Source organism: Kitasatospora sp. NPDC127116, from assembly GCF_042677365.1.
Classification (GTDB): Bacteria; Actinomycetota; Actinomycetes; order Streptomycetales; family Streptomycetaceae; genus Kitasatospora; species Kitasatospora lactacystinica.
The window spans coordinates 1-57,237 of the sequence record NZ_JBHXTL010000010.1; the positions used below are offsets into that span (position 1 = coordinate 1).

At 74.0% G+C, this 57,237-nt stretch carries 46 protein-coding genes (1 of these 46 only partly in view); 25 read left to right on the forward strand and 21 right to left on the reverse strand.

Going from position 1 to position 57,237, the window contains the following annotated elements:
* A partial coding sequence (locus tag ACFVHV_RS06300; RefSeq protein ID WP_380349144.1) for a nitrate- and nitrite sensing domain-containing protein occupies positions 1-2,303 on the reverse strand: 2,303 nt, incomplete at its 3' end.
* Positions 2,304-2,702: 399 nt separating this feature from the next.
* Between ACFVHV_RS06300 and ACFVHV_RS06305 the strand changes: the two genes are divergently transcribed.
* From ACFVHV_RS06305 to ACFVHV_RS06315, 3 genes are all read left to right on the forward strand, one after another.
* On the forward strand, positions 2,703-4,529 hold the full coding sequence (locus tag ACFVHV_RS06305) for an AMP-dependent synthetase/ligase (RefSeq protein WP_380349145.1): 1,827 nt from the start codon (positions 2,703-2,705) through the stop codon (positions 4,527-4,529).
* A 305-nt stretch (positions 4,530-4,834) separates the two neighbouring features.
* A complete protein-coding gene (locus ACFVHV_RS06310) occupies positions 4,835-6,022 on the forward strand; it encodes a polysaccharide deacetylase family protein (protein WP_380349352.1) in 1,188 nt (395 codons plus the stop codon).
* Positions 6,023-6,642: 620 nt separating this feature from the next.
* Positions 6,643-7,626, forward strand: coding sequence for a nitroreductase/quinone reductase family protein (locus ACFVHV_RS06315; protein ID WP_380349147.1), 984 nt, complete (start codon positions 6,643-6,645; stop codon positions 7,624-7,626).
* Positions 7,627-7,713: 87 nt separating this feature from the next.
* On the opposite strand, the gene ACFVHV_RS06320 is transcribed toward ACFVHV_RS06315, so the two are convergent.
* The 3 genes from ACFVHV_RS06320 to ACFVHV_RS06330 all read right to left on the reverse strand — a co-directional run bounded on the left by ACFVHV_RS06320 (position 7,714) and on the right by ACFVHV_RS06330 (position 11,204).
* Positions 7,714-8,511, reverse strand: coding sequence for an SGNH/GDSL hydrolase family protein (locus ACFVHV_RS06320; protein WP_359898568.1), 798 nt, complete (start codon positions 8,509-8,511; stop codon positions 7,714-7,716).
* Positions 8,512-9,046: 535 nt separating this feature from the next.
* Positions 9,047-9,718 (reverse strand): NUDIX domain-containing protein, encoded by a 672-nt coding sequence (locus tag ACFVHV_RS06325; RefSeq protein ID WP_380349150.1) that lies wholly within the window; start codon positions 9,716-9,718, stop codon positions 9,047-9,049.
* Between the two features lie 307 nt (positions 9,719-10,025).
* Positions 10,026-11,204 (reverse strand): hypothetical protein, encoded by a 1,179-nt coding sequence (locus ACFVHV_RS06330; protein WP_380349152.1) that lies wholly within the window; start codon positions 11,202-11,204, stop codon positions 10,026-10,028.
* Positions 11,205-11,461: 257 nt separating this feature from the next.
* Here ACFVHV_RS06330 and ACFVHV_RS06335 point away from each other — a divergent pair, with 257 nt between their 5' ends.
* Both ACFVHV_RS06335 and ACFVHV_RS06340 read left to right on the forward strand, forming a co-directional pair.
* The gene (locus ACFVHV_RS06335) at positions 11,462-12,631 is read left to right on the forward strand and encodes an exonuclease SbcCD subunit D (protein WP_380349154.1); all 1,170 of its coding nucleotides are present in this window, start codon (positions 11,462-11,464) and stop codon (positions 12,629-12,631) included.
* The gene (locus ACFVHV_RS06340) at positions 12,628-15,663 is read left to right on the forward strand and encodes an AAA family ATPase (protein WP_380349156.1); all 3,036 of its coding nucleotides are present in this window, start codon (positions 12,628-12,630) and stop codon (positions 15,661-15,663) included. Before ACFVHV_RS06335 ends, ACFVHV_RS06340 begins: the two co-directional genes overlap by 4 nt.
* A 31-nt stretch (positions 15,664-15,694) precedes the next feature.
* Here the strand turns inward: ACFVHV_RS06340 and ACFVHV_RS06345 are convergent, their stop codons facing one another.
* The gene (locus ACFVHV_RS06345; protein ID WP_359898573.1) at positions 15,695-15,913 is read right to left on the reverse strand and encodes a hypothetical protein; all 219 of its coding nucleotides are present in this window, start codon (positions 15,911-15,913) and stop codon (positions 15,695-15,697) included.
* Positions 15,914-16,125: 212 nt separating this feature from the next.
* Between ACFVHV_RS06345 and ACFVHV_RS06350 the strand changes: the two genes are divergently transcribed.
* Complete coding sequence (locus ACFVHV_RS06350) at positions 16,126-16,680, forward strand: DUF1990 family protein (RefSeq protein WP_380349158.1); 555 nt, start codon at positions 16,126-16,128, stop codon at positions 16,678-16,680.
* Between the two features lie 82 nt (positions 16,681-16,762).
* Here ACFVHV_RS06350 and ACFVHV_RS06355 read toward each other — a convergent pair whose 3' ends face one another.
* Positions 16,763-17,224 carry a YjbQ family protein gene (locus ACFVHV_RS06355; RefSeq protein ID WP_359898575.1) on the reverse strand — a complete coding sequence of 154 codons (462 nt, stop codon included), beginning with the start codon at positions 17,222-17,224 and terminating at the stop codon, positions 16,763-16,765.
* 273 nt (positions 17,225-17,497) lie between these two features.
* Positions 17,498-17,764: a hypothetical protein gene (locus ACFVHV_RS06360; protein ID WP_049650625.1), complete on the reverse strand. Its 267-nt coding sequence runs from the start codon at positions 17,762-17,764 to the stop codon at positions 17,498-17,500.
* 924 nt (positions 17,765-18,688) lie between these two features.
* On the opposite strand from ACFVHV_RS06360, the gene ACFVHV_RS06365 reads away from it, so the two are divergent.
* A complete protein-coding gene (locus ACFVHV_RS06365) occupies positions 18,689-20,890 on the forward strand; it encodes a bifunctional glycosyltransferase family 2 protein/CDP-glycerol:glycerophosphate glycerophosphotransferase (protein ID WP_359898576.1) in 2,202 nt (733 codons plus the stop codon).
* Positions 20,891-21,002: 112 nt separating this feature from the next.
* On the opposite strand, the gene ACFVHV_RS06370 is transcribed toward ACFVHV_RS06365, so the two are convergent.
* Positions 21,003-21,215, reverse strand: a complete 213-nt coding sequence (locus ACFVHV_RS06370) for an EF-hand domain-containing protein (RefSeq protein WP_359898577.1) — start codon at positions 21,213-21,215, stop codon at positions 21,003-21,005.
* 175 nt (positions 21,216-21,390) lie between these two features.
* Here ACFVHV_RS06370 and ACFVHV_RS06375 point away from each other — a divergent pair, with 175 nt between their 5' ends.
* The gene (locus tag ACFVHV_RS06375) at positions 21,391-22,059 is read left to right on the forward strand and encodes a lysophospholipid acyltransferase family protein (RefSeq protein ID WP_359898578.1); all 669 of its coding nucleotides are present in this window, start codon (positions 21,391-21,393) and stop codon (positions 22,057-22,059) included.
* 104 nt (positions 22,060-22,163) lie between these two features.
* On the opposite strand, the gene ACFVHV_RS06380 is transcribed toward ACFVHV_RS06375, so the two are convergent.
* Both ACFVHV_RS06380 and ACFVHV_RS06385 read right to left on the reverse strand, forming a co-directional pair.
* Positions 22,164-24,002 carry an ABC transporter ATP-binding protein gene (locus ACFVHV_RS06380; RefSeq protein WP_359898579.1) on the reverse strand — a complete coding sequence of 613 codons (1,839 nt, stop codon included), beginning with the start codon at positions 24,000-24,002 and terminating at the stop codon, positions 22,164-22,166.
* A 149-nt stretch (positions 24,003-24,151) separates the two neighbouring features.
* Positions 24,152-24,925: an SDR family oxidoreductase gene (locus tag ACFVHV_RS06385; protein ID WP_359898580.1), complete on the reverse strand. Its 774-nt coding sequence runs from the start codon at positions 24,923-24,925 to the stop codon at positions 24,152-24,154.
* 232 nt (positions 24,926-25,157) lie between these two features.
* On the opposite strand from ACFVHV_RS06385, the gene ACFVHV_RS06390 reads away from it, so the two are divergent.
* The 4 genes from ACFVHV_RS06390 (at position 25,158) to ACFVHV_RS06405 (ending at position 28,063) form a co-directional block, all read left to right on the forward strand.
* Positions 25,158-25,283 carry a hypothetical protein gene (locus tag ACFVHV_RS06390; RefSeq protein ID WP_380349161.1) on the forward strand — a complete coding sequence of 42 codons (126 nt, stop codon included), beginning with the start codon at positions 25,158-25,160 and terminating at the stop codon, positions 25,281-25,283.
* 82 nt (positions 25,284-25,365) lie between these two features.
* Positions 25,366-26,079 (forward strand): hypothetical protein, encoded by a 714-nt coding sequence (locus ACFVHV_RS06395; protein ID WP_359898582.1) that lies wholly within the window; start codon positions 25,366-25,368, stop codon positions 26,077-26,079.
* Positions 26,076-27,029 carry a DUF6895 family protein gene (locus tag ACFVHV_RS06400; protein ID WP_359898583.1) on the forward strand — a complete coding sequence of 318 codons (954 nt, stop codon included), beginning with the start codon at positions 26,076-26,078 and terminating at the stop codon, positions 27,027-27,029. The genes ACFVHV_RS06395 and ACFVHV_RS06400 overlap by 4 nt, the downstream gene beginning before the upstream one ends.
* Positions 27,026-28,063, forward strand: coding sequence for a serine hydrolase domain-containing protein (locus ACFVHV_RS06405; protein ID WP_380349163.1), 1,038 nt, complete (start codon positions 27,026-27,028; stop codon positions 28,061-28,063). The genes ACFVHV_RS06400 and ACFVHV_RS06405 overlap by 4 nt, the downstream gene beginning before the upstream one ends.
* 62 nt (positions 28,064-28,125) lie before the next feature.
* On the opposite strand, the gene ACFVHV_RS06410 is transcribed toward ACFVHV_RS06405, so the two are convergent.
* Positions 28,126-28,788 carry a LysE family translocator gene (locus tag ACFVHV_RS06410; RefSeq protein ID WP_359898585.1) on the reverse strand — a complete coding sequence of 221 codons (663 nt, stop codon included), beginning with the start codon at positions 28,786-28,788 and terminating at the stop codon, positions 28,126-28,128.
* A 156-nt stretch (positions 28,789-28,944) separates the two neighbouring features.
* Between ACFVHV_RS06410 and ACFVHV_RS06415 the strand changes: the two genes are divergently transcribed.
* A complete protein-coding gene (locus tag ACFVHV_RS06415) occupies positions 28,945-30,291 on the forward strand; it encodes a PLP-dependent aminotransferase family protein (protein WP_359898586.1) in 1,347 nt (448 codons plus the stop codon).
* Between the two features lie 107 nt (positions 30,292-30,398).
* Here the strand turns inward: ACFVHV_RS06415 and ACFVHV_RS06420 are convergent, their stop codons facing one another.
* Genes ACFVHV_RS06420 through ACFVHV_RS06430 form a run of 3 tightly spaced genes read right to left on the reverse strand, consistent with a single transcriptional unit; the run spans position 30,399 to position 33,879 of the window.
* Positions 30,399-31,304: an SDR family oxidoreductase gene (locus ACFVHV_RS06420; protein ID WP_380349165.1), complete on the reverse strand. Its 906-nt coding sequence runs from the start codon at positions 31,302-31,304 to the stop codon at positions 30,399-30,401.
* Entirely contained in the window at positions 31,301-32,308 is a 1,008-nt protein-coding gene (locus ACFVHV_RS06425) for an alpha/beta fold hydrolase (protein ID WP_380349167.1), read from the reverse strand. Before ACFVHV_RS06425 ends, ACFVHV_RS06420 begins: the two co-directional genes overlap by 4 nt.
* Complete coding sequence (locus tag ACFVHV_RS06430) at positions 32,305-33,879, reverse strand: NAD(P)/FAD-dependent oxidoreductase (RefSeq protein WP_359898589.1); 1,575 nt, start codon at positions 33,877-33,879, stop codon at positions 32,305-32,307. The genes ACFVHV_RS06425 and ACFVHV_RS06430 overlap by 4 nt, the downstream gene beginning before the upstream one ends.
* 213 nt (positions 33,880-34,092) lie before the next feature.
* On the opposite strand from ACFVHV_RS06430, the gene ACFVHV_RS06435 reads away from it, so the two are divergent.
* Both ACFVHV_RS06435 and ACFVHV_RS06440 read left to right on the forward strand, forming a co-directional pair.
* Entirely contained in the window at positions 34,093-34,869 is a 777-nt protein-coding gene (locus tag ACFVHV_RS06435; RefSeq protein WP_359898590.1) for a MerR family transcriptional regulator, read from the forward strand.
* 59 nt (positions 34,870-34,928) lie between these two features.
* Entirely contained in the window at positions 34,929-35,948 is a 1,020-nt protein-coding gene (locus ACFVHV_RS06440; protein ID WP_359898591.1) for an iron-siderophore ABC transporter substrate-binding protein, read from the forward strand.
* A gap of 137 nt (positions 35,949-36,085) precedes the next feature.
* Here the strand turns inward: ACFVHV_RS06440 and ACFVHV_RS06445 are convergent, their stop codons facing one another.
* From ACFVHV_RS06445 to ACFVHV_RS06465, 5 genes are all read right to left on the reverse strand, one after another.
* A complete protein-coding gene (locus tag ACFVHV_RS06445) occupies positions 36,086-37,054 on the reverse strand; it encodes a CPBP family intramembrane glutamic endopeptidase (RefSeq protein WP_359898592.1) in 969 nt (322 codons plus the stop codon).
* A 431-nt stretch (positions 37,055-37,485) separates the two neighbouring features.
* On the reverse strand, positions 37,486-39,123 hold the full coding sequence (locus ACFVHV_RS06450; RefSeq protein ID WP_359898593.1) for a M4 family metallopeptidase: 1,638 nt from the start codon (positions 39,121-39,123) through the stop codon (positions 37,486-37,488).
* Between the two features lie 493 nt (positions 39,124-39,616).
* Positions 39,617-41,650 carry a serine/threonine-protein kinase gene (locus tag ACFVHV_RS06455; RefSeq protein WP_380349170.1) on the reverse strand — a complete coding sequence of 678 codons (2,034 nt, stop codon included), beginning with the start codon at positions 41,648-41,650 and terminating at the stop codon, positions 39,617-39,619.
* A 115-nt stretch (positions 41,651-41,765) separates the two neighbouring features.
* The gene (locus tag ACFVHV_RS06460) at positions 41,766-42,743 is read right to left on the reverse strand and encodes an alpha/beta fold hydrolase (RefSeq protein WP_380349172.1); all 978 of its coding nucleotides are present in this window, start codon (positions 42,741-42,743) and stop codon (positions 41,766-41,768) included.
* A gap of 166 nt (positions 42,744-42,909) precedes the next feature.
* Positions 42,910-43,668 (reverse strand): dienelactone hydrolase family protein, encoded by a 759-nt coding sequence (locus tag ACFVHV_RS06465; protein WP_380349174.1) that lies wholly within the window; start codon positions 43,666-43,668, stop codon positions 42,910-42,912.
* Positions 43,669-43,894: 226 nt separating this feature from the next.
* On the opposite strand from ACFVHV_RS06465, the gene ACFVHV_RS06470 reads away from it, so the two are divergent.
* A complete protein-coding gene (locus ACFVHV_RS06470; protein WP_380349176.1) occupies positions 43,895-44,308 on the forward strand; it encodes a DUF6191 domain-containing protein in 414 nt (137 codons plus the stop codon).
* Here the strand turns inward: ACFVHV_RS06470 and ACFVHV_RS06475 are convergent.
* Complete coding sequence (locus ACFVHV_RS06475; protein ID WP_359898598.1) at positions 44,269-44,670, reverse strand: VOC family protein; 402 nt, start codon at positions 44,668-44,670, stop codon at positions 44,269-44,271. The genes ACFVHV_RS06470 and ACFVHV_RS06475 overlap by 40 nt on opposite strands.
* Before the next feature lie 66 nt (positions 44,671-44,736).
* Positions 44,737-45,570, reverse strand: coding sequence for a (2Fe-2S)-binding protein (locus tag ACFVHV_RS06480; protein WP_380349178.1), 834 nt, complete (start codon positions 45,568-45,570; stop codon positions 44,737-44,739).
* 257 nt (positions 45,571-45,827) lie between these two features.
* Between ACFVHV_RS06480 and ACFVHV_RS06485 the strand changes: the two genes are divergently transcribed.
* From ACFVHV_RS06485 to ACFVHV_RS06525, 9 genes are all read left to right on the forward strand, one after another.
* Positions 45,828-46,793, forward strand: a complete 966-nt coding sequence (locus tag ACFVHV_RS06485) for a FecCD family ABC transporter permease (RefSeq protein WP_380349355.1) — start codon at positions 45,828-45,830, stop codon at positions 46,791-46,793.
* The gene (locus ACFVHV_RS06490; RefSeq protein ID WP_380349179.1) at positions 46,790-47,824 is read left to right on the forward strand and encodes a FecCD family ABC transporter permease; all 1,035 of its coding nucleotides are present in this window, start codon (positions 46,790-46,792) and stop codon (positions 47,822-47,824) included. Before ACFVHV_RS06485 ends, ACFVHV_RS06490 begins: the two co-directional genes overlap by 4 nt.
* A 149-nt stretch (positions 47,825-47,973) precedes the next feature.
* Entirely contained in the window at positions 47,974-48,801 is an 828-nt protein-coding gene (locus ACFVHV_RS06495) for an ABC transporter ATP-binding protein (protein ID WP_380349181.1), read from the forward strand.
* A gap of 108 nt (positions 48,802-48,909) precedes the next feature.
* Positions 48,910-49,914, forward strand: a complete 1,005-nt coding sequence (locus ACFVHV_RS06500; RefSeq protein ID WP_359898601.1) for an iron-siderophore ABC transporter substrate-binding protein — start codon at positions 48,910-48,912, stop codon at positions 49,912-49,914.
* A gap of 144 nt (positions 49,915-50,058) precedes the next feature.
* Entirely contained in the window at positions 50,059-51,285 is a 1,227-nt protein-coding gene (locus tag ACFVHV_RS06505) for an acetyl-CoA carboxylase biotin carboxylase subunit family protein (RefSeq protein ID WP_380349183.1), read from the forward strand.
* A complete protein-coding gene (locus ACFVHV_RS06510) occupies positions 51,282-53,261 on the forward strand; it encodes an IucA/IucC family protein (protein ID WP_380349185.1) in 1,980 nt (659 codons plus the stop codon). The genes ACFVHV_RS06505 and ACFVHV_RS06510 overlap by 4 nt, the downstream gene beginning before the upstream one ends.
* Positions 53,258-54,481: an MFS transporter gene (locus ACFVHV_RS06515; protein WP_380349187.1), complete on the forward strand. Its 1,224-nt coding sequence runs from the start codon at positions 53,258-53,260 to the stop codon at positions 54,479-54,481. Before ACFVHV_RS06510 ends, ACFVHV_RS06515 begins: the two co-directional genes overlap by 4 nt.
* Positions 54,478-56,322, forward strand: coding sequence for an IucA/IucC family protein (locus ACFVHV_RS06520; RefSeq protein ID WP_380349188.1), 1,845 nt, complete (start codon positions 54,478-54,480; stop codon positions 56,320-56,322). Before ACFVHV_RS06515 ends, ACFVHV_RS06520 begins: the two co-directional genes overlap by 4 nt.
* A protein-coding gene (locus tag ACFVHV_RS06525) for a type III PLP-dependent enzyme (RefSeq protein ID WP_380349190.1) crosses the window boundary here: on the forward strand, positions 56,319-57,237 show its 5' portion. Its footprint extends 347 nt past the window's final position; only the first 919 of its 1,266 coding nucleotides appear in the window; it begins with the start codon at positions 56,319-56,321; its stop codon lies off the right edge, out of view. Before ACFVHV_RS06520 ends, ACFVHV_RS06525 begins: the two co-directional genes overlap by 4 nt.

Sequence of the window (57,237 nt, forward strand, 5' to 3'; positions counted from 1 at the left end):
GTGTCCGCCACGGGCGCGGGGACCAGCACCGGCCCGCCCTTGCCCCGCGAGGCCCGGCGTGGCAGCCCGCCCGCCGTACGGCCCGCCTCCGGCACGGACGGCCTCGGGCCGCCCGTCGTCCCGCGGTGCTTGTCCGCCTCGTCACCGCCGGCGACGGCGCCCGTACGGCCTCCGGCCACCGCTCCGGCCGAGGCACCCGCACCCGAACCAATACCAACACCCGCGGAGCCGACCGGCCCGGACGCCGCCCAGGAGGCACCCCCCGACCCGGGCACGGCGACCAGGTCCCGCTGCCCGCGCCGGCCGCCCGCCGCGCCCCGCTGCCCGGCCGGGCCCGGCTCCGGCTTCCCGTCCGGCGCCTCCGCGAGCAGTTCGCGCGGGATCAGCACGACCGCCGTCGTCCCGCCGTAGGGGGACGGCCGCAGGTGCACCCGGATGCCGTGCCGCCGGGCCAGCCGACTGACCACGAACAGGCCCAGCCGGTCGGTGTCGGCGAGGTCGAACTCCTGCTCCACGGCGAGGCGTTCGTTGATCTCGGCGAGCATCTGCTCGCTCAGCCCGAGGCCGCGGTCGTCGATCTCCAGCGCGAAGCCGTGCGCTACCACCTCGCCCTGGACGGTGACCTGGGTGCTCGGCGGGGAGAACACCGCGGCGTTCTCGACGAGTTCGGCGACCAGGTGGGTGACGTCCGCGACGGCGCTGCCGAGCAGGCCGGTGCCGGGGAACGGCCGGACGATCACCCGGGCGTAGTCCTCGACCTCGCCGACGGCCGCCCGGACCACGTCCACCATCCGGACCGGCTTGCGCCAGGCCCGCCCGGGCGAACCACCGGCCAGGATGATCAGGCCCTCGGCATGGCGGCGCATGCGGGTGGTGAGGTGGTCGACCTTGAAGAGGTCCTCCAGCTCGGCCGGGTCCTCGGTGCGGCGCTCCATGGTGTCGAGCAGGGTGAGCTGCCGGTGCAGCAGCACCTGGCTGCGCCGGGCCAGGTTGACGAACACCGCCGAGACCCCGCGACGCAGTTCGGCCTGTTCGACGGCGGCCTCGACGGCGGCCCGCTGCACCGCGTTGAAGGCCTGGCCGACCTGGCCGATCTCGGCGTTCCCGAAGTGCAGCTCGGGGGCCTCGGTGGCCACGTCCACCGGCTCGCCGCGGCGCAGCCGCAGCATGACGGACGGCAGCCGGGTGCCGGCCAGCTCGTCGGCCGCGTTGCGCAGGCCGATCAGCTCGCGGGCCAGGCCCCGGCCGATCCGGAACGAGATCATGATGGACAGCACCACGGCGACCAGACCGACCGCACCGGCGATGCCGCCGCGCCAGAGCATCCCGATCGCCGCGGACCGCGCGCGCTCGTCCAGCCCGGCCGAGATCCGGCTGTTGATCGAGGCGAGGTCGCCGAGCGCCCGGTCGGCGGTCTCCCGCCAGGAGTCGGTGTTGAGCGCCTGGACCACCCGGTCGGGGCCGCCGGCGCCGACGAAGTCCGCTTCGGCTCGGGCCAGTGCGCCCCAGGCCTCCCCGCCGCGCAGCGCGGCGTAGTCGGACTGGTCGGCGGGGTCGAGCTCGGCGACGTAGACGGTGAACAGTGCCTGCTGGTTGTGCAGGGCGTCCAGCGCGACCTGGTACTGCTCGGCGGTGGGCCTGGCGGCGCCGGTGCGCAGGCCCTCCATCGCCGCGTCCTCCTGCGACAGGTACTCCCGGGCGCGCACCAGCTCGATCAGGATGGTGCCCTGACGGGGGAGTTGGCCGCTCTGCCGGGCGACGTAGGCGGACCGGAAGCCGAACACCGGCTTGACCAGGTCGCTGTACTGGCCCAGCGCGAACTCCCAGTTCAGCGCGGAACGGCCGACCTGGGCGCGCAGCGGTCCGAGCTGGTCGGCGGCGGCGATGATCTGGACGAAGCGACCGCGCTGGGGGGCGGAGAGCTTGCCGCCGGAGCCGTCCTTCTTCTGCCGCAGCACGTCCAGACTGCGGTCGGTGGCGGCCTTGGACCGTTCGTAGGCCTCCCTGGCGGTCGGCGACCGCGGGTCGGCCAGCCGCTGGACGGCGGCGCGGCGCTCGTTCTGCAGGTCGCCGGTGTACTGGTCGACCGGGCCCGCGAACTCCTTGTACGTACGGCTGATCCCGAGCTGGTTCCAGACGTCCCCGGTGGTGGCGATCGTCGCGTACGCCCACAGGGCCGTGAGCGCGACGATGGGCACCAGGAGCAGCGCGATGATCTTCGCGCGGATCGAGCTGCTGCGCAGACGCATGGAGTCCTCGGTCGGGAAGTGCCGGGCGCGGACGGGGAGCGGAGGGGGGAACATGGCGGGTCTTGGGAACGCTGGAGGGGTCGGCGGAGGGGCTCCCGGCCACAGGTCTGCGAGACTCTACTACGCCCTGACCACTCGTTCGAGGGGTGAACCGGTCCACCGACCGGTCTCGTCCCGCACACGTCAGAAACCGGTCAGCCATCCTCCGCTACGCATCCGGAACATCCGTCGATGCCCGGAATGCGGCGCCGGCGCGGGGCCCGCGGCCTCCGCGATTCCTTCCCGGCGCCTCCCCCTCGCCTCCCCCGGGCCTCCCCGGGCGCGACACCACCGGAGGGGAGCCGTGCCGATCTCGTCGTGTCACCGCCACAACCCTGGGCAGTGACAGGGCGATCCGATAGTTTCGGCGCACCCCGTACCACCCGTACGACCGGCACCGAACTGGGGAGGACCGTGCGCGAGTTCACCACCCCCGCCCCGGCCGCGCCCGAGGCCACCGGAGGACTCGCCGACTCCCTCTACGACACCGCCGAGCGCACCCCCGACCTGGTCCAGCTGTCCTGGCGGGCCGGGGACGGGCAGTGGCAGGACGTCACCGCCCGCGAGTTCCGGAACCAGGTGCTCGCCCTGGCCAAGGGCCTGCTCACCCACGGCGTGCGCTACGGCGACCGGGTCGCCCTGATGTCCCGCACCCGCTACGAATGGACGCTGTTCGACTACGCACTCTGGTCGATCGGCGCCATCACCGTCCCGGTCTACCCCACCGCCTCCCCCGAGCAGGTGCGCTGGATCCTCGCCGAGACCCAGGCCGTGGCCTGCCTGGTCGAGGACGAGGACGCCGCGATGACGGTCGGCGCGGTCTGCGACGCGCTGCCCGACCTCACCGGAATCTGGCAGCTCGACCGGGACTGCGTCGCCGCGATCACCGAGGACGGCCTCGGCGTGCCCGACTCCCTGGTGCACCGCCAGCGCCTCGGCGTCGCCACCGGGAACATCGCCACGGTCGTCTACACCTCCGGCACCACCGGCCGCCCCAAGGGCTGCCTGCTCACCCACGCCAACCTGGCCGCCGAGGCCGACGCCCTGCTCGCCGGCTGGGGGGACGCCCTGCGCGACACCGGCGGCGGCCGCCCCGCCACCCTGCTGTTCCTGCCGCTCGCGCACGTCTACGGGCGCGCCGTGCAGATCGCGGCGATCCGCGGCGGCTTCCGGATCGGGCACGTCCCCGAAGTCTCCACCGACGCGCTGCTGCCCGCCCTGGAGACCTTCCGCCCGACCTTCCTGCACGCCGTCCCGTACGTCTTCGAGAAGATCTTCCAGCAGGCCCGGCGGGCCGCCGAGGACGCCGGCCGCGGCGAACTCTTCGAACAGGCCCGGCAGGTGGCCGTCGACTGGGCCGCCGCCCGGGAACAGAAGGCCTTCGGTCGCGGCCCCGGCCCGGGCGCGGCCCTGCGGCTGCGCCACCTCGCGTACGAGCGGACCGTCTACCCGAGGCTGCGGGCGGTGCTCGGCGGCCGGGTTCGCAGCGTGATGAGCGGCGGCTCGACGCTCCGGCGCGAGCTGGGCCTGTTCTTCACCGGCGCCGGCCTCCAGCTGTACGAGGGCTACGGGCTGACCGAGACCACCGCCGCGATCACCGCCAACCCGGCCGGACGGCAGAAGCTCGGCACGGTCGGCCGGCCGGTGCCGGGCGCCTCGGTGGCGATCGCCGACGACGGCGAGGTGTGGGTGCGCGGCGGCTCGGTCTTCGGCGGTTACCTCAACCATCCGCAGTGCACCGCCGAGTCCCTGGTCGACGGCTGGTTCGCGACCGGCGACCTGGGCCGGCTGGACGAGGACGGCTACCTCAGCATCACCGGCCGCAAGAAGGACCTGATCGTCACCAGCAGCGGCAAGAACCTGGCCCCGGCGGCCCTGGAGGAGCGGGTCGAGGCGCACCCGCTGGTCTCCCAGTGCCTGGTGGTGGGCGACGACCGCCCGTACGTCGCCGCACTGATCACGCTCGACCCGGCGGCACTGGCGCACTGGCTGAAGACCCACGGGCGGGAGCAGTCGGACCCGTGGACGGTGCTCGCGGACGAGGAACTGCACATGGAGGTCCAGCGTGCGGTGGCGGCCGCGAACACGGCCGTCTCACGGGCCGAGTCGATCCGCGCCTTCCGGCTGCTGCCCCGGGAGTTCAGCGAGGAGCAGGGGCTGCTGACGCCCTCGCTCAAGCTGCGGCGGACGGCGATCGCCGAGTACTACGCGACGGACATCGAGGAGCTGTACCTGTCCTGAACCGGGCCCGTCCGCCGCCTCCCTGACGTGACGTCTTGTCCCTTGTTCCCCGGGCATGGTGACCGCGCGTCGGCCGACCGGGACCGCCGGGTTCACCCGCCGTTCCCTTGACGGCCCCATTGGTCTAGTCCATTGTTGCGACGATCCGGGGTTCCGCACCCCGGAGTTCCACGTTCAGAATTCCTCGCTCAGAGTTCCACGTTCACAGTCCCCGTTCAGAGTTCCACATTCAGAGTTCCACGGTCCGATTCCGCTCACGCTCTCCCCACGGGCGTGCCCCCACTTGCTGGAGTCCTCACGTGTCGATGTCCACGTGCCTGTCCTCGCGCCTGTCCACGCGTCTGTCCTCGCGCCTGTCCTCGCGCCTGTCCGTGCTGGCCGCCTCCGTCGCGCTGCTCACCGGTCTCGCCGCACCCGTGGCCTCCGCCGCCGCTCCCCCGGCCGGCGGCCCGGGCACCCAGGCCGCGCCGACCGTCAACCTCGCCACCAACCCCGGCTTCGAGCTGCCCTCCCCCGACCTCGCCGACTGGGGCAGCATCCCCGGCTGGAGCTGCACCGGCGGACCGGCCGAAGCGTCCGTCAGCACCACCGCCCCGCACACCGGCACCTCCTCGCTCACCGTCACCCCGGCGAACGCCGACTCCACCGGCGAGTGCGCGCAGACCGTCGCGGTCCGGCCCAACACCACCTACACGGCCTCCGCGTGGGTCCGCGGCAGCTTCGTCCACCTGGGCGCCACCGGCACCGGCAAGGACGTCGCCCCCGCCTGGACGGAGACCACCGGCGGCGGCTGGCAGCGGCTGAGCACCCGGTTCACCACCGGCCCGAACGCGCGCAGCATCCGGCTCTACGTGCACGGCTGGTACCAGCAGGGACCGTTCTCCGTGGACGACGTCCGGGTGGACGGCCCCGCACCCGCCCCGGCCGTGGCCGCCGGCTCCGTCCCCACCAACGACAAGGTCGTCTTCTTCACCGTGGACGACGGCTGGCAGCGCACCCCCGAGGCGGAACGGTTCATCGCCGACCACCGGCTGCCGATCACCGCCTTCCCGCTGCCGATGCCCGCCACCGCCGACCCGGCCTTCTTCCAGCGGGTCACCGCCGTACCCGGCTCCTCGATCCAGGACCACAGCGTCTCCCACACCGACCTCAGCACGCTCCCGCTGGAGCGGCAGCAGGTCGAGATCTGCGACGCACGCGACTCGATGACCCGCCTCTTCGGCACCGCGCCGACGTTCTTCCGCCCGCCGTACTTCACCTGGAACGCCGACACCCTGCAGGCCGCCGCGAACTGCGGCATCCGCACCGTGCTCACCGCCGACGCGGACTTCAGCTGGGGTGCCGCCAACATCTGGCACCCGGGCCCGCTGCAGCCGGGCGACGTCGTGCTGATGCACTGGACCGACACCCTCGCCGCCGACCTCCAGCGCGCCCTCGCCGCCGCCGACGCCGCCGGGCTCAAGCCGGCCGGCCTGGTCGACTACCTGCACTGACGGGAACCGTCCGGAGCCGCCGGCGTGCACCGGGCCCGACGTGCTCCGGACCCGATGTACACCGGACCACGTGCTCCGGACCCGACGCGCCGCCGCCTCCGAGGGGAGCGGCGGCGCGTCGCCGCTCGCGGCCGGGGTGGGGCTCCCACCTGGCTCAGCCCGGGGGCGGCTCAGCCACCGAACGCATCCCCTGTCCAACCGATCAGGCGCGCCTCGAAGTCGGCGGCGGAGGTGAAGCCCTCGGCCGGTGATCCCGCTCGTTGACAGCGTGTCCGCGGCCTGGCTCTAATGGGGGCGTGCAGCGCGGCGTCGGCCACAGAGCAGTGGGCCGGCCGGCAGCCGAGCCAGCACCTTTCCGAAGGGACGATGCGCGATGAGCACTCTCTCCGCTTCCCTGATCTGACGCCGGGCGGTCACCGCGGTGCCCGCGTGTGCGAGCCGCGTCCCGCGACGGATGTCGCCGGACGGGCCAGCAGCCGTATCACCGGACCGGGGTCCGACCATCGGCGCCGATCGACCACCGGCCCCGTCTCCGGCCCCGATCTCCGGTAACGGCACAGGCACCGGCACCGCTTGTGGCCGCAACTCCCCTTTCCTCTCTGGAGATCCATCACACACGCATGCCCATGTCCTTCAGTCTGAACGTCATCGAGGAGTTCCGCGCCAACGGCGGGCGGGTCGGCGGCCCGTTCGAGGGCGGCGACCTCTTGCTGCTGACCACCACCGGAGCCCGCTCAGGGCGGCCGCACACCGTGCCGCTCGGGTACGTCCGGGCGGAGGGGCTGCTCCTGGTCGTCGCCTCGGCCGCCGGGGCGCCGGAGCACCCCCAGTGGTACCGCAACCTCCTCGCCCACCCGGTGGTCCGGGTCGAGCTCGGCGCCGAGGCCTTCGACACCGTCGCCGTACCCGCCGAGGGCGGCCGCCGGGAGCGGCTGTTCGCCGCCGTGGTCCGGAAGGCTCCGGGCTACGGGGACTACCAGGCCCACACCGACCGGGAGTTGCCGGTCGTCGTCCTGGAGCGGCTCGAACCGCCCGCCGGCGGTCCGGCCCCGGTGGTGGTGCGCAGCCTCGCCGACAAGCTGCTGGAGGCGCACACCTGGCTGCGCGCGCAGCTGCGCCACGTACGGGAGGAGGCACACGCCCACGTCCCGGGCCGCCCGGCCGCGCTCGGACTGCAGCTGCGCCAGCACTGCCTGGCTTTCTGCGACGGGCTGACGCACCACCACACCGGGGAGGACTCCGCGATCTTCCCCGCTCTCGCGCGCAGCCATCCTGAGCTGGCCGAGGTCCTGGCGCGGCTCGACGAGCAGCACCGGGCCATCGGGCGGATCAAGGAGGAGCTGATGGGCCTGCTGGCCGGGATCGCGATCACCGAACCGGAGCGGCTCCGGACGGAGCTGGACCGGATGTCCGCCGAGCTGGAGGCACATCTGGACTTCGAGGAGGCGGAACTGCTGCCGGTCCTCGCCGGCATTCCCTTCCCGCCGACCGGGCCCGCACCGGGGCCGTCCGCACCGAACCCGTCCGCACCGGGCGGGTCAACGCAGGACGAGTCGACGAAGGGCGGGCCGGCACCGGACCGGTCATCACCGGGCGGCGGCTGAAACGGCGTTGCCGCCGCCCCCCTCCCGAGCCGCGGGAGGGGGACGGCGGCGGTCCGTCCTTGGACGGGACGCTCGTTGCGGCAGTTCTTACAGCCCCGAGAACACCGGGAGGTAGCCGCCGGACTGGCCGGCCGCCTTCGGGTGGTAGCTCTCGTCGACCGGCAGGGTGGTGCTGTTCAGCCAGGTGGTCAGCGAGCCGCAGATCTCGTGCTCGTTGAAGATGCTGCGGACGTCACCGAAGGCGAAGCCGGCGTTGGCGGCCCGCTTGGCGAGGACGCCGTCCAGGGTGTCGGCGGCACCGTTGATGGCGGCGCGCTTGGTGTCACCGATGCCGAAGATGCAGCTGCCGCCGACCTTGTAGATGTGCGGGTAGCCCATCACCACGACGTGGGCGTTCGGGGACTTGGACTTGATCGCCGAGTACACCTTGTCCAGCTGGCCGGGCAGGGTGGTGGTGGCGTAGCTCTTGGCCGTGTTGACGGCGTTGATGCAGTCGGCGTCCGAGCCGAGGACACAGGTCTGCATGGTGTCGGCGAAGCCCGCGTCGTTGCCGCCGACCGAGATGCTGACCAGCGTGGTGCTGGCGTCCAGGGCGGAGATCTGGCTGTTCAGGATGTCGCCGGTCTTGGCGCCCGAACAGGCGACGAACTTGAAGGAGGACGGCGCGTGCGCGTTCTTCCAGAGGTACGCGTACGCGTTGGTGCTGCGCTTGCAGCTGCCACTGTCGCTCAGGTAGCTGCCGGCGCCGACACCGGACGAGTACGAGTCGCCGAGGGCCACGTAGTTGACGCCGGCGGCGTTCGCGGACGTCGCGGCGAAGAGCGTCGTCATGGTGAGGCCCGCCGCTATGGCGGCGATGGACAGGGCGCGGGCAGGACGAATCATCACAGCTCCAGTGGGGTGGCGTGGTGAGGGTCACAGAAGTGATACCAGGCGGTAGCCAAACCCGGAAGCGGTCATGCCAAGGATATTGACGGGACGTCCGATAGCTCCGAGATGAACTGCCGCTGACAGTCCGTGATTTCACGCAGGTCAGCGGGGGTGCGCGGTGACGCGCGTAGCGCAGCGCGCGTAGACCGGCAACTTGCAGAAATTCCGTGCAAGACAAGCGCGGAGTTGCCGCCCGGCCATCGCCGGGTCGGATTCGAAGCGGGTGTCAGCCGACCCAGGGGGGGCTGGTGACACCCGCGAAGGCAGGTCGAAGGTGGGCCGGAAGGGCATCGGCGGCACCACGAGAATTCACCGCTGTGGCCGATCGGACGCAAGTGGCCGATGTTGACGTCCCGCATGGCGGTGCGTCAGGGCACCGCGTCGGCCCGGGCCGGCCCGGCCCGGTCAAGCCCCGCCCGGCCCGGCTCGGCGCGCCCCGGCTCGGCGCGCCCCGCAGGGACGTCGCTCGGGAGTACGGCGACGCGCGAGGTCAGCCCCGCGCGCCGGGGCGGCCACCACCGGGGTGCATGGCGCCCGTGTACCCGGCACCCGGATACACGGTGCCCGGGGAGACCGTGCAGCCCTCGACCGGCAACTCCTCGATCGCCTCGTTCGCGGCCGCGGGCACGCCGAGCCAGCGGGCGGCAGTGGCGACCGCCGCCCGGGCTTGGCGCAACCCGGGCGCGCCCCAGCCGAGCAGTTCGACGGCGAGGCCCGGTGCGACCAGCAGCCGCCGGTAGTGCCGGCCCGAGGCCGGGTCGGCCGTGCTCGGGCCGACCGACCGCAGCGCCGCCGCCATCCGGACCCGCGCGCACTCGTGCCCGCCGTTCGCCGAACCGACCCGGTCGTAGAGGTAGCCGAGGTAGTACGGCCGGCCGATCCGGGCCTGCGCCTCCTCGGCCGCCTCCCGGGCCAGGGCGGCCGCCGGGTCCCCACCGTCCTCCGGCTCCAGCGAGCCGCCGGGCAGCGAGCAGATCCCGTCCCGGGGGTTCACCAGCGTCAGCACCCGCCCGTCGGGCGCGAACAGCCACCCCCAGGACTGCTTGACCGGCAGCCCCTCCGGCACCGGCTCGCCCGGCCGCCACGGCCAGCCCGCCGTGGGGCGCCGCCGCACCTTCCCGAGCAGCTCCGCGACCTCCGCGCTGTACTCGATCGGGCTCATGCTCTCGCCCCGCGGCGCTCGACGGGGATGCTCGCCCCCGCGCACCCCCCGGCGCCGAGCTCGCTCCGCTCGCTCATCCGTCCCCCTCTCGCAGTCGGGCTTCGCCGGACCGGCGGTGCGCGGGGAGGACCTGCAGGGCGCGGTACGGGGCGGAGCGGCCGGAACGGCGGCGTGGGGCACCGCGCGTTCCTGCTGTTGATCTTCTCCGAATCTTCCCCGAACACGCGGTCGATGAACAGTCCCCAGCGCCGCATGGTGGATGCGGAGACGACGGACGTGGTGGACGCGGAGGCGGTGAACGCCCTGATCACCCCAGCGGCCCACCCCCTTCCCCGGGGTCTCGGAAGCCGGGCAGCGGGAACCCGGGCCGAGGGTCCACCCCGGGCGGGAAAGGCAGCCCGCGCGCGGCGTCGTCCGCCAACTCGTCGAACACCTCGTGCGCGGTCATCGGCCGTAGCCGTCCACCGGTCAGCGCCCAGCCGCGCACCGGCGGCCGGGGCCGGGCCTCCTCGGCCGGGGGCGCGGGTGGACGGCCGTCCGGGCCGGACCGGTCGTCGCTCCGTCCGTCCACCCGTACGCCCACCGACGGATCGCCGTGCAGCAGCAGCGCCCCCTCCCCGCCCAGGGCGACGCCCGCCGCGAGCGTGACGCAGAACGCCTCGGCGTCCCGCCCCGCGGGGTACAGCAGCCCCTCCTCCACGCAGACGTCCACCGCCGAGGTGAGCTCCTCGCCGTCCTCCGGGCCGTGGCAGCGCAGCGTCAGCAGATGGCACCCCTCCCCCGCGCCCTCGGCCAGCGCGAGGTAGACCGACGTCACGTACCGCATCACGGCGGCCATCCGGAGCTGCCCGGCCGGGTCGTCGCCGACGGCGCCCAGCAGAGCCGCGCAGGCCACGGACATCCGCACCCGTGCCCGGTGGTCGTCCAGCAGCACCGGGACCAGCTCGGCCAGCCGCTCCCCCGCGTAGACGAGCGGCTCCCCGGCCAGCTCCGGATCGCCCGCGTAGGCGACCCGGGCGGCGGGCGCCCGGGGGTCGAGGCCGAGCGCCGCGCAGTAGTCCTCGAAGTCGCCCGCCTCCAGGACCCGCAGGTGCACCTCCAGCCCCTGTCGGTACAGGGCCGTCAGGTGCTCCTCCGCCCGCCGCAGGTAGGCCTGGTGCCCGAGCCCGCCGAACAGCCCGTACTGCGCGAGCCCGGCGAAGTCCCCGGCGTCGACGGCCAGGGCCAGCGCCACCGGCTGGGGCGGCGGCGCACCCCGGACCCGGCCGCCTCGGCCGGCCGCCCGCGCACCGCCCCCTCCCGCCCGGGCCCCCGGCGGCCGCCCGCTCCCGGGTGGCGCCGCGCCGCCGGGCCCGCCCGGCGGCACCCCACCGGCACCGCCACCCGGCCGCCGCCCGCCCAGCACCAGCACCCGCCGGCGCCCCCGCGGGGACCACCCCGCCGCGGCGCCCAGCACCTCGCGCACCGACTTCCGTACCGCAGCCATGGCTCCTCCTTCTCGCCCTCCGACACCGGATCGCGCCGACCACCCCGACCGGGAGTGGCCGACGCCGAGGAACATACACAGAGCCACTGACAATTCACCCGGAGTGATCGAACGGGCTCGGCGCCACTCCGCCCCGCCCGCCACCGCACGGCCCCGGGGCCCCGGCCCCGGACGCAAGGGGCGCCAGGGGTGCCGGGGGCCAGTGGTACCACCGGGTCGGGCGGGATTGTCAGTGCTGCGGGTTAGGGTCGGGAACCATGCGACTGCTGCATACCTCCGACTGGCATCTCGGGCGCTCGTTCCACCGGGAGAGCCTGCACGACGCCCAGCGCGCCTTCCTGGACCACCTGGTGGAGGTGGTCCGGTCCGAGGGCGTGGACGCCGTGCTGGTCGCCGGGGACGTGTACGACCGGGCGCTGCCCGGGCTGGAAGCGGTCGCGCTGTTCGACGACGTGCTGCACCGGCTGGCGGACCTCGGGGTGCCGACGGTCTTCATCAGCGGCAACCACGACTCGGCCCGCCGCCTCGGCGTCGGGGCGGGGCTGATCGGCCGGGCCGGCATCCACCTGCGGACCGACCCGGGCGAGTGCGCCGAGCCCGTCGTGCTGGCGGACGAGCACGGCCCGGTGGCGGTGTACGGGCTGCCGTACCTGGAGCCGACCCTGGTGCGCGAGCGGTTCGGGCTGGCGAAGGGCGGGCACGCGGCGGTGCTCGGGGCGGCGATGGACCGGGTCCGGGAGGACCTCGCGGCCCGCCCGTCCGGCACCCGGGCGGTGGTGCTGGCGCACGCCTTCGTCACCGGCGGCGCGCCGAGCGACAGCGAGCGGGACATCGCGGTCGGCGGCGTCGCCTCCGTCCCCGCGTCGGTCTTCGACGGCGTGCACTACGCCGCGCTCGGCCACCTGCACGGCTGCCAGACGCTCGCCCCGCACCTGCGCTACAGCGGCTCCCCGCTCGCCTACTCCTTCTCCGAGGTGCACCAGCGCAAGACCATGTGGCTGGTCGACCTGGCCGCCGACGGCTCGGTGACGGCCGACCGCGTCCCCTGTCCCGAGCCTCGCCGCCTGGCGACACTGCGCGACACCCTCGACGCGCTGCTCACCGACGAGCGGTACGCCGAGCACGAGCAGTCCTGGGTGCAGGCCACGCTCACCGACGCGGCGCGGCCGAGCGAGCCGATGGAGCGGCTGCGCCGCCGTTTCCCGCACACCCTCCAGCTGCTGTTCGACCCCGAGCGGAGCGAGGCCGAGCCCTCGCAGTCGTACGCGGCGCGGGTCAGCGGCCGCGGGGACCTGGAGATCGCGGAGGGCTTCCTGCGGCACGTCCGCCCCGGCGCCGAGCCCGAGCCGGACGAGCTCGGCTGGCTCCGGGAGGGCTTCGAGCGCGTCCGGGAGACCACGGACCGGAAGGCGGACCTGCCCCGATGAGGCTGCACCGGCTCACCGTCACCGCCTTCGGCCCCTTCGCGGGCAGCGAGACGGTGGACTTCGACGCACTCGCCGCCGGCGGGCTGTTCCTGCTGCGCGGCGCGACGGGCGCGGGCAAGACCAGCGTGCTGGACGCGGTCTGCTTCGCCCTGTACGGCGAGACGCCGGGCGCGCGCCGGGCCAACCGGCTGCGCAGCGACCACGCCGACCCGAAGCGGCTGACCTCGGTGGAGCTGGAGCTGACCCTCGGCGGGCGGCGGCTGCAGGTCACCCGGCTGCCCGAGCAGCGCCGGCCGAAGAAGGTCGGGAGCGGCACCACCGTCGAACGGGCGCAGACCCTGCTGCGCGAGTGGGTCCTCGACACGGGCGACGGCGAGCCCGGCTGGCGCGGGATCAGCAAGTCGCACCAGGAGGCCGGGGAGGAGATCCACCGGCTGATCGGCATGAACCGGGAGCAGTTCTGCCAGGTGGTGCTGCTGCCGCAGGGCGACTTCGCCCGCTTCCTCAAGGCCGATTCGGAGGAGCGCGGCAAGCTGCTGCGGCGGCTGTTCGACACCGAGCGGTTCCAGCACGTGGAGGCCTGGCTGGCCGAGCAGCGCCGCGGCCAGGAGGCCGCCGTCCAGGCCGGCCGGCGCCGGCTGCGGGACCTCGCCAGCAAGGCCGAGCAGGCGGCCGGTCCGGGCGCCGAACCCGCCGCGGGCTGGGTGCCGGCCGAGGACGACGACGGTCTGGCCGCCGGGGTGCTCGGCTGGGCGGCGGTCCTGCGCAGCGGCGCGGCCGAGCAGCTCACCGTCACCGAGGCCGCCCTCGCGGGCGCCGGGGCCGCCCAGCGCGCCGCCCAGGAGCGCCGCGAGGCCGCCGAGGAGCTGGCCGGTCGCCAGCGCCGGCACCGCGAGGCGCTGGACCGGGCCGAGCGGCTGGCCGGCTTCGAGCCCGCAGCGACGGCGGACCGGCGGCGGCTCGCCGCCGCGCAGGAGGCCGTCGGGGTGGATTACGCCCTGCGGCTGCGGGAGAGCGCGGCCGAGGCACTCGGGCGCGCGCGGCAGCTGGAGCGCCGGCACCGCGAGCTGCTGGCCGGATCCGGTGCCGGGGGCCGGGATCTCGCCGGGGCCGACGCCGCCGGGCTGGCCGAGGCCGAACTGCGGCTGCGGGCCGAGGTGGTCCGGCTGGAGGCGGCCCGGGCGGAGGAGCGGCGCTGCGCCGAACTCGCCCACGAGCAGGGCTCCCTGGCACAGGACCGGCGGGCCGCCGAGGAACTGGCCGAGGAGGCCGAGGACTGGCTCGCCGAGTTCGAGGGCGAACTGGGCCGTCTGGAGCAGCAGCACGCCGAGGCCCGGTCGGCGACCGCCCGGGTCGAGCAACTGGACGGGCAGCGCACCGAGTTGACCGGACGCCTCGGTGCGGCGCGGGAGCGCGACGGCCTGCGCGCCGAGATCGCCGCGGCCGAGCCCCGGGCGGTCGCGCTGCGCACCGCCGCGCTGGACGCCCGGGAGCACAGCCTGGACCTGCGGGACCGCCGGCTGAGCGGCATGGCCGCCGAGCTGGCCGAGCAGTTGCGCACGGGAGAGGCCTGCCGGGTCTGCGGTTCGCCGGAGCACCCGGCGCCCGCCGAGGCCGCGCCCGGCGGGCGGGTCGGCGCCGAGGACGAGGAGCGGGCGCGCCGGGCCCAGGCCGACGCCGAGCGGGTCTGGACGGAGGCCGACCAGGCGCTCACCGCACTGCGGGTGCGCGAGGCCACCGCCGCCGGCGCGGCCGGGCCGGACACGACGGAGACGCTCGCGCAGGCCCTGGCCGGGATGGAGGACCAGCATCGCGGGGCACGGCACGCGGCGGAGGCGCTCGGCCGGGTCGAGCAGGAGATCGCCCGGCTGTCGCAGGACCGCACCCGCCGGGTCGACGAGCTGCAGGAGGCCAAGGAGCGCGCCGCCGTCCTCTCCGACCGGCTGCTGGCGCTCGGCACCGAGCAGCAGACGCTGACCGCCCGGGTGGCGGCCGCCCGGGGCGACGCGCCCTCGGTCGCCGACCGGGCCGCGGCCCTCACCCGGCTCGCCGAGGCGGTCGCCGCGGCGGCGAACTCCGCCCGGGCCCGGACGGAGGCGGCGGCCCGACTCGACGAGGCCGAGGACGAACTGGGCAAGGCCGCCGCCGCGGCGGGCTTCCCCGACCCGGCGGCGGCCCTGGCGGTGCTGCTGCCGCGCGAGGAGCGCGAGCGGCTGGAGGCCCGGCTGGAGCGGCACCGCGCGGAGACCGCCGCCGTCCGCCGCGAGCTGGGGCTGCCGGAGCTGGCCGAGGCCGCGGGCCGTCCGCCGGTGGACCTGCCCGCCGTCGCGGCCGAGCTCGGCGCCGCCACCGACCGGCTCGGCCGGTCGCACGCCGCCCATGCGGCGGCCCGCGAGCGCTGCGGGGCGCTGGCCACGATCGGGCGGCAGCTGACCGGACTCGCCGCCGAACTGGCCCCCGCGCTGGAGCGGTACGGGCGGATCACCCGGCTCGCCGCACTCACGGCCGGCACCGCCGCCGACAACCGGCTGCGGATGCGCCTGGAGTCGTACGTCCTGGCGGCCCGGCTGGAACAGGTCGCGGCGGCGGCCAGCGACCGACTGGTCCGGATGTCCGGCGGGCGCTACACCCTGGTGCACAGCGACGACCGGGGCAGCGGCACCAAGCGCTCGGGCCTGGCCCTGCGGGTGGTCGACGCGTGGACGGGCACCGAGCGGGACACCGCGACCCTCTCCGGCGGCGAGAGCTTCTTCGCCTCGCTCTCCCTCGCCCTGGGACTGGCCGACGTGGTCACCGACGAGGCCGGCGGCATGCCGCTGGACACCCTCTTCATCGACGAGGGCTTCGGCACCCTCGACGAGCAGGCCCTGGAGGAGGTCATGGACGTCCTGGACGGCCTGCGCGAGCGGGACCGCGCGGTCGGCATCGTCAGCCACGTCGCCGACCTGCGCAGCCGCATCCCCGCCCAGCTGCTGGTCCGCAAGGGGCGGCGCGGCTCGACCCTGGCGCTGGCCGGGCGGGAGGACGCGTAGGCCGACCCGGGGGGCCGGGGTCGGCCGTGGATCAGCCCGAGCAGGCGATCCGCTGCGCCTGCTGCCAGGCGCACACCGGGCAGAGGGTGCTGCCGGGCCGGTCGGCGGGCAGTTCGGTCGGCTCCCCGCACAGCACGCAGTCGGCGCGCGGCCCGGTCGCCTCCGGGTCGTGCCGCAGCGCCGCCTCCGCTTCGCCCTCGGACGCGAGTTCGCAGACGGCCGCTTCCTGGTTCGTACCGGTGTCGTTCATGCCGCCTTCCTACTCCGCTCCCCGCTGAGCTGCAACAGGCTCGGTCCTGGCCGAGCCGGCCCGAGCGTCCCGGCGAACGAATGACAGCGAACAGATTTCAGAAGACGTTCGCTGAAATCCGTCATCTGAAATCTGTTCACTGAAACCCGTTCCCTGAAACCCATCCCGCCCCGCCGCAGGCCCTCTCCCGCCCGGTGGCTACCGTGACCGACATGCCCATCGACCTGCACCGACGTCTCCTCGCCGCCCGCGCCACCGCCCGGTCGTACCCCGAGGTGGGCGCCACCCGGGGCGGGGGAGGACGGCTGCCGGACGGCTACGCCCACCTGCGGCGGCGGGTCCACCTGGGGCGCGGCGCGGAGGTTCTGGAGCGGGCCGGTCGGTACGTGCTCGACTGGGGCAGCCAGTTGGGCACCGGCTTCGCGGTGTACCCCGCCGGCCCGGCCCGGGAGGGCGGGACGGTGCTGCTGCGGCTGAACCTGCCGGGGAGCCGGCGGCCGCGGCTGGTGATCCCCTGCCGGGTGGTGTGGACGGTGGACGAGCCGGACCGGATCGGATTCGGGTACGGAACCCTCCCCGGGCACCCCGAGCGTGGCGAGGAGGCGTTCCTGGTGTCGATGGACGCCGACGGCGAGGTGTGGTTCGAGGTCACCGCGTTCTCCCGGCTGTCCGCCTGGTACGCCAGGCTGGGCCGCCCGGTGGCCCTGCTCTGCCAGCACCTGGCGATCGAGCGCTACCTCGCCGCGGTGGCCTCGCACGTCCGCTGAGTCGCGAAGCCCGCCGGACCCATCGAACCCGCCGAGCGCGCCCGGGCCCCGCGCGCACCGCGCCGAGGTCAGCCGAGGAAGGTCAGCCGAGGAAGGACAGCCGGACGGTCCGGCGCGGGTTGTCCCCGTTGGTGTCGATCAGCACCACCGACTGCCAGACGCCGAGGGCCAGTTGGCCGCCGAGGACCGGCAGGGTGGCGTGCGGGGCGACCAGGCCGGGCACCACGTGGTCCCGGCCGTGGCCGGGGCTGCCGTGCCGGTGGCGCCAGCGGTCGTCGGCCGGGAGCAGGTCGCGCAGGGTGGCGAGGAAGTCGTCGTCGCTGCCGGAGCCGGTCTCCAGCACCGCGATCCCCGCGGTGGCGTGCGGGACGAAGATGTTGAGCAGGCCGTCGCGCCCGGTGGCCCGTTCGTCGAGGAACGCGGCGCAGCGGTCGGTGATGTCGAGCGCGACCTCGCGGCTGCCGGTGGTGATCTCGATGGTGCCGCTCTGGAAGGTGGTGTCCGGGAAGGAGCCGGTCCGGGTGGAGTGGTTGTTGTCCGCCATGGCGCCATCCTGTCCCAGGCCAGCGGGCCGGGCGTACTCCCTCGCCGAGTCGCCGCGCCGGGGAGGCGAACTCGCGTAGGGTGAAAGGTTCAGACCACATCACCCGGACGGCGCGGCACGCGCCGGGGCCCCCACCCGGGGCCTTCACCGGGGCCCCACCGGGCCCGAACCCGGGACATCGTCCGGACACACCGAAGACCCGGTGGACCGGACGGTCCACCGGGTCGGTTCCCGACCGGGCGATGGGGAGGGACCCGTACCGCGCCGGTCGAACTAGCCGCGCCCGCCGAAGAGGCTCCGCCGCAGCCGACGCAGCGGCGTCAGCAGCGAGATCCTGGTGTGGCGACGACGGGTCGTCGGGGCCTCGGCGCCGCGCGGCGTGAGCTCCCTTATCAACCCGAGCGCTTCGGCGGTGTCCACCGCCGGGAGTGCGGGCGCGCCGAGCACGGCCAGGTGTCGGTCGATCCGGCGGCCGGTCGTGCCGACACCGCACTGGATCGCCGGCACGCGGGGCCGAGTCCGCACTTGCATGTGTTCCATCAGTTTTTCCCACCCCTACGAGGCGCCAGGGCCGTGAGGCGAAGACTATCCGTGAAGGACGGCCTTCGCGCAACCGTCCTTGGTGTTGTGCCACCGTATCGTGCGGCGTCAACTGACGAAGCACCAGGGGCCACCAGGCCGGTCACGACTAGGCATCAATGATGGTGCACGACCGGCCGTACGTCACCCGGTCCGACAGGCGCGGGTGCGGCAACCGTACGCACGGCACGCGCACGACGCTCACCCGGCGCACGGCGGCGCCCCTGCGGATCCGGGCCCCGCGGCCCGCCCGCACCCCACCGACGACCCGCCCGCGCCCCACCCCGCAGCCGGCCCCGCAGCCGGCCCGCGACCCGCCCGCACCCCGCTCGCGCCGCCATATAGGGGACAGCCGCGAGACGGCCGCCACATCGACAAAGCGATCATCGGGGGGCGTTCGCCGCGCCCGATCCGTGCACGGCCCGGCTGAACCGGGCGCCGGCCGACACCGTGACCGACCGACTTCAGGAAGTGAACACATTCGAGGGATTGACTCCCGCCTAACCTCCAAGCAGTATCTGATGCACACGCCAGTGCCCGCACCGCACCCAAGCGTGTGTTCGATTGATGAAGAACTCCGGCTCCCGCGAGCCACTGCCCGGCCGCCTCGACGCTGCGGTGGCCCGGCTCGCGCGGTGCCCGGACCGGCGGTCGGCCGTCGAGGGTCGGCCGGACCGCCACCTGACTGCCGGTGCCGTCCCGCAAGGGGCCCGGCACCGGCGGTTCCGGGTGCACCACGGCCCCTGCCGCGAGCCGCCCCACCGTGGCCGCCACCCCGCCCCACCACCACCGCCACCCCCGGTCACCGCCCCGGCCACCACCCCGGAAGCCCCGCACCGGACGTCCGCGCAGGTGACACCCGGTGGATCGGTACACTCGGCCAGCGTGTCCCTCCTCCTCAGCATCGTGCTCCCGGTCCACGGCGTGGAGCGGTACCTCCCGCACTGCCTCGACTCGATCCTCGGCGACACCCCCGCCGCGGAGACCCGCTTCGAGGTGATCGCGGTCGACGACCTCTCCCCCGACGGCTCCGGCGCGATCCTGGACGCCTACGCGGCCCGCGACAGCCGGCTGCGGGTGCTGCACCTCACCGAGAACCAGGGCCTCGGCGGCGCCCGCACCGCCGCCCTGCCGCAGGCCCGCGGCGAGTACGTCTGGTTCGTGGACAGCGACGACTGGGTGCCCGAGGGGACGGTCGGCGCGCTGCTGGACGAGCTGACGCAGGAGCGCCGCCGGGAGACCCCCGCCGACGTGCTGATCACCGACTTCACCCACGTCTACCCGGACGGCGGGACGGAGCCCAACCCCTGGCGCCACGTGCTGGCCGGCTCCCCGCTGGTCGAGGGCTGCACCCTGGCCGAGCACCCGGCGCTGTTCCAGACCGTGATGTCGGTGTGGAACAAGCTGTTCCGCCGCGCGTTCCTGGACGGCCTCGGCGTCTCCTTCGGCCGCGGCTACTACGAGGACATCTCGGTCACCTACCCGGCGCTGCTGGCCGCCGAGCGGCTGCGCTACCTCGACCGCCCCTGCTACTTCTACCGGCGCGGCCGGGACGGCGCGATCACCGCCACCTCCTCCCCCAAGCACGCGGACGTGTTCGCCCAGTACGACGCGATCTTCGCCTTCCTGGACCGCCCGGACCGCCCCGGCCGGCCGGTCCCGGACCCGCTGCGCACCCTGGTCTTCGACCGGACCGTCCGCCAGGCGCTGAACGTCTACGACACCCCCGGGCTGGTCCCCGCCGACCTGCGCAAGGACTTCTTCCGGCGGATCGCCCGGCACTTCGACCGCCACCGCCCGGCCGGCTACCGCTTCCCCGGCGGGGTGCGCGGCGTGCAGTACCGGCTGGCCGCCCGCGGCGCCCGGATCGCCTACGCGGAGCTGCGCCGCACCGGGCGGCTGCCGCGCGAACTCAAGCGCGGGGCACGGGCGGTGGCACCCGCGGTGAAGAAGGGGATGCGCAGCGGCGCCCGGTTCACCGCGTACAACGCGTTCCGCCGGCTGCCGCTGGACGAGAACCTCGCCGTCTACGCCGCCTACTGGCACCGGGGTTACGCGTGCAGCCCGGCGGCGATCTACGAGAAGGCGAAGGAACTCGCCCCGCGGATCCGGGGCGTGTGGGTGGTGGAGAACCGCGCCCAGGCCGCCGCGCTGCCGCCCGGGGTTCCGCACGTGATCGTCAACACCCCCGCCTACCTCAGGGCGATGGCGACCGCCAAGTACTTCGTCAACAACGTCAACTTCCCCCGCACCATGACGAAGCGGCCGGGCACGGTGCACGTCCAGACCCAGCACGGCACCCCCCTCAAGGCGATGGGCATGGACCTGCGCGACCACCCGGCGGCGGCCGAGGGGATGGACTTCGAGCTGCTCCAGGAGGCCGTCGACCGCTGGGACTTCCTGGTCTCCCCCAACCCGCACACCAGCGGGCACTTCGCCCGCGCCTTCCCCGGCCGGTACGAGATGCTGGACACCGGATACCCGCGCAACGACCGGCTGGCGAACGCCGCTCCGGACGAGGTCCGGGCGATGCGCGAGCGGCTCGGGCTGCGGCCGGACACCCGGGCGGTGCTGTACGCGCCGACCCACCGCGGCAGCAAGGGCGGCTACGTGCCGCTGCTGGACGTGGCGGCGCTGGCGCGCCGGCTGGGCCCGGACTTCACGCTGCTGGTGCGCACCCACTACTTCCACACCGACGGTCCGGGCGACCTGTCGGCGGCCGGCGCGGAATCGGCGCGGATCGTGGACGTCTCGGCGCACCCGACCGTCGAGGACCTCTACCTCGCGGCGGACGTGCTGGTGACGGACTACTCGTCGATGATGTTCGACTACGCGGTGCTGGACCGGCCGGTGGTGATCTTCGCCCCGGACTGGGAGGAGTACCAGCGGGAACGCGGCGTCTACTTCGACCTGTTCGCGGAGCCGCCGGGCGCGGTCACGGTGGACGCGGACGGGCTGGCGCGGGCGCTGCTGGCGGGCGACCCGGAGCCGGCGGCGCGGGCGCGGTTCCGGGCGAAGTTCTGCGTCTGGGACGACGGCGGGGCCTCGGAGCGGGTGGTGCGCCGGGTGTTCCCGGTGGAGGAGTAGCGGCCCCTGCCGAGGGCCCTGCGGAGAACAGCGAGGGCCCTGCGGGGAACAGCGGGGGCCTCCGGACGGGGCCGGTGCCGCCGGTACGGCGACCGGCCCCGTCGGCGCGGGTTCAGCGCCGGCGGGCGGCCAGGAACTCCTCGAAGGTCAGGACGCCGTCGTGGTTGGTGTCCATGCTGTGGATCAGCGCCTCGGCCATCGAGATGGTGACGTCGTGGTCGCCCATCTCGTTGGCGGCCAGGGCGTACTCGGCCGGGGTGATCCTGCCGTCGCCGTCCTTGTCGAAACGGTCGAAAAAGGCCTTGATCGCCTCGGTGGTCTCCATCGTGCCCTCCTGGGTACTGCGGGTGTCGCTCGGTTCGGACGGCCGTACCCTACCCGGCCGTGGCGCGCGCCACGGTCGCCGGGAGTGGACGTGCGCGGGGGTGGGTGTCGTAGTCTGCGGATCTGATTGCAGGCCCGGGCTCCTCCCGGGCGGTCGTTCGTCCAGGGAGGGAATCGTGCTCGACCTCGTCACCAAGTTGGTGCTGAAACCGGTCTCGCGGGGGATCTGGCGGCCGGCCATCGAGGGAATCGAGAACGTGCCGCGCAAGGGCGGGGTGATCCTGGCCAGCAACCACCTGTCCTTCATCGACAGCGTGGTGATCCCGCTGACCGCCCCGCGCCGGGTCCACTTCCTCGCGAAGGCCGAGTACTTCACCGGCACCGGGCTCAAGGGCCGGCTCTCCAAGGACTTCTTCGAGGCCATCGGCGCCGTGCCGGTCGAGCGCGGCACCTACCGTTCCGCTCAGGCCTCGCTGGAGTCGGCGCTGGAGATCCTGGAGGACGGCAAGGCCTTCGGCATCTACCCCGAGGGCACCCGCTCGCTGGACGGCCGGCTCTACCGGGGCAAGACGGGCGTCGCCTGGCTCGCGCTGACCGCGGGCGTGCCGGTCGTGCCGGTGGCGCTGGAGGGTCCGGAGCAGATCCTGCCGGTGGGCAAGCGGATCCCGCGGTTGAAGAAGGTGACGGTCCGCTTCGGCGAGCCGCTGCACTTCGACGAGTTGCACGGGCAGGCCCGTTCGCTGAAGGCCCGTCGGCAGGTGACCGACGAGGTCATGGCGGCCATCCAGCGGCTCTCCGGCCAGGAGGTCGCGGAGAGCTACAACGAGGTGCCGAAGGCGGCCTGACCGCCGCGTCCGTCACCGGCGCGCACACCCACGCTCGCACCCGCGCCCCGGGTCGTCGCACGCGCCCGCTCCCCGGGTCGTCGCACGCGCCCGCGCCCGGGTCGTCACACGCGCCCGAGCACGGCCGGTTCGGGCTGCCCGGCGGCCTCCGGCACCTCCCGGCGCAGCAGCGCCGCGTACCGGCCGTCCAGCGCCACCAGCTCCTCGTGGGTGCCGAGTTCGACCACCTCACCGCGGTCCAGGACGGCTATCTGGTCGGCGGCGCGGACGGTGGAGAGCCGGTGCGCGATGGTGATCGTGGTGCGGCCGGCGGCCAGGGTGTCCACGGCCTGCTGGACGGCGCGCTCGGTGCGGTTGTCGAGCGCGCTGGTGGCCTCGTCGAGGATCAGCACCGGCGGGTTGCGCAGGATCGTCCGGGCGAGCGCGAGGCGCTGCTTCTCGCCGCCGGAGAAGCGGTAGCCGCGCTCGCCGACCAGGGTGTCGTAGCCGTCCGGGAGGGCGGCGATGGTGTCGTGGATCTGCGCTGCCCGGGCGGCCTCGACCAGTTCCGCGTCGTCGGCGCCGGGCTTGGCGAAGCGCAGGTTCTCGGCGACCGAGGCGTGGAAGAGGTAGGTCTCCTGGGAGACCACGCCGACGGCTCGGGCCAGGGTGTCGAAGGACAGTTCGCGCACGTCCACGCCGTCCAGGGCGACCTGCCCGCCGGTGACGTCGTACAGCCGCGGCACGAGGTAGCTGAGGGTGGTCTTGCCCGAGCCGGTCTCGCCGACCACGGCCAGTGAGCTCCCGGCCGGGACGGTGAGGTCGACGCCGGCCAGGGTCGGGCGCTCCTGCTCCGGGTCGTAGCGGAAGTCGACGTCCTTGAAGCGGACCTCGCCGCGGATGCCCGTCAGGGTGACCGGGTCGGCCGGCTCGTCGATCTCCACCGGCAGGTCGAGGTACTCGAAGATGCGCTGGAAGAGCGCCAGGGAGGTCTGCACGTCCACGCCGGTGGAGAGCAGGCTGACGGTCGGGCGGAAGAGGCCCTGCTGGAGGGTGACGAAGGCGACCAGGGTGCCGACCGAGACGATCGGCGCGCCGGCGGCGGAGGTCAGCCCGGCCGCCCAGTAGATCAGCGCGGGCATCGCGGCCATCACGATCATGATGGTGTTCATCCGCCAGCGCCCGGCCATGCTGGCCCGCACCTCCAGGTCCGCGAGCTGGTCGGACTGGTCGGTGAACTCCCGGGCCAGCGAACCGGAGCGGCCCATCGTGCGGCCGAGCAGGATGCCGCTGACCGACAGCGACTCCTGGACCGCCGAGCTCATCGCGGCCAGCTGCTTCTGCCGCTCGGTGGTGATCTTCTTGCGCTCCCGGCCGACCCGGCGGCTGATCCAGACGAACAGTGGGAGCAGCAGCAGCGAGACGACGGTCAGCCGCCAGTCGAGGGCGACCATGGCGACGACCGAGGCGACCACCGCGGTCAGGTTGGAGACCAGGCTGGTCGCGGTGGAGGTCACCGTGGACTGCATGCCGCCGATGTCGTTGGCGATCCGGGACTGCACCTCGCCGGTGCGGGTCCGGGTGAAGAAGGCCAGCGACTGCCGCTGGAGGTGGCCGTAGACGGAGGTCCGCAGGTCGTGCATCACGCGCTGGCCGACGGTGGTGGAGATCAGCGTCTGGAGGACGTTGAAGACGCTGTTGACCACGGCGGTCAGGATCATCCCGAGCGCGAGCAGGCTGAGCAGCCCGGTACGGCCCTGCGGGATGGCGATGTCCAGGACGGCCCTGAGCAGGAACGGGGAGACGACCGAGACCACCGCGGAGGCGGCCACCAGCAGCCCGACGACGGTCAGGCGGCCCCGGTACGGGCGGAAGAGCGCGAGGATGCGGCGCCACTCGGCCGAGGGGCGGGGTTCGCCCTCGGCGCGCTCGGGCGGGGTCCAGTCGATGGCGGTGGGCCTCAAGGACGGGCCTCCCTGGGTGGGACGGTCGGGCGGACGGTCGGACTGGGGTCAGCATAGCGAGGATAGCTCATAGTTAGACAAGCTAATAGTGAGGGTTGCTCTATTCCTCGACTCCCGCCGACCCGCGGACCGCCCGACCGCCCCGGCCGTCAGTTGGTCCGGTAGGTGCGCGCCGCCTTCGAGGAGAACCCGCCGAGCTTGCCGGAGGGCAGCACCCGCGCGATGGCCACGGCGGCCTTGTACCGCTTGCCCGGCACGGACACGGACCGACCGCGGGCCAGGTCGCGCATCGCCTCGTCCACCACCCGCTCGGCGGAGAGCCAGGACCAGGACGGGATGTTGCCGGTACCCATCCCGGCCCGCTGGTGGAACTCGGTCCGGGTGAAGCCCGGGCACAGCGCCATCATCCGCACGCCCGTACCGCCGAGGTCGCGCAGCACGCCCTGGGTGAAGCTCACCACCCAGGCCTTGCTCGCGCCGTACGTGCCGCGCGGCAGGAAGGCCGCCACCGAGGCGACGTTGACGATCGCACCGCGGCCGCGCTCCCGCATGCCGGGCAGGGCGGCCGTGGTCAGCCGCAGGATCGCCTCGATGTGCACCTTCAGCATGGCCAGCTCGTCCTGGAGCGGAACCGTGCCGAAGGCGCCCTTGTTGCCGAAGCCGGCGTTGTTGACCAGGAGGTCCACCGGGCGGGCGGCGTCGGCGAGCCGGGCCTCCACGGCGCCGATGCCCTCGTCCGTCGCGAGGTCGGCGGCCAGCACCTCCGCCTCGATGCCGTACCTGCCGTGCAGGTCGGCGGCTGCGCGCTCCAGGCGCTCGGTGTCCCGGGCCACCAGCACGAGCTGGTAGCCGCTGCGGGCGAGCCGGCGGGCGAAGGCGGCTCCGATGCCGGCGGTCGCGCCGGTGATCAAGGCTGTGGTCATGCCCCGACCGTACCGACTCGCCTCGACAGGGCCCACATCCAGGGCAATGCCCCAGCTCAGCGGGCTGCGGATGCAGGTCACCGGAGGTGCTCGTACTGTCGAACGGGGGCATCGTCCGACCGGGCGGTGAAATCCAGACGAGGAGGCACTTCTGATGCTTACTCAGTTCCGGACCGGAACGGCAACGACGTCACGCAGCGCGACGCTTGAGGCCGAGACACTCGCGAGCCTGATGGTGGAGGAAGAGGCCGTCGTGTCCGACGCGCCCACGTACTCGCCCGAGGCCGCGGGGCTCCTGCTCCTGCTCGGCCTGGTCCTGCTCTCCCCGAAGGGACCGAAGGAGAAGCCGATCAGGTAGCCGGGCCTCCTCGCCCCACCGGGCCGTGCGCCCCTGGGGCCCCGCGCCCTTCCCGAGTCTCCTGAAGGAGTAGCTCACCACCATGCCGTTCGCCGAAACCCCTCTCCGTGACGAGTACGCCGCGGCGGTCGAGCGGGTGGCCGGCCGGACCCTCGACGCCCTCCGGGGCGCCGGGGGTGCGGCCGCACTCGCGGACCCGGACACCGCCGCGCCCCGCCCGCTGCTGGCCGCGGTGCGCGTGCTCGGCGCCGACCTCTTCACCCCGCAACTGCTCGCCGGGGCCGAGCCCGACGGACCCACCGCCGCGCTGCTCGCCGAGGCCCGACGGGCCTTCCCCGCCCCGGCACCGGCATCCGCCGAGGCCGCGCTGGTCATCGCCTGGCAGGACTGGGCGATCGACCGGCTGCTCGCCCGCACACCGTACGGGGACGCCGCACCGGCCTCACCGCCCTCCCCCGTGCCCGGACCGGCCGACCTGGGCTGGCAGTCCTGGTCGGTACGGATGGCGCAGTTGTCCGTGCTCGCGCTGCCCGGACTGGACGGTCCGGTGCACGACGCCGCCCGCTCCGGCACCCTGCACCTCGCCCACGGCACCGTCCGCTCCATGCTCCGACGGGACTTCACCACCGCCGTACGGCTCGCCCGCTGGCTCGCCTGGACGAGCGCCGAGGGGCTCCCGCCACGGCTCGAGGTCGAACCGGTCCTGGACCGGACCCGCCTGGTCGGCATCGGAGCCGTCCGGACGCGCCTCGAACTCGCCGTCGCCCAGCGCCTGTTGGAGGGAAGCCCGGCATGACCGACACCCAGACGCTCACCATCGCCCAACAGCTCGGCACCCGCGCGCTGTCCTGGCTGCACACCTCGTACCAGGGCAGCTACGGCAAGTTCGCGGACAACAGCGTCATCAACCTCTCCGAACCGGACGACATCTACAAGCCGCTCTGCGAGGTCGCGATGGCCTCCTCCCTGGTGCTGCGCGACGGGGTCGCCGGACCGCAGGACATCCTTGCCGCGCGCGACCTCCTCACGACCGCCTGGGGCCAGCTGCGCGAGGGCGACATGCTCTACGAGCGCCAGCTGCGGTACGTCACCATCACGGACCCGCTGGAGACGTACGCCCACTTCGCCCGGCTCGGCCACCGGCACGCCGCACTGGAGGAGCTGCTCGAATCACTCAGCCGGTTGCGGGCCGTGCACGCCGTCGAGATCCAGGGCAGCCGGCAGCTGGCCGTGGCCAACGCGCGTCGGATCATCGGACTCAGCCACCGGCCGGACTGGGCCACGCTCGCAGCCCGCACCTGGCTCGGCGCGCTCCCCGAACCCTGGACCGTCTCCTGGTCCACCGCCTACCAGGTCACCCACACCGTCTTCCACCTCACCGACTGGGGCGCCCGACCCCAGGACCTGCCCGAGCCGATGCGGGACTACCTGCACGACTGGCTGCCGGTCTGGCTCGACATCTGGCTGGAGATCGGCGAGTGGGACCTGGTCGGCGAGCTGCTGATCGTCGACTCGTGCATCGGGGAACCCATCACCGGGCGGTCCGGCTGGGAGGCCCTGGCCTCGGTGCAGCGGGCGGACGGCCTGGTGCCCCGGGACAACGAACCGATCGAGGACGACGAGGAGTTGGCCATCCGCGCACACGAACACACCGGCGTGGTCGCGGTCGTGGCCTCGACGGTCGCACTCTCCCGGGCACTCGGCGGCGCGGACGGCGCCGAAACCGCCGACATCGCGGCCGCATGAACGAACTCGACACGGCCGTCCGTGCGGCAGTGCGGGCGGCCGCGCCGTACGCGACCGCGGTCACCGTGGCCGTGGCGCGCGAAGGACAGGGCGAGGTGCGATGCTTCGGGCGCCTCGCGCGAGGGCGGGCGGCAGCATGCACCCCGGACACCGTCTTCGAACTCGGCTCGGTCAGCAAGACGTTCACCGCGCTGCTGCTCGCCGACCTGGCCACGCGCGGCGAACTCGCCCTCGACGACCCGGTCGAACACCGACTGCCGCCCGACTGGCGTCCGATGACCGTCCGCTCCCCCGAGCCGATCCGGCTGCTGCACCTCGCCACCCACACCTCGGGGCTGCCCGGGTTGCCGCCCGGACTGCTCGCCGGAGCCGTGCCGACCTGGCAGACCAACCCGTACGCGGCATTCGACGACGACCGGTTGAGAGCCGCCCTGGCCCGAACCACCGTGCGCGGCAGGCCCGGCAGCACGTACCGGTACTCCAACTACGGGGTCGGACTGCTCGGGCGACTGCTGGCCGAGACGGGCGGACTGCCGTACGGGGAGCTGCTCGCCAAGCGGGTCCTGGTGCCACTGGGACTCGATGCCACCACATGCGCGCCGGACGCGCCGGACGCGCCGAGCCGGGCGACCGGTTACCGGCGTGAACGGGCGATGCCGACCTGGCGGATCCCCGGACTGCCGGGCGCGGGCGCGGTACGGGCCAGTGGAAGCGACCTGCTGCGCTACCTCCAGGCCCATCTCGACCAGGAGGGCGGCGAGTTGGGTACGCCACTGGCCGAGGTCCAACGGGTCAGGCTGCGGCTTCCGCACTCCCCCGACGAGCTGTGCCTGGTGTGGAACCACCGCCGCTCGGGCGGGCGCGAGCTGTACTTCCACACTGGCGCGACCCGGGGGTTCACCGCCTTCGTCGGGTTCTCTCCGACGGGCGCGACCGCCGTGGCGGCCCTCGCCAACACCGGCCCGAAGCGCGGCGGACGCTTCGTCCAGGCGGGGTACGAGGTGCTGCGGACCGCCACCGGCCGTAGCACGTAACACCTCGCACCTCGCACCCGCACCTCGCCCCTGGACCGCTGCGGCCTCGGAGCACTATGGCTTCAGACCGCCACGGCCTTGGCGCGGTCGGCGGCGATGCGCACGGCGAGGCCGGCGAGGACGGTGCCCATCGCGTAGCGCTGGATCCGCAGCCAGCCGGGGCGGCGGTTGAGGAAGGCGGCGATGCCGCCCGCGCTCACCGCGATCAGGCCGTTGACGGTGATCGCGATCGCGATCTGGACCAGGCCCAGCAGCAGGCTCTGCACGGCGACGTGGCCGCGCTCCGGGGCCACGAACTGGGGCAGCAGCGAGATGTACATGATGGCGATCTTGGGGTTGAGCAGGCAGGTCAGGAAGCCCATCGCGAACAGCCGGCGCGGCGGGTCCGGCGGCAGCTGCTGCGGTGCGAAGACCGCCGTGCCGCCCGGCTTGACCGCCTTCCAGGCCAGCCAGAGCAGGTACCCGGCGCCGGCCAGCTTGATCGCGGTGTAAAGGGCGGGCACCACGGAGAACACCGCGGCCACTCCCGCCGTCACCGCGACCAGGTACACGAGGAAACCGGCCGCGACCCCGGTCAGCGAGATCAGCCCGGCGCGGCGGCCCTGCGCGATCGAGCGCGAGACCAGGTAGATCATGTTGGGCCCGGGCGACAGCACCATGCCCAGGGCCACGGCGGCGATCCCGAGTACGGCCCGGCCGTCCACGGCCGATGTCAACGCGTCCATGCGAGGAGGCTAGGACGGACCATCGGGTCAATGCAATGATGACTTTGCACTCGGTGCAATATGGGCCAGGGCCGGCGTGCGGGCCGTCGCGCGGGCTGGTGCTTGGCCGGTGCGCGAGCCCGCGAGCAACGAGAGACCTCTGGAGGCCGACCGCCGATGGACGACTACCGCCTGATCGCCGACCGGATCGCCGCCGAGATCGCGGACGGGCGGCTGCGGCCCGGCCAGCAGCTGCCCACCCAGCGCGCCTTCGCGCGCAGCCGGGGCATCGCCAACTCGACCGCCGGACGCGTCTACCGGGAACTGGCCCGGCGCGGGCTGACCGTCGGGGAGGTCGGGCGCGGGACGTTCGTCCGGGCCGGGCGCGCACCGGACGGCGCCCGGGTGCCGCTCGCGGAGCCGGCCGCCGCCCCCGTGGACCTGGAGCTCAACTACCCCTCCGTCCCCGGGCAGGCCGAGCTGCTGGCGGGCGCCCTGGCGCCGCTGCTGCGTCCGGACGCGCTGGGCGACGCCTTGCGGCCGGTCGGCGCGGCCGGGACGGTCGCGGCCCGGCGGGCGTTCGCGGGCCTGGTGTCGTCCGGCTCCTGGGAGGTCGGGGCGGAGCGACTGCTGTTCGCCGGCAACGGGCGGCAGGCCATCGCCGGGGCCCTGTCCGCGCTGGTGCCGCCCGGGCAGCGGCTGGGCGTGGAGGAGCTGACCTATCCGGTGGTCAAGGCGGTGGCGGATCGGCTGGGCATCGTACTGGTGCCGCTGGCCGTGGACGAGCACGGACTGCTGCCGGAGGCCGTGGCCGCCGCCCACCGGGCCGGGCCGCTGCGCGCGGTGTACGTCCAGCCGCGCCTGCAGAACCCACTCGGCGCGAGCCTGCCGCAGGAGCGGGCGGTGGCACTCGTCGCGGTGCTGCGACGGCTCGACCTGCCGGTGGTCGAGGACGCCATCTGGTCCTTCCTGCGACCCGAGCTCGCACCGCTGGCCGCGCTCGCGCCGGAGCGCACCGTGCTCGTGGACAGCCTCTCCAAGCGGCTCGCCCCGGGGCTGACCACCGGGTTCGCGGTCGTCCCGACGGCGCTGCGCGAGCGGGTGGCGGGGGCGCTGCGCTCGGGCGGGTGGACGCCGAGCGGTTTCGCGCTGGAGGCGGCGGTGCGCTGGATCGGGGACGGCACGCTGGCCGCGGTGGAGACGGCGAAGCGGGCCGACGCGAGGGCCCGGCAGCTGCTGGCCCGCGAGGTGCTGACGGGGCGACGGCTGCGGTCCGACCCCTGCTCGTACTACCTGTGGTGGGAGCTGCCGACGGGCCGACGGGCGGAGGCCTTCGTCGCGGAGGCGGCGCGTGCCGGGATCTCGGTCACGCCCGCCGCGGCCTTCGCCGTCGACCCCCGGCGCTCGCCCTCCGCCGTCCGGGTCGGGCTCGCGTCCCCGCCGCTGCCGGTGCTCGCGCGGGCGCTGGAGACGCTGGCGGGGATCGCGGAGGGGGCGGGTGAGCGGCGAACGGGTGACAGCTGACAGATTTCAAAATCTGTCAGCTGTCGTCCGTCATCTGTTCGCTGTCGTCCGTCGGCTGTCGGCTGTCCGCCGTTGGCCCTTCGCCCTCAGCCCTCAGCCCTCAGCCGTCAGTCGCCCGCCCCGCTCCGGCTCCCCCGGACCGCGGTGTCCGCCGCGCCCCCGGCGCCGACGGCGCGCAGGCGGCTCGCCGCGGTGGCGGCGAGCTGGGGTGCGATCCGGGCCACGTCCCGGGAGCCGACCACCGCGATCAGGGACGGCAGAAGCCAGCGGACCGGCTGCATCCCGCGCAGCCAGGCCTGCGCGTAGACGTGGGCGGACCGGCGGGCGATCCCGGCGACGATCCGGTCCACCGCGGGCTCCAGCGGATACGTCTTGTTCGCCGGCCACGGCAGCCGGGAGCGCATCTGCTTCAGCACGGCGTCCTGGTCGGCCCCGCGCACCATGTCCGTGTCGGTCCAACTCAGGTACCCGACACCGACCTTGACCCCCTGATAGGCCACCTCCGCACGGATCGAGTGGGCGAAGGCCTCCACCCCGGACTTGCTGGCGCAGTACGCACTCATCAGCGGCGCAGGAGTCAGCGCCGCGAGCGAGGCGATCTGGAGCAGATAGCCGCGGCTCTCGGCGAGCGCCGGCAGGAACGCCCGCGCGGTGGCCACGCTGCCGAGCAGGTTGACCTCGATGACCCGGCTGAACGCCTTGTGGTCGCTGTCGGTCAGCGGACCGCCGATGGCGATCCCGGCATTGGCGACGACGGCGTCGATCCGACCGTAGTGCTCCTTGATCCGCCGGGCGGTGTCCTCCAGCGCGTCGAGGTCGGTGACGTCCACCTCCCAGCTGCTCGCGGACGGCCCGCACTGCGCGGCGGCGGCCTTCAGCTCCTCCGGCTCCAGTCCCAGCAGGGCGACCTCGGCCCCGCGCCGGGCGAGCTTGCGGGCCAGCGACGCACCGACGCCGCGCGCGGCCCCGGTGACGACGACGACCTGCGCGGACAACGGCGGGATGGCGTTCATGCGACGGCGGTCCTCTCATCGACGGAAGCGGAAGCAGCACCGGCGGAAGCACCACCGGCCGAACCAGCACCGGCCGAAGCCGCACCGGCCGGCGCGGACGCCAGGTACGCGGCGGCCATCCGGTGGATCTCGGCGGCGACCTCGTCCGGGCGCTCCAGCGGCGACATGTGGCCGACCCCGGGAAGCAGCAACAGCCCCTGAGGGTCCGGGAGTTCGGCGACGATCCGGTGGGCGTGCACGGGCGGGGTCAGCCGGTCGCCGGTGCCGACCACCACCGCCGTGGGCGCGGCGAGCCGGGCGAGCCCGGCGTGGACGTCCAGCCGCTCCAGCACCGCGGCCCAGTTGGCGCGGACGGCGGTCGGGCAGGCGTGCACGATCCGGGCCGTCGCCTCGACCTGGCCGGCGGACGAACCGGGCCCCATGGTGGCGTACTTGAGCGCCACCCGGCTGACCGGCGAGACCGGCCCGAGCGGCATCCGGGAGCGCAGCAGCTGCCGGTGCAGGAAGCGCCGCAGGCCGCGGGGCCGTACGGCCGGTGGCAGGACGGTGAGTTCGGCCACGAGGTCGCCCGGCCCGGTGGAGATCAGGACGGCCGCCGCGGTGCGGTCGGCGACCTCGGGACGGCCGCCGGCGGTCATGATGGTCATCCCGCCCATGCTGTGCCCGGCGAGGACGGCCCGTTCACCCGCCGGAACGGTCCGCGCGAGTACGGCGGACAGGTCCTCGGCCAGCGCCCGGGTCGAGTAGCGGGCCCGGCTCGGCGGGATCTCGCTGTTCCCGTGGCCGCGCTGGTCGTAGGCCACCACCCGGTAGCGGTCGGACAGTCGGCGGATCACCGGGGCCCAGAAGGCGGTCGAGCAGGTCCAGCCGTGGGCGAGCACCACGGTGGGCGCTCCGGGCCGGCCGTGCACCTCGACGTGCAGCCGGATGCCGTCCGCCGACCGGACGCTCAACTCATCGGCCGGAAGCGGCGGTTCGTATTCCTCGGGCAGCCGGGCGCTCACGCGGAGACCTCCTGGGCAGTGGTGCGGGTGGCGGCCGGTGCGGCGCGCATGATCAGCTCGTACTCGCCGAGGTCGACCTTGCGGGTGGCCCGGCGGAACGAGGTGGTGGAACCGGGCCAGAGCACGGTGTTCTTGCCGTTCGGGTCGAGGTACCAGCTGAGGCAGCCGCCGGTGGTCCAGACGGTGCGGTCCATCCGGTGCTGGAGTTCGAGGTTCCACTGCCGCTGGGCGCGCGCGGTGGGCTGCATCGCGGCGGCACCGATCGAGCCGAGCGTGGTCAACGCGTCGATCATGTAGTTCAGTTGGGACTCGATCATCAGGATCATCGAGCTGTTGCCGAGGCCGGTGTTGGGCCCGATGACGAAGAAGAGGTTCGGGAAGCCGCGCACGGTCGAGCCGCGCAGCGCCTCCATGCCGTCCTTCCACTCCTCGGCCAGGCTGGTGCCGTTGGCGCCGAACACCCGGGCGCCGATGGGCATGTCGGTGACGTGGAAGCCGGTGCCGAAGACGATGGCGTCCACTTCGTGCTCGCTGCCGTCGGCCGCGACCAGGGTGGAGCCGCGCAGTTCGCGCAGGCCGGAGGAGACGACCTCGGTGTTGGCCGCCGCGAGGGCCGGGTAGTAGGTGTTGCTGAGCAGGATGCGCTTGCAGCCGATCCGGTAGTCCGGGGTGAGCCTGGCGCGCAGCTCCGGGTCGCGGACGCCTTGGGCGATGTGGCGCTCGGCGAGCCGCTGGACCAGGCGCAGCAGTCCGGGCCGGCGCACGAAGGCGTCGACCTGGATCTCCCGGAGGGCGAAGAGCGTGCCGCGGCGGATCTTCGTGGTGACCGGCAGGCGGCCGTGCAGCCACTTCTCCAGCTGGGTGATCTCGCGGTCGCGACGGGGCAGCACCCAGGCCGGGGTGCGCTGGAAGACCGTCAGCTTGCCGACTCCGGGCTGGATCGACGGGATGATCTGGGCGGCGGAGGCGCCGGTGCCGACCATCGCCACGCGCTTGCCGGTCAGGTCGAAGTCGTGGTCCCAGCGGGAGGAGTGGAAGACCTTGCCGGGGAAGCCGCTCAGTCCGGGCAGGTCGGGGATCTGCGGGTCGGCGAGCGGTCCGGCGGCGGAGACGACGGCGTCGGCGGTCCACTGGCCGACCGAGGTGGTGATCCGCCAGCGGGTCTGCTCGCTCTCCCAGCGGGCTTCCAGTACTTCGGTGTTGAAGCGCAGGTGGGGGCGGAGGCCGAAGACGGTCGCGACCTTTTCCAGGTAGGAGCGGATGTCCGGCTGGCCGGAGAAGCTGCGCGGCCAGTCGGGGTTGGGCGCGAAGGAGAAGGAGTAGAGGTGCGAGGGAACGTCGCAGGCGCAGCCGGGGTAGCTGTTGTCCCGCCAGGTGCCGCCGACGGAGTCCGCCCGTTCCAGCACCACGAAGTCGGTGATCCCGGCGCGACGCAGTCGGACCGCGGCGCCGAGGCCGCCGAAGCCGGAGCCGATCACCGCCACCCGGACATGCGGGACGGGCTCCTGCGCAGCGGCGGTGTCGGTCGCTGCGGACGCGCCGGAGCGGGGGCGCTTGCTGCTGGGTGCCATGCGGCAAACCTCCTGAGGGTGGGACGGTGATCGTCGCGCTCTCCCGGGGTCGCGGCCCCGGAACCTCCCGGGGGCTCGCCTCCGGGACCCTGCCAATCGCGCCAGTAATCACTGGCATGGTTGGCAGGGTAGCCCTTGCTGACACCGGATGGAAGAAGCACGACGGCTCCGGTTCGGGGAACCTTCCGGGCCGGCGGTCCTATGCTGATCGCCGTGGACAAGGTCAGAGCTGCTGCGGGCGACAGAAAACGCGAGTACCGGGTGGAGGAACTGGCCGAGGCCGCCGGCATCACCACCCGCACCCTGCGCTTCTACCGCGAGCGCAAACTGCTTCAGCCACCCCGCAGGGAGGGCCGCATCGCCTGGTACAGCGAGGAGCACCTGGCCCGGCTGCGGATGATCGGTGAACTGCTCGAACGCGGCCACACCCTGGGCGGCATCGCCGAGCTGATCGGCGCCGGCGAGAGCGGGCGGGACGTCGCCGAGCTGATCGGACTGGAGGCGGCGATCGTCGCGCCGTGGTCCGACGAGACCCCGGTTCGCCTGGACTGGGACGAACTGAAGACCGCGTTCGGCGACCAGCTCACCGAGGAGAACACCGCCGAATCGATCGCCCAGGGCTACATCACCGTCGAGGAGGACGGCATCACCCACGTCAGCCGCCGGCTGATGGACGCCACCACCGAGCTGGTGGCGGAGGGGGTGCCGCTCTCGGCCGTACTGGAGGCCAGCCGACGCACCCAGGAGCACGTGGACGCCATCGCCGAGATCTTCATCGAGGTGGTCAGCGAGCACCTGCTCAGCGCGCTGGCCGCCGACACCCCGTTGCCGCCCGGCGCGGCGGCCCGGCTCACCGAGCGCATCCTGCGGGTCCGGCCGCTGGCGCGTACGGTCGCGGACGCCCAGTTCGCCCTCGCGATGGACCGACGGGTGCACGTCGAGTACACCGAACTCCTGCGCCAGCGACGGGAGAACGGCTCCGAGGCGTAACCGGGCCGCTGTCCGGGCAGGGATCCCCGCGTCCCGCCCGCACGTTGGAGGTACCGCCGATGCCCCGACCGCTCAGCCGCCGCGCCGCCCTCGGCCTCGCCGCCGGGCTCGCCCCCGGGGTCGTGCTCACCGCCTGCGGGTCCGGCTCCCCGGCGCCGGGTGCCGGCTCGGCAGGCTCGACCGGCGGCGGCTCGACCGGCTCGACCGGCGGCGGCTCGGCAGGCGGAACGCGGACGGTCCGGCACGCGCGCGGCGAGAGCACCGTGCCCGCGCGGGCGAGCCGGGTGGTGGTCCTGGACACCGACGCGCTGGACTCGGTGGTCACCCTCGGCCTCAGCCCGGTCGGCGCCACCACCGTCACCGCGGGCGCCCCCTTCCCCGCCTACCTGCCGGCGGAGCGACTGTCCGGGACGAAGCCCGTCGGGGCGATCGGCCAGCCCGGCCTGGAGACGATCGCGGCACTGCGGCCGGACCTCATCCTGAGCAACCAGGTCCGCGACGACAAGCGCTACGACGAGCTCTCGAAGATCGCGCCGACGGTGCTCTCCAGGACCACCGGCCCGACCTGGAAGGAGAACGTCCGGCTGCACGCCGAGGCACTGGGCCGCCAGCCCGAGGCCGAGGCCGCGGACGCGGCGTACCGGACCAGGCTGCGGGACCTCGTGACCGCACTCGGCGGGCCTGCCAGGGCGGCGGCCACCCGGGTCGAGATGGCCCGCTTCCTGGCGGGCGCGCCGACCAGGCTCTACCTCAACGACACCTTCGTCGGCTCGCTGTTCAAGGACCTCGGGCTCGGCCGGCCCGCCAATCAGGACAAGCCCGGCTTCTCGATGGAGATCAGCCCCGAGCAGGTGGACCAGGCGGCGGCCGACGTCATCTTCTACTCCGTGTACGGGGACGCGGCCAAGTCGGACCGGGGAAGGATCACCGAGGGCGCGCTCTGGAAGAACCTGGACGCCGTACGCAGCGGGCGGGTGTTCGGCGTGGACGACAGCCTGTGGATGCTCGGCATCGGCTACACCGGCGCCGGGCTGATCCTGGACGAGATCCGCAGGGACCTGGCGCCGGCGGGCGGGTGACGGACGACAGATATCTGAGAACGGATAACAGATAACAGATGATGAAATCTGTCATTCGTCATTCGTCATCCGTCGCCCGTCATTCGTCATCCGTCGCCCGTCATTCGCCACCCGTCATCCACCCGCCGCCTGGGCGGTCACCACTGCCCGTACCGCTCCGGCCGCAGCCGCCCGGTGCACGCGAGGAAGGCCACGAACCCGCCGAGGACGATCCAGCCGGGCCAGCCGGCCAGCGACATGGTGAGCGGATCCAGCTCGGCGCCCGGGGCGGCGAACTCCCGCACCATCGACACGCTCATGCTGCTCGCGAAGGCGTGCGCCAGCACCGCCGGGACCACCGACCCCGAGCGCAGCCTCAGCCAGGTGAAGACCGGCAGGACGAGCACACAGCTCACCGTCAGCGCGGGCACCGCCAGGTACCAGGGCCGCCCCGGGTACTGGCCGCCCATCAGCAGCGTCGGCAGGTGCCAGAGCGCGAAGGCCGTTCCGGTGAGCACGTACGCCCGGACCAACGCCGCTGTACCGCCACCGCCACCGCCTCCGCTTCCGCCCTCGCCCCGGCCGTCGCCCTGCCCCTCGCCCCGGCCGAGTCGCAGCAACCGGGGGAAGAGGAAGCCCTGCCAGCCGATCTCCTCACCGAAGAACAGCGGCAGCGACAGCACCATCCCGATCGAGCCCTGGAGCGCCCACGATCCGATCCGCCCCGCGTCCAGCGATCCGAAGCCGGCGAACGGGTAGCCGCCCGCCACCGCACCGAGCACCAGCGTCCCGGCCGTCAGTGCGCCGAGCACCCCGATCGGCAGCAGACAGGCCCGGACCGCGCGGGCCCGCGGCCGGGGCCACCGCAGCGCGAGCGCCTCCCGCACCCCGCCGCCGCGCTCGACGAAGCGGACCACGAGCAGGGCCGCCAGCGCCGGGGCCAGCATGGCGGCCCCGATGCAGAGTTGTTCCAGGACGCCGACCTCCTCGCGGGCGTCGGCGCGCCGGTAGCCGTCGGCGAGCAGTGGTGTCATGGCCGCCCACATCCCGGCGTAGGCGAGCACCAGGTAGACCAGCAGGCCGCGCCATCGGACGGCGCTCGACGGGTTTTGCTTCAGTAGCGTCATGCCGGGGACGCTACGGACCCGGGGGCTCGCCCCGGAACCAAGTGCACTGCCGCTCCCGAGGGTTGTCCACTACCACCGCGATGGTCGAGTTTTCTGGGTGTACGGAGGCCCGGTGGAGGTGCTACTTCGCGCCCCGCGCTCCGCCGCCCGCCACCGGCTGTTCCGCGAACCTCTTCCAAAGCTGCACGAGAAGGAAAATTGACGTATCGTCAGGCGCCATACAGCGGGAGCGACGGTGGTCCGCTCACCGTCGCTCCCGCCGTACTCCCCCGCCGGCCGGCACCCACGGCCCGGCGGGGCCTCGACTCCTTCCCGGGCCCGGGCCTGATCGGCCCTGGCCCGGGCCGGCCCGGTTCCGACCCGGTTCCGGGCTCGGCTCACGCCCGAGGTCTCACCGGCACTGGACTCGGCTCAGCTCGGCTCAGCTCAGCTCAGTTGACGTTGACGGCCGTCCAGGTGGCGGCGACGGCGTTGTACTCCGCGCTGCCCGATCCGTACAGGTCCGCCGCCGCGCTGAGGGTGCCCGCCCGGGCGCCCGAGTAGTCGGTGGTCGAGGTGAAGTAGGTGGTCAGCGCGCGGTACCAGATCTGCGCGGCCTTGTCCCGCCCGATGCCCGCGAGCGTGGAGTTGTCGTACGTCGGGCTGTTGTAGCTGAACCCGTTGATCGTCTTCGCGCCGCTGCCCTCGGACAGCAGGTAGAAGAAGTGGTTCGCCACCCCGGACGAGTAGTGCACGTCCAGGTTGCCGACGTTCGCGTCCCAGTAGTCCGCCGAGGCACCGTCCTTGCTCGGCTGGTCCATGTAGCGCAGCGGGCTGCCGTCGCCGCGCAGGTTGATCAGCTCGCCGATCCAGTAGTTCGGCGGGTTGGAGGGCAGGTTGGCGTACCACTCGACCATCGTGCCCATGATGTCCGAGGTGGCCTCGTTGAGGCCGCCGGACTCACCGGAGTAGTTGAGGTTGGCGGTCGCGGCGGTGACGCCGTGGCTCATCTCGTGCCCGGCCACGTCGATCTCGGTGAGCGGCGCGGTGTCGTTGTTTCCGTCGCCGTACGACATGCAGAAGCAGCTGTCGTCCCAGAAGGCGTTGACGTAGTTGGAGCCGTAGTGCACCCGGCTCAGGGCACCGACGCCGTCGTTGCGGATGCCGCTGCGGCCGAAGGTGTTCTTGTAGAAGTCCCAGGTGGTGGCGGCGCCGAACTGGGCGTCCACGGCCGCGGATTCGCGGCTGTTGACGGTTCCGTCGCCGAAGTTGTTGCTGGTGTTGGCGAACAGCGAGCCGGTTCCGTCGGTGCCGCCGTTGAGGTCGCTGGTGGACTGGTCGCCGCGGCTCGCGTCCTTGAGCGAGTAGCTCGAACCGCTCTGGGTGGTGGTCAGCGGGACCTGACCGACGAAGACGCCGTTGCCGGTGCCGGCCGCGGTCTCGATCGTCTCGTGCGTGGCGAGGACCCGGCCGTCGGCGGCGTCGGTGACGAGGATCTGGCGGCTCGGGGTGCCGTCGGCGCGCAGGCCCTCGACCGTGGTGCGGTACGCCAGGCGCGGGGTTCCGTCGGTGGCCCAGACCACCAGCTCGGCCCGACCGGCCCGGTGGACCTCGGTGAGCGGCGACTCGTCGGCGTCGGCGCTCACCCCGACGGTGGCCTTGACTCCCGCGGTGACCTGGGTGACGGCCTGGTCGGCGGCGATCTTCGGGGTCAGGCTCGGCAGCGCGATCCGTGCGGCGACCGCCTTGTCGACCGACTTCACCGAGCCGTCGGCCTTCTGGTGGACGACCAGGTCTCCACCGATCACCGGCAGGCCGGCGTAGATGCGCTCGAAGCGCAGGTGGCGGGTGCCGTCCTTGTCCACCACGGCGTCCTTGGCGACCAGTTGCTCCTTGTCGCCGAGCTTGAGCGCCTTGGCCAGCGGGCCGGCCTGACCGGCCGCCAACTTGAGCGCGGTCGCGTGCTGCTGGGCGGCCTGCGCCTGCAGCGAGGGGGCGGGAGCGGCCTGGGCGGCGGTGCTCACCTGGATCACACCGGTCAACAGGGCCGTGGCCGAGAGCACGGCGACGGCTGCGAGCTTACGCTTCACGAACGAGTCCTTCCGGGAAACCGCGTCAGGGCGCGGTCGCACCGCGTCCCGGGGGCCGGGTCGGCCCTGTGGGGCGGGACGGGTGCTGACGTGCGGGAACCCCGTGCAGTCGAGCGGCTCGCCACCAAGGGGTGGGGGTGGGGCTACCGCCAGGGGGTGACCAGAAGCATGACAATCCAGCAGATGAATTGACAGGTCTGCTTCACTGATTGGCCAGGTCCCGCCATTGGGTAAAGAGCGTCCAATCGGCAGACGAATCGGGGCAATTCACCGCATCCCGCCAAGGGTTTCGAGCAGAGCGACGGCCGATCGCCTGCACCTACGGGCACTCGCCCGCCGAACGCGGGCCCGGAGCACCGGACAGGCCGACCGTCGATCGACTTTTACATGTGTGTAGAAGATTCCATACGGTCCCTTGACACCCGGGTGGCGAGGTTCCGCCACCCGATCCCCCTTGCCCACCGGAAGGACGGCTGCTAGCAGCCGGGGGTTGTCACTGGAGCCGCCACTCCTGGGCGGCGTTGCCGGCGGTGCAGGCGACCATGGTGACCGCGTTGCCGGGGCCGTTGTTGGTCATGCAGCTCTGGTTCTGGTAGTCGCCGAGCGTGTACGAGCCGGCCGAACTTCCGCTGCGGACAGTCCAGTTGGTGAGGAAGCTGAACCCGTTGCTCAGCACGACCTTCCCGTCCATCGTCTGGACCAGCTGCGGGCCGCCGTTGTTGCAGGCGTTGAAGAGGATCCACGCGCCGGGATTGGTCGAGCGCACCCAGCCGTACTGCGAGTGACCGCCGACCAGGATCGGGTTGTCCCCGCTCAGGTTGTCGTCGCGCATCCCGATCGTGCGGCCGTCCTTCACGCTGACGATGGTGCTCCAGCTGTTGCCGCCGCAGGACGGCGGCCTGTTCGCACCTGACGAGGTGTTGCCGGTGCCGCTCGTGGTCTGGGCCGGGGGCTGCGGGTTCTGGTCGGCGGGCGGGTTGGGCGGGTTGCCACCGCCGGGCTTGTTCACCTGATCGGCCGGTGATCCGCCCGCAGCCGTACCCGTACCCGCGCCCGTACCACCGGTCCGGCCGCCGCTCGAACCGCCCGCACCACTCGAACCGCCCGCACCGCCGCTGCCGCCCTGTCCGGCGGCCGGCACCGGGGGCACCGGGGCCTGCGGCTGGCCCTGGCCGGCGGCGGGTGCCGACTGGTCGGGGCCCGGGGTGGCCGCCGGAGTGTCGGTCGGCGCCGGGGTGACCGGCGCGGTGGTGATCGCGGGCGCCGCGGTGGCGGTGCCCGGGTTCGCCGGCACGGTGACCACCACGGTCGGCTGGGCGCCGGGCGGCAGGACCGCGTCGGAGCCGCCCGCCCCGCGGTCGACCAGCAGCACGGTCGCCGTGCCCATCGAGATGACGACGGGGATGACGATGGGCACCAGCAGGGCGCGCCGCGACCGCTTGCGGCCGGGCTCGGTGGGAGCCTGCGGTTCCACCTTCGCGACCTCGTCCGCCGCCGGGGCACCGCCCGCAGCGGGGACCACCAAGGCCCCCGCACCGCCCTTGTCCGCCGCACCGCCCTTGTCCGCCGCACCGCCGTCGGCCGCCGCACCGTTCTTGTCCGCCGAGCCCGCGCCGGCCCCGAGCGGAATGGTCCCGCTGCCCTCGGGGCCTGCCTTCCCGGGTGCCTGCGCGCCGCCCGCGCCGCCGTCCCTCGCGAGTGCCGCACGGGCCGCTCGGGCCGCCGCCGCCATCGCGGCGGCGTCCGCGTACCGTTCCTCGGGCTTCTTGGCGAGCGCCCTGGCCACCAGCGCCCGCACCGACACCGGGAAGGTGTCCGGCAGTTCCGGCACCGGCTGGTTGACGTGCTTGAGCGCGATCTGGAGCGGCCCGTCACCGGAGTACGGCGGCGCGCCGACCAGCAGCTCGTAGCAGACCACGCCGATCGAGTAGAGGTCGGTGGCCGGTCCGAGGTTCACGCCCTCGGCCTGCTCCGGGGACATGTAGAGCGCGGTGCCGATGATCGCGAACGGGGCGGTCAGCTTGGTGCTGGCGAGCGCCCGGGCGATGCCGAAGTCGGTGATGGCCACCCGCCCGTCGACGCGCACCATCAGGTTGGACGGCTTGATGTCCCGGTGCACGATCTCCCGCCGGTGCGCGGCGTGCAGCGCGTCCAGGGCGCCGGCCACCAGGTCGAGGGTGCGCTCGACGCTCATCGGGCCGGTGTCCTTGAGCACCCTGTCCAGCGGACGGCCGTCGATCAGCTCCATGACGATGTAGGCGCAGCGTTCCTCGCCGTCCCCACCGCTCTCGCCGTAGTCGTGGACGCCCACCACGCCGGGGTGGTCGACCGCGGCGACGAGCTGGGCCTCGCGGCGGAAGCGCTGGGCGGAGGTGTCGTCCTCCAGCAGCTCCGAGCGCAGGATCTTGACCGCGACCCGGCGTGCCAGCACGGTGTCCTCGGCCCTCCAGACCGAACCCATCGCGCCGCCGCCGATCTTCTCGACCAGCTCGTACCGCCCGCCGAGCACGGTGCCCGCCCCGCTCATACCCCTGCTCCCCCCGTGTTCCGTGCCCCGCCCCGACGGGTCATCGGCACACAGTGTGCCAGAGCGGGTTGCGGGCTCAGTTGATCAGGTCCGGACAGGAATTGAGCACGAATCATCAGTCCATGAGGAAGTATCGGGCGTGACCCGAAACCTCTCGGACGGCCGCGACGACCGCCCGGGGCCGGTCGGCCTGAATGGCGTGACCGGCACCGTGGACCGTGCTGTGGGTTCCCCGGACGGCGTTCCTCGCGATGCCCGCCTGCAGGGCGGTCCAGCGGACGCGCATCGCACCGGGCAGTCCCCGGGTCGCGCTCAGGACCGTCACCGGCATCTCGAACGGTCGCGCGGTGGAGCGGCGTCGCCGGATCTCCGGAACGGCGACGGAGGTCAGCCGCTGCTCGGCGAGGACGGCCCGCCGCTGGTGCCGGTGCGCGATCACGGCCGCCTCGGCCCGGTCGAGCGGCGTCACCGGATCGAGCGGCGTCGCCCGATCGAGCGGCACCTCCGCATCGAGGGACGCCGGTGCCGACGCCGTCGGCGCCGATCCAGCCCGGTACAGCCACAGCCGGTTCAGCACCGCCTCGGCGACCCGGATGGACCATGGCTGGAACTCCTCGTGCGCCGGGTCCACCAGGACCAGCCCGGCCACCAGCTCCGGCCGCTGCCAGGCGAGGAGTTGGGCCAGCTGGCCGCCCCAGCTGTGCCCGATCAGGAGCGCCGGTCCAGCTTCCAGGTGCTGAACGAGGGCGGCCAGGTCGGCGATCTGGCCGCCCAGCGTCGGGGCGGCGGCCCGACCGGGCTCGCTGGCGCCCAACCCCGCCCGGTCGTACGCCACGACCCGCCCGTACCGGGCGAGTTCGGGCAGGACGGCCGACCAGCCGAGCGCCGTGGTGCCGCAACCCGCGATCAGGACCATCGGTGCGACACCGCCCCGCCCGGCCTCCACCCAGCGCAACGCCCTTCCGTCGCGGTCCAGTTCACCGCTGCGCACGCCGCCGGGCAGGTGCTCGCCGAGCGCCCGCGCGACGGCCTGCTGGACGCTCCGCAGATCCGGCCCGGCGGGCTTCGCCCGCTCGTCCTGGCTGGCGTTCATGTGCCGTCCCCCCTGGATCGTGGTCCGGCCCCTCCCCCGGGGCCGGTTCCGATGACCGCGCGGACCCGCGCGGACCTGTGTGGACTCCCGCGGACCCGCGCGGACCGGTGCGGACTCGCGCGGACCGGTGCGTGGCCGAACGGGCGCCCGGTCAACAGGTACGACCTCAGGCCGGCAGGACCCGCTTCAGCAGGCCGAGCAGCGCCTCCCAGTGCCGCTCGGCGGCCGCGGCGTCGTAGCGGCTGGTGTCGGCCTGGGTGTAGCCGTGCGGGGCGCCGGCGTAGACCTCGGCCCGGTACCGGACGCCGGCGGCGGTGAGGGCCGCGGCGAGCCGGTCGATCTGCTCGGGCGGCAGCGCGGGGTCGTCGTCCGCGTGGCCGAAGTACAGCTCTGCGGTGATCCGGTCGGCGCCCAGGTGCGGGCTGTCCGGGCTGTCGGTGGCGAGGCTGCCGCCGTGGAATCCGGCCGCGACGGCGATCCGGTCCGGGTGACTGGCGGCCGTGCGCAGCGCCAGCAGGGCCCCGCGGCAGTAGCCGGTCAGGCCGACCGGGCCGTCCTGGACCAGCGGGGACTCGCCGAGCCAGCGCAGATACGCGTCCGCGTCGCGCGCGGTCGCCTCCGGGGTGAGCGTGTCGAGCAGCGGGACGATCCGGGCGAACAGCTCGTCGGCCTGCTCCAGGTCGATGAGCTCCGGCAGTTCGACGACCGGCGCGCGCCCCGCCCGGTAGAAGGCGTTGGGGACGAGCACGGTGTACCCGGCCGCGGCCAGCCGGTCGGCCATGCGCTCAAGGTGCGGTCGGAGCCCGAAGGCGTCCATGTAGAGGATGACAGCCGGGTGGGCCCGGCCGTCGTCGGGGTGGGCGAGGTAGGCGTCGGCGGTGCCGTCCGCCGTCGGAATGTCCACGAGGGTTCCGCGCACGGGCATGGTCAGGGCGCTCCTTCCGGTTCGTCCGGCAGCGTATCCGGTGGGCCCGTCGCCCGCCCATGCGGTTTTCGCCACACTGCGCCCGCACTGCGCCCACGGCGCGCCGGCGTCCTGGGCCCGGCCCGGCCCTGCCCGGCCCGACCCAGCTCAGCCCGGTCCAGCCCGGCCCAACTCCTCCCGGCCCTGCCCCGGGAACGCGACGGCCCCGCGGCCGCGTTGAGCGGGCATGGGGTGGATCGTGGGTGTGGCGGCGGCGGTGGTGGCGGTGCTGGGGATGGTGCTGCTGGCGGCGTGGCAGGTTCAGGACGAGTCCTCGTCGCGCCCGCGGCGCCGCGGGCCCGGGGCCGGGATGGGCGCCGGCGGGCTGGACGAGCTGCACGCCCTGTTCAGCCCGGGCAAGCAGGTGCAGATCGAGCAGAAGCGGGAGCAGCTCGTGCTGCGGGACGACGCGCAGGCCGGCGGGCCGCCGCACCTGGGCGTGGACCTGGACCGGGGCGTGGCGGTGATGCCGGTCGGGGCCGCGGGACGGACGCCCCCTCCCGCACCGCGCGAGGAGGGCCCGACGGCTACGGCCGACCCGGTGCGCCTGGCGCCGGACGCTCAGGCGCCCCAGGTGCGGGAGCAGAGCACCAGCCGGTAGCCGTCCGGGTCGGCCACCGTCACGCCGTACTCGTCCCAGTACGGGTTGTGGGACTCGACCCGGGTGCCGCCGGCCTCCTCCAGCCGGGCGACCAGGGCCTCGTCCACCGGGGCGCCGAGGTAGACGACGAACAGGTCGTCCACCGTCGGGGTGGGCTCCAGCGGCCGCTCCGGGTCGTGCGTCAGCTCGAAGTGCCAGCTGCCGCCGGACGGGCCGACCATCAGCAGGTCGTGCTCGCCGGACACCCGCTCGGTGCTGCGCCACAGCACGGCGAGGCCGAGGCCGCCGACGTAGAACCGCTCGGCCGCCGCGAGGTCGCGCGAGGGGCGGGCGATCCGGACCCGCACGGTGGAATCGATCATGCCGGCGACCATAGCCCATGCCACTGACAGCGAACCCCGCGGTGCGGCGGGTTCGCGGACGGGGCGTCAGAGCCGCCGCAGGCGTTCCTCGTCGGAGGTCCGGGGGCAGGTCAGGCAGGCGGTCGCCGCGGGCCCGACCGCGTAGTAGAGGCAGCAGCCGAGCCGGGTGCGGGTGTGGTGGGCGCGCCCGTCGGGGGTGTGCAGGCGGCGGAAGTCGGCGCCGCCGGGGAGCGGCAGGGTGCCACCGGGCAGGACGGCCTCGGCGGCGGCGACGGAGGCGTCCTCCTCGCCGAGCATCCGGCCGAGGTACCAGAGGGCGGAGGCCAGGTCGTCCGTCACCATGCCCCAGAGGGCGCGGTCGCGGCGCCGGGTGGGCCCGGCGAACGCGGCGAGCACCGGCCCGAGGTGCGCGACCACGGCGGTCCGCAGTTCGGCGCGCAGTTCGTCGTCGCCGGGCAGGGTGACGTGGCCAGGCATGGTGACATCGCCGGGCAGGGTGACGTGGCCGCGCGGGCGCAGGGCGAGCGCACCGGTGGGGGCGTGCAGCCAGAGGTCGGCGGGGTCGACGGCCGGCACTCGGCGGGAGAGGTGCCAGGGGCCGGCGATCAGCAGGCAGGCCGACCAGGCGTAGTGGTGGAGCAGCCGGGAGGCGGTGACGTGCGGTCGCGGGGCACTGCCGTGCTCGTCGGCGATGCGGGCCTCCGCACCGGCCAGGACCGCGGCCAGCGCGCTTTCGTCGGCGGCGAGTCGGGCTCCGGAGTGCCAGCCGTCGGCGGCGCGCGGGTCGGGCTCGCCGCTGTCCAGGAGGCGCAGCTCCAGCACTGGGCAGAGCTCCACCAGTCGCCGGTAGTCGGCGACGAGCGCCGGGGCCCCGGCACGCACCGAGGGCGCGACGGGCATGGGTGTTCCGGGAACCATTGGCACTCCCGAGATCGATTCTGCATGATCGATTAAGGTGAGGCTCACCTTACAACGCCTCACGGCGCCCGGCGACCACGGCCCGGCCCGCCGGTCGACCCGTCGGCCCCATCGGCCGAGCCCGTCGGGGTTTGACGAACTTAGGCGAACCTAACCTAAGATCTCGCTTCGTGCTGAGAACCGACCCGCCGGCCCCCACAGCCCCGGCGACGCCTCGTTCTCCGGCGGTCCGGCAGCCCCTGCTGCTGTTCGCCGGCGTGTGTGCGCTCGTGCTGTGTGCCGCCCTGAGCCTTGCGCTGGGCTCCCGTTCCATTCCGCTCTCCACCGTGCTCGACGCCCTCACCGGTGCCGCCCACGGCGGTGACGCCGACGTGGTGACGGGCCTTCGGGTCCCGCGCACGCTCATCGGACTGGCGGTCGGGGCCGCGCTCGGCGTCGCCGGGGCGGTCGCCCAGGGCGTGACCCGCAACCCGCTGGCCTCCCCGGTCACCCTCGGCATCAACGCCGGGGCGAGCCTCTTCGTGGTCGCCGCGATCTACACGCTGAACCTCGCCCGCCCGGTCGAGTACGTCTGGTTCGCCTTCGCCGGGGCGGCCGTCGCCGCCGTCGCCGCGTACGCGATGTCCCGGCGAGGCGGGGACCTCGACCCGGTCCGGCTCGCGCTCGGCGGCACCGTGCTCACCGTGGTGCTCACCTCCTGGACCTCCGCGCTGATGCTGGCCAGTCACCGCACCCTGGACGAGGCCCGGTTCTGGCTGGCCGGCTCGATCGCCGGGCGGCACCTGGACACCCTCACCCCCGTCCTGCCCTTCCTCGTGCTCGGCCTGGTCGGCGCCCTCGCCGTGGCACCCGCCCTCAACGCGCTGGCGCTCGGCGACGAGACCGCGCAGGCGCTGGGCGTGCCGGTGGCCCGGATCCGGGTGGTCGGCGGCCTGGCCGTGGTGCTGCTCGCGGGCAGCGCGGTCGCCGTGGCCGGACCGCTGGCGTTCATCGGACTGGCTGCCCCGCACCTGGTCCGTCCACTGCTCGGCAACGACCACCGCTGGCTGCTGCCCGGCTGCCTGGTCACCGGTCCACTGCTGCTGCTCACCGCCGACGTGCTCGGCCGGCTGGTGGTCCGCCCGTCCGAGATCGAGGTCGGCATCGTGACCGCGTTCCTCGGTGCGCCGCTGCTCGCGGTGCTGGCCCGGAAGGTGGCCAGGTGACCGCGATCCCCCTGCCCGTCCGGGCCCTCGGCCGCCGCCGCGCCCGTACCGCCGTCTGGTCGCTGGTGGCCGCCGCGCTGCTGGTGCTGCTGACCGGGATCGCACTCGGCACCGGGCGGGTCGGCATCTCCGCCTGGGACGCGCTGCGCGCGCTGGTCGGACAGGGCGAGCCCGGAAACGTCCTGGTGGTGCGGCAGTTCCGCGCGCCCCGGGTGGTCTCGGCACTGATCGCGGGTGCCGGGCTGGCGATGGCCGGATCGACGCTCCAGCGGCTGTTCCGCAATCCGCTCGCCGCCCCCGACACCATCGGCATCACCGGCGGCGCCTCCTTCGGTGCGGTGCTGATGCTCGCCACCGGCGCCTCCCAGCAGCTGATCCCGCTGGCCGCGGTCGGCGGCGGGCTGCTCGCGGCGCTGCTGCTCGGCGGCTTCGCCTGGCGCTCCAGGATGGCCGTCACCCGGCTGGTGCTGGTCGGACTGGCGGTCCAGCAAGGCCTGGCCGCCGCCGTGAATCTGATGATCGTACGGTTCCCGGCCGAGCTGGCCTCCTCCGCGCTCCAGTGGACCACCGGCTCGCTCTACGGCCGCAACTGGACCGAGGTGTCGATCGGCGGCACCGCCATCGCGCTGACCGCCGTCGCCCTGCTGCTCTGCCAGCGGCGGATCGCCGTGCTCGACCTCGGCGACGACTCGGCCGGCGGCCTCGGCCTCAGCCCGGCCCGGGACCGGCTCGGACTGCTGCTGCTCACCATCACCCTGGCCTCGCTGGCCGCCGCGCTCACCGGGCCGGTCGCCTTCGTCGCCCTCGCCGTCCCGCACCTGGTCCGGCTGCTCGCCGGACCGCCCACCCTCGGCACGCTCGGCCTCACCGCGCTCACCGGCGCCGTACTGCTGCTCTCCGCCGACCTCCTCGTGCTGCACGTGATCCCCGTCCACGGCCTGCCGGTCGGTGCCGTCACCGCCACCCTCGGCGCGCCCTGGCTCCTGGTGCTGATGATCCGCCAGGGCCGGCTTCCCCAGAGGAGCAGCTGATGACCTCCGTCGAGACGACCGCCGGGACGGCCGGCGCCGCCGGGGCCACCGGGGCTGCTGGGACCACTGGGGCCGAACGGGCTGACAGGGTTGACAGGGTTGACAGGGCCGCCGAAGCCTCGGGTGCGACTGCCGGGAGTCCCGCCGTTGTGGCCGCCGGTGCCGGTGCCAACCGGCTCGCCGCCCGGGGCCTCGGCCTGCGCTACGGCGACCGGACCATCGTGGACGGGCTCGACCTCGAACTGCCCGGCGACGCCGTCACCGCGATCGTCGGGCCGAACGCCTGCGGAAAGTCCACGCTGCTGCGCGGGCTGGTCCGGCTGCTCGACCCGGCCGCCGGGACGGTCACCCTGGACGGCGCCGACATCCACCGGATGCCCGCCCGGGCGCTCGCCAAGCGGATGGGGCTGCTCCCCCAGCAGCCCGTCACCCCCGAAGCCGTCACCGTCGAGGCGCTGGTGCGGCTCGGGCGCTACCCGCACCAGCGGATGCTCAGCCCGTGGTCCAAGGCGGACCAGACGGCGGTCGAGGAGGCGCTGGAGCGCACCGGCACCGCCGAGCTGCGCGACCGCCAGGTGGACCGGCTCTCGGGCGGGCAGCGCCAGCGGGTCTGGATCGCGCTCGCCCTCGCCCAGGAGACCGACCTGCTGCTGCTCGACGAGCCGACCACCTTCCTGGATCTGCGCCACCAGCTGGACGTCCTCGACCTGGTCGCCGACCTGCACGCCGAGGCCGGGCGGACCGTCGTGATGGTGCTGCACGACCTCGGGCAGGCCGCCCGGTACGCCGACCACCTGGTGGTGCTCAAGGACGGGCGGCTCGCGGCCGCCGGTCCGCCGTCGGAGGTGCTGACGGCGGAACTGGTGGAAGCCGTCTTCCAGGTGCCGTGCCGGGTCGTGCCCGACCCGGAGACCGGCACGCCGCTGGTCGTGCCGCGAGCACGGACGCGGCGCGGTGACGCCCCGCCGTCCCCCTGACCTCCCCCCTGATCTCCCCCCTGATCTCCCCCTGACCTCCTGTTGATGAACTCCCCCTCCCCACACCCCTGTTCGGGCAGCCGGCTCGAACCGACCCAAGGAACCCCGATGAACCGCCGACTCCCTGTCGCCGTCCTCGCCGTCGCCCTCTCCACCACCCTGCTCGCCGCCTGCGGCAGCACCGGGGACGGCGCCGAGTCGGGCGGCGACTCCGCGTCGTCCGCGTCCTCCGGCTCGGCCGCCACCGCCGCCGGATTCCCGCGCAGCGTCAAGCACGCCGCCGGAACGGCCCAGATCAAGAGCCGGCCCAAGCGCGTCGTGGTGCTGGACAGCGGCGAGCTGGACGACGTCACCCTGCTCGGCATCACGCCGGTCGGCGCCGTGTCCCCGCACATGAAGACCGAGGGCGGGTTCCCGAACTACCTCAAGGACAAGATCAAGGACACCAAGGACGTCGGCCCGATGAACGAGCCGAACCTGGAGCTGATCGCCTCCCTCAAGCCCGACCTGATCCTCTCCTCCAAGGTCCGCCACGCCAAGGTGTACGACCAGCTGAACGCGATCGCCCCGACCGTACTGGCCGAGACCACGGGCTTCCCGTGGAAGGAGAACCTCGCGCTGTACGCCCAGGCGCTCGGCAAGGAGGACGACGCCAAGAAGGCGCTGGCCGACTACGAGGCGCGGGCGAAGAAGCTCGGTGAGGCGATCAAGGCGAAGAACGACGGGACCATGCCGACGGCGTCGGTGGTCCGCTTCGTGGCCGGCCCGACCCGCCTGTACGCCAAGGCCTCCTACAGCGGCGTGGTGCTCAAGGACGTCGGCCTGGCCCGTCCGGCCCCGCAGGACGTGGAGCAGAACATCGTCGAGGTCAGCGCCGAACAGATCAACCAGGCCGACGCGGACCTGGTGTTCGTCACCACCGCCGACGACCCGACCAAGACCAAGGAGAGCGAGGTCCAGCAGACCCCGGTCTGGCAGGGCCTGAACGCCGTCAAGAACAACAAGGTGTTCAACGTCCCGGACGAGACCTGGATGTCCGGCATCGGAGTCCAGGCCGCCGACGCGATGCTCGGCGACATCGCCAAGGCGGCGGGCGTGGACGCGCCGAAGTAACCGTCGACAGCCGAGGCGAACAGATGACGTCCGTCATCCGTCGGACGGCCGATGACAGACGACGGAATTCAACTGACAGATTTCGAAAGTTGTCAGCTGTCATCTGTTCGCCCTCCTTCCTCCGCCACCCTCCGAGGACCCTCCATGCGCCTCTACCTGCTCGCGCTCAACCCCACCGACTCGGTCACCTCCGGCTTCCTGCCCGCCGCCGCCCGGCTCGGGCTCGACGTCACCGTCCTGACCGACGGCGCCGAAGCCCACCGGCGGGCCTACGCCGAGCTGTCCTTCCCCGCACCCGAGGTCCTGGAGTGCGACGTCCGCGACTTCCGCGCCGTCATCAGCCTCATCTCCCGCCGCACCGCGGCCGCCCCCGGCCACGCGCCCGAGGCGGTGTTCAGCAACAGCGACCACCTCCAGACCCAGACCGCGCTGGCCGCCGAGTACTTCGGCCTCCCGGCCAAGGACTGGAAGGCCGCGCTGCGCGCCAAGGACAAGGGCCAACTGCGCCGCCACCTCGCACTGACCGGCCTGGACACCGTCCGGTCCGCCGAGCTGGACCCCGGCCAGGACCCGGCCGAGCTGGACGTGCCGTTCCCCTGTGTGGTCAAGCCCCGCGAGGGGGTCGCCAGCGAGGACGTCACCCTGGTCGCCGACGCCGACGAACTCGCCCGGCGCTGCCGGGAGATCCAGCACCGCAGGGCCGGCGCCACCCTGGTCGTCGAGGAGTTCCTGACCGGGCAGCTGTGCACCCTGGAGACCCTCGGCGACGCCCGGCGACGACACGTCCTCGGCGGCTTCCGCACCCGGGTCTCCCCGCCGCCCGACTTCATCGAGGAGGTGCTCACCTTCGTCCCGGCCCACCCGCAGCCGGTGGTCGACCAGGTGCTCGCCCAACTCGACGCGCTGGGCGTCGGTTTCGGCTCCTGCCACACCGAGTTCGTCGTCCAGCCGGACGGCCGCGCCCGCATCATCGAGGTCAACTACCGCGCCATCGGCGACCAGTGCGACCTGATGCTGGCCGAGGTCCTCGGCATACCCCTGTTCGAGCTGATCCTCGGTGTCCACCTGGGCCGCGACCTGCCCGCCGACCTCGCCGAGCAGTGCGCCGCCACGCCCCGCCGGGCCCGCAACGAGGTGGTCTGCGCCGACCGCGCCGGCGTCCTCGCCGCCGCCCCCGGTCCGTACGACGAGGAGCGCGACGGCGTCCGGCTCGCCTATCGCCCGCTGCGCCCGGTCGGCGAGCGCCACGAGCACTACCGCACCAACCGCGACTACCTGGGCGTCGTCTGGACGGTCGGCACCGACCAGGCAGCGGTCGACGCCGCCGCCGCCCGCTTCCTCGCCGCCAACCGCTGGGAGATCACCCCGTGACCGCCGGAGACCGACCCGCCACGGCCCGCGGACACCGGACCGCGGCCGGGGCCCACCCCGCGACTCCCGCCGGACAGCCGTCGACCGCGGCCGGCGAGAAGCCGTGGACCGCGGCCGAGCAGCTCACCCTGCGCGTGCTCTCCGCCCTGCTGCGCGAGGACGTCCTCGGCCTGCGCTCCCACGGCACCGTCGAGGACCGCGCCGACGGCCCCTGGCTGACCGTTCCCGGGCTGCAACTCGCCCTGCCCGTACGCCCGGAGGGCTTCCAGTGCGAGTACGCGGCCCGGCTGCCGCTGCTGGAGCTGGCCGGCCGGCGGCTCACCGGTCCGGACGCCGTCGTGGCGGGACTCGCCGAGTCCGCCGAGGCCGAGGACCGGCCCGGCTGGGCGGCCTTCGCCGAGGAGTGCCGCCAGACCCTCGCCACCATGGAGCTGCACGAGCGCGTCCGCCCCGAGGTGCACGACCGGCTCGCCGACCTGTACGGCGCGGACCCGGCCGACTGGACCGGCCTCGCCGCCGCCCTCGGCCACGACACCCTGGCCGCCTACCTCGACCACCCGGTCTACCCCACCGCACGCGGCCGCTCCGGCCTCAGCGAATCCCAACTCCAGTCCTACGCACCCGAGTTCCACGCCCCCTTCGAACTGCGCTGGCTGGCCGTCCCGGCCGGCGCGCTGACCGTCCACGGCGACCGGCCGCTGCCGAGCTGGTGGCCCACCCCGGCCTGGCTCGGCCTCGCCGACCGGTGCCCCGGCGAGGGCTGGGCCACTCTTCCGGTCCACCCCCTCACCGTCGGCGCGCCGCTGGACGAGGCACTGGCCGCCACCGGCCTGGCCGGCCGCGCGGTGCTCGCCGAACGGTCGTACCTGACCGTCGTCCCGACGCTGTCCATGCGCACCGTCGCCGTCGCCGACGACCCCGCCTGCCACCTCAAGCTCCCGCTGGCCACCGCCACTCTGGGCCGCCTCAACCGCCGCACCATCAAGCCCGGCACGCTGCTCGACGGCGCCGCCGGCCAACGGCTGATCGAGGCCGTCCTGGCGCGCGAGCCGCGCTTCGCCGGCCGCGTCCTGCACGCCGACGAGCAGTCCTGGGCACACGCCGGGCACGAGCTGCTGGCCGTACTGCTGCGCCGCTACCCGGCAGGACTGGAGCAGGCGTCGACCGTCCCGCTGGCCGCCCTGCTGGCCCCCGCGCCCGGCGGGCGGCTCGTCGTCGACCACCTCGCGGACCGCTACTACGGCGGCGACGTCCTCGCCTGCTACGACGCCCTGCTGGAGCTGCTGCTCGACTGGCAGGCCGCACTGTTCGGCCACGGCGTGGCCCTGGAGTCGCACCAGCAGAACACCTCCCTGGTGCTCGACCGGAACGGCCTGCGGCTGCTCTACAAGGACGACGACGGACCGCGCGTGCACACCGCCCGGATGACCGCCTCGCTCGGCGAACTCGCACCCGACCAGGAGGAGTTCGACGACGCGCGGATCTTCGGCGAGGACGACCGGCCGCTCGTCGACCTGTTCGCCACCATCACCGGCCACCTGTGCACCGGCGCCCTCGCCTTCGGCCTCGCCGACCACGGAAGGGCCGAACTCGCGGACACCCTGGACCTGTTGAGGAAGCACACGGCGGAGTCCGTGGCGCGGATCGGGCCGGTCGGCGAACCCCTGCGGGCCGCCCTGCTGGACGCCGAGCGGCTGCCGGTCAAGGCCATGGTCACCGCCGGAACACTGCTCAGCAAGCAGCGCTCGGGGGCCGCCGACATCAACAAGCACTACACCAGCGGGCCCAACTACCTGCGCGAACAGGCCTGCGAACCACCGCAGGACCATCTGAACGAGCACGCGCGGAACCATCCGGACGCTCCTCAGGACACCCGTCCGTACAGTCACCCGGGCAGCCACCTGGACAGTCACCCGGACAACCGACCGTACGGCGGTCCGCACGGCCACCGGCACCCGGACGGGACCCACCGGTGAGCGCGGAGACCCTGCCGCAGCGGTCGCAGCCATCGGCCGACCCCTCCGGCGGGCTCGCCCGGCGCCAGGTGCACGCCGTCGCGGCCTGCTACTTCGTCGCCTCCTTCGCCGCTCTCGGCCTGCCGCCCTTTCTGACCGCGATCCTGCCCGCCCTCGGCGACCCCCAGGCCCGCTGGGCCGGTGTGCTGTACATCGTCCCGACGGTGTTCAGCGCGCTCGGCGCACCGCTGTGGGGCCGGCTGGCCGACCGCTTCGGGCGCAAGCGACTGCTGCTGCGCGCCCAACTCGGCCTCGCCGTCTCCTTCCTGCTGGCCGGGGCGGCCGACAGCCTGACCGCGTTCACCCTCGCGCTGGTCCTCCAGGGCTTCCTCGGCGGCACCTTCGCCGCCACCAACGGCTATCTGGCCGCCGCGCTCGACGGCTCCCGGCTCTCCCGCGCCCTCACCCTGATGCAGGGCAGCGCGCGGGCGGCGCTGGTGGCGGCGCCGATCCTGGTCGGGGCGCTCTCCCCGTGGATCGATCCGCACCGCCAGTACCTCGTGATGGCCGTACTCCCGCTCGCGGCAGCGGTGTTCCTCTCCCTGCTGCCCGAACCGGAGCTCGCCGAGGCCGCGGCGGCCACCGCCGGCCGGCCGGCCGAGCGGGTCGCCACGGTGTCGCTGCTGCCGCTCTACGCCTTCGAGTTCGCCTTCGTCTTCGCGACGGTGATCTCCCTCCCCTACCTGATCGCCCTCGCCGAGCAGCGCCTGCCCGGCGTGGACGGCACCACGACCGGCGTGCTGTTCGCCCTGCCGCACCTGTGCTACCTGGTGTTCGCCTCCCGCACCCACACCGTGTTCCACGCCCGCCCGCACACCGGCATCGCGCTCGGCTTCGGCTTCGTCGCGCTCGGCCTGGCCGGGCACACGGTGGCATACTCGCTGCCCGTGTTCGTCGCCGTCCGGTTGCTGCTCGGCGCCGGGCTCACACTCGGGCTGGTCTGCCTCGCCGTACTCGCCGCCGGTGCCGCCCGGGGGCGCCCGCCCGGGCGGATGTTCGGCGCCCTCGAACTCGTCTCCAAGGGCGGCGCCGTCGCCGCCGGCGCCGTCGCCGCGCTGGCCAACGGGTGGTTCGGCGCCGCCGCCCCCGTGGTGGCCGGAACCGCCGGCGCCCTGCTGGCCGCCGTCGCGGCCGCCACCCTCACCCTCCCGTCCCTCCGCCAGCGCTGGAGTCGCCGATGACCCCCGAGCAGTCCGCCCACTCGCCCAGGACCGACGAACCCCGCGACCCCACCGGCCGGCCCCTCGACACCACCGGCCGGCTCGGCGGCGACGAACTGCCCACCGCCGACGAGGCGGTGGTCCACACCCTGCTGAACTGCCTGCTGCGGGAGGTCTCCGCGCCCGAGCACCAGACCGCCGCCGACGGCGGCCGCCTGCTGCTGCGGCTGCCGCGCCGAGGCGCCCTGCTGCGGGTCGCCCTGCGCCGCACCTCGCTGCTCGGCGCGCACCGCTTCACCGGGCCGGTCGAGGTCGAACGGGGCGGCGACTGGGTCGAGTTGGGCTGGCAGGAGCTGGCCGAGTACGTCCAGCACGAACTGGAGCTGCGCACCGGCACGGTGAACGAGGAGTTCCTCGACCAGGTCGCGTCCAGCCACCAGGGCGTCCGCCAGGGCCTGGACGACCGGCCGGCCCCCGGCGCCGACCGCTACCTGGAGTCCGAGCAGGCACTGCTGTTCGGCCACCGCTTCCACCCGGCCCCCAAGTCCCGATCCGCCGCCCGCGGCGACTGGCGCGGCTACGCCCCCGAGTCCCGCGCCGCCTTCCCCCTGCGCCACCTCGCCGTCCGCGCGGACCTGCTGGCCGAGGAGTCACTGGACGGGAGCGCGACCGCACTGCTGGACGGCCTCGGCGAGGTGCCGGACGGCTACCGGCTGCTGCCAGCGCACCCCTGGCAGTACCAACTCATCGGCGACCACCCCCTGTTGCGCGCCGCCCTGGCCCGGGGCGACGTCCTCGACCTGGGCCCCCGCGGCGAGCGTTTCACCGCCACCGCCTCGGTGCGCACCCTGCACGGCGCCGACGCCTTCCTCAAGTTCAGCCTGAACGTCCGCATCACCAACTGCCTGCGCAAGAACGCCGCGTACGAGCTCACCGGCGCCGTCGCGCTCACCCGGCTGCTCGCCCCGGCCCTGGCCGACCTCGCCCGGCGCTTCCCGGCCTCGGGCGTGCTGCGCGAACCGGCCTTCCGCACCCTCGCGCTGCCCGGCGCCGACGGCCGGCCCGACCGGGCACTGTACGAGGGCTTCGGCCTGATCGTCCGGGAGGGCTTCGGCGGTGTGCTGCGGCCCGGCGCCACCCCGCTGCTCACGGCCGCCGTCGCCGACGAGCACCCGACCAGTTCCGCGCACATCTCCCGCCTGCTGGGCGCGAGTCCGGACGGCGCGGCGGCGCTCGACTGGTGGCGCGACTACCTGCGACTGCTCCTCCCGCCGGTCCTGTCCGCCTACTTCGACCACGGTGTGGTGCTCGAACCGCACCTGCAGAACGTGCTGATCGGCGTGGACCCCTCCGGGCACCCCGTCCAGGTGCTCTTCCGCGATCTGGAGGGCACCAAGCTCGTCCCCGAGCAGAACGCCGACATCCTCGCCGCGCTCGCGCCCGAGGTGGCCGGCCCGATGACCTACGACGCGGAACGCGGCTGGGACCGGGTGGTGTACTGCCTGCTGGTCAACCACGTCGCCGAACTGCTCGCCGCGCTCGCCGACCGCCACCCCGAGCTGGAGTGCGCGCTCTGGCAGGCCGTCCGGGACACCCTGGAGGAGTATGCCGCCGCGCACGGCTGCCCGCCCCGGCTGCGCGCTCTGCTCGCCGGTGTGCCACTGCCCGCCAAGGCCAACCTGTTGACCCGCTGGGAGCGCAAGGCCGACCGCGAGGCCGGCTACGTCCGGCTGCCCTCCCCGCTGGCCGGCTCCGTCCTCGCCGGGGCCGCCCGCATGCCCGCCCGCACACCGGACCACGCGTCCGCCCGCCCGCCGGCGCACACGCCCGTCCGCCTACCCGCCGGGAGCACCGCCCGATGACGACCGAGACCGCCCGGCCCGCCGAGGCCGTCCGACCCACCGAGGCCGTCCGCAGCTTCACCGCCGGCCTCACCCCCGACGAACTTCCCTCCTACGTCTACGACTTGGCAGCCCTTCGGGAGCACGCTGCCGCCGTCCGGGCCGCGCTGCCCGAGCGGGTCGAGCTGTACTACGCCGCCAAGGCCAACCCGGAGGCGCCACTGCTGACCGAGCTGCGTCCGGTGGTGGACGGCTACGAGGTCTCCAGCGGAGGGGAGTTGGCCCACGTCCGGGCCGTCGTGCCGGACGCTCCTCTGGCCTTCGGCGGGCCGGGCAAGACTCCGGCCGAGATCACCGCGGCGGTGGACGCCGGGGTGCACCGCTGGCACGTCGAGAGCGAGCAGGAGCTGCACCGGCTGGCCGCCGTCCTCGCGGACCGGCCCGGCGCGGTCGTGGACGTGCTGCTGCGGGTCAACCTCGCGGTCGAGACGGCAGCGCTCGACGCGGTGCCGCTCGCGATGGGCGGCCGTCCGACGCCGTTCGGGCTGGACCCGGACCGGGCCGAGGAGTGCGTCCGGCTGCTCACCGGCGGCGGTCCGTCGGCGCGCCGGCTGCGGCTGCGCGGCGTGCACGCCCACCTGGCCAGCGGGCTCCCGGCGGCGGAGCAGCTGTCGGTCGCGGCGCGGATCGTCGCCTGGTCGGCCGCACTGGCCGAGCGGCACGGCTTCCCCCTGGCGGAGGTCAACATCGGCGGCGGAATGGCCGTGGACTACGCGGACCCCTCCTCCCGCTTCGACTGGACGGCCTTCGGCGAGGGCCTGGCCGAGTTGCTCGACGCCCACCCCGGGCTGACCCTGCGGATCGAGCCCGGCCGGGCGCTGACCGCCTACTGCGGCTGGTACGCGACCGAGGTGCTGGACGTGAAGGCGAGCCACG

Bases quoted from the DNA above. Each gene is read 5' to 3' on its own strand.
- ACFVHV_RS06355 (WP_359898575.1), bottom strand. From the start codon at position 17,224: ATGGCGGACAACAACCACTCCACCCGGACCGGCTCCTTCCCGGACACC.
- ACFVHV_RS06440 (WP_359898591.1), top strand. From the start codon at position 34,929: ATGCCCCGACCGCTCAGCCGCCGCGCCGCCCTCGGCCTCGCCGCCGGG.
- ACFVHV_RS06520 (WP_380349188.1), top strand. From the start codon at position 54,478: ATGACCCCCGAGCAGTCCGCCCACTCGCCCAGGACCGACGAACCCCGC.
- ACFVHV_RS06460 (WP_380349172.1), bottom strand. From the start codon at position 42,743: ATGAACGCCAGCCAGGACGAGCGGGCGAAGCCCGCCGGGCCGGATCTG.
- ACFVHV_RS06480 (WP_380349178.1), bottom strand. From the start codon at position 45,570: ATGCCCGTCGCGCCCTCGGTGCGTGCCGGGGCCCCGGCGCTCGTCGCC.
- ACFVHV_RS06465 (WP_380349174.1), bottom strand. From the start codon at position 43,668: ATGCCCGTGCGCGGAACCCTCGTGGACATTCCGACGGCGGACGGCACC.
- ACFVHV_RS06335 (WP_380349154.1), top strand. From the start codon at position 11,462: ATGCGACTGCTGCATACCTCCGACTGGCATCTCGGGCGCTCGTTCCAC.
- ACFVHV_RS06325 (WP_380349150.1), bottom strand. From the start codon at position 9,718: ATGAGCCCGATCGAGTACAGCGCGGAGGTCGCGGAGCTGCTCGGGAAG.
- ACFVHV_RS06340 (WP_380349156.1), top strand. From the start codon at position 12,628: ATGAGGCTGCACCGGCTCACCGTCACCGCCTTCGGCCCCTTCGCGGGC.
- ACFVHV_RS06345 (WP_359898573.1), bottom strand. From the start codon at position 15,913: ATGAACGACACCGGTACGAACCAGGAAGCGGCCGTCTGCGAACTCGCG.
- ACFVHV_RS06370 (WP_359898577.1), bottom strand. From the start codon at position 21,215: ATGGAGACCACCGAGGCGATCAAGGCCTTTTTCGACCGTTTCGACAAG.
- ACFVHV_RS06470 (WP_380349176.1), top strand. From the start codon at position 43,895: ATGGGGTGGATCGTGGGTGTGGCGGCGGCGGTGGTGGCGGTGCTGGGG.
- ACFVHV_RS06390 (WP_380349161.1), top strand. From the start codon at position 25,158: ATGGTGGAGGAAGAGGCCGTCGTGTCCGACGCGCCCACGTACTCGCCC.
- ACFVHV_RS06455 (WP_380349170.1), bottom strand. From the start codon at position 41,650: ATGAGCGGGGCGGGCACCGTGCTCGGCGGGCGGTACGAGCTGGTCGAG.
- ACFVHV_RS06360 (WP_049650625.1), bottom strand. From the start codon at position 17,764: ATGGAACACATGCAAGTGCGGACTCGGCCCCGCGTGCCGGCGATCCAG.
- ACFVHV_RS06350 (WP_380349158.1), top strand. From the start codon at position 16,126: ATGCCCATCGACCTGCACCGACGTCTCCTCGCCGCCCGCGCCACCGCC.
- ACFVHV_RS06410 (WP_359898585.1), bottom strand. From the start codon at position 28,788: ATGGACGCGTTGACATCGGCCGTGGACGGCCGGGCCGTACTCGGGATC.
- ACFVHV_RS06445 (WP_359898592.1), bottom strand. From the start codon at position 37,054: ATGACGCTACTGAAGCAAAACCCGTCGAGCGCCGTCCGATGGCGCGGC.
- ACFVHV_RS06430 (WP_359898589.1), bottom strand. From the start codon at position 33,879: ATGGCACCCAGCAGCAAGCGCCCCCGCTCCGGCGCGTCCGCAGCGACC.
- ACFVHV_RS06500 (WP_359898601.1), top strand. From the start codon at position 48,910: ATGAACCGCCGACTCCCTGTCGCCGTCCTCGCCGTCGCCCTCTCCACC.
- ACFVHV_RS06405 (WP_380349163.1), top strand. From the start codon at position 27,026: ATGAACGAACTCGACACGGCCGTCCGTGCGGCAGTGCGGGCGGCCGCG.
- ACFVHV_RS06310 (WP_380349352.1), top strand. From the start codon at position 4,835: ATGTCCACGTGCCTGTCCTCGCGCCTGTCCACGCGTCTGTCCTCGCGC.
- ACFVHV_RS06395 (WP_359898582.1), top strand. From the start codon at position 25,366: ATGCCGTTCGCCGAAACCCCTCTCCGTGACGAGTACGCCGCGGCGGTC.
- ACFVHV_RS06400 (WP_359898583.1), top strand. From the start codon at position 26,076: ATGACCGACACCCAGACGCTCACCATCGCCCAACAGCTCGGCACCCGC.
- ACFVHV_RS06385 (WP_359898580.1), bottom strand. From the start codon at position 24,925: ATGACCACAGCCTTGATCACCGGCGCGACCGCCGGCATCGGAGCCGCC.
- ACFVHV_RS06315 (WP_380349147.1), top strand. From the start codon at position 6,643: ATGCCCATGTCCTTCAGTCTGAACGTCATCGAGGAGTTCCGCGCCAAC.
- ACFVHV_RS06320 (WP_359898568.1), bottom strand. From the start codon at position 8,511: ATGATTCGTCCTGCCCGCGCCCTGTCCATCGCCGCCATAGCGGCGGGC.
- ACFVHV_RS06330 (WP_380349152.1), bottom strand. From the start codon at position 11,204: ATGGCTGCGGTACGGAAGTCGGTGCGCGAGGTGCTGGGCGCCGCGGCG.
- ACFVHV_RS06475 (WP_359898598.1), bottom strand. From the start codon at position 44,670: ATGATCGATTCCACCGTGCGGGTCCGGATCGCCCGCCCCTCGCGCGAC.
- ACFVHV_RS06415 (WP_359898586.1), top strand. From the start codon at position 28,945: ATGGACGACTACCGCCTGATCGCCGACCGGATCGCCGCCGAGATCGCG.
- ACFVHV_RS06505 (WP_380349183.1), top strand. From the start codon at position 50,059: ATGCGCCTCTACCTGCTCGCGCTCAACCCCACCGACTCGGTCACCTCC.
- ACFVHV_RS06420 (WP_380349165.1), bottom strand. From the start codon at position 31,304: ATGAACGCCATCCCGCCGTTGTCCGCGCAGGTCGTCGTCGTCACCGGG.